49 protein-coding genes and 1 pseudogene (2 of these 50 cut by a window edge) are annotated in these 57,671 nt (G+C 58.2%); 22 read left to right on the plus strand and 28 right to left on the minus strand.

Annotation, left to right across the window (positions count from 1 at the left end):
• The 14 genes and pseudogenes from J3P93_RS10450 to J3P93_RS10515 all read right to left on the minus strand — a co-directional run.
• Positions 1 to 19 (minus strand): annotated as a pseudogene (locus J3P93_RS10450) (toxin); it reaches 333 nt to the left of the window's first position.
• Between the two features lie 314 nt (positions 20 to 333).
• The gene (nuoN, locus tag J3P93_RS10455; protein ID WP_093100567.1) at positions 334 to 1,797 is read right to left on the minus strand and encodes an NADH-quinone oxidoreductase subunit NuoN; all 1,464 of its coding nucleotides are present in this window, start codon (positions 1,795 to 1,797) and stop codon (positions 334 to 336) included.
• A gap of 7 nt (positions 1,798 to 1,804) precedes the next feature.
• Positions 1,805 to 3,337 carry an NADH-quinone oxidoreductase subunit M gene (gene nuoM / locus J3P93_RS10460; protein WP_203418622.1) on the minus strand — a complete coding sequence of 511 codons (1,533 nt, stop codon included), beginning with the start codon at positions 3,335 to 3,337 and terminating at the stop codon, positions 1,805 to 1,807.
• Positions 3,338 to 3,376: 39 nt separating this feature from the next.
• Entirely contained in the window at positions 3,377 to 5,230 is a 1,854-nt protein-coding gene (nuoL, locus tag J3P93_RS10465; RefSeq protein ID WP_434597149.1) for an NADH-quinone oxidoreductase subunit L, read from the minus strand.
• Positions 5,227 to 5,535 carry an NADH-quinone oxidoreductase subunit NuoK gene (gene nuoK / locus J3P93_RS10470; protein WP_003180046.1) on the minus strand — a complete coding sequence of 103 codons (309 nt, stop codon included), beginning with the start codon at positions 5,533 to 5,535 and terminating at the stop codon, positions 5,227 to 5,229. Before nuoK ends, nuoL begins: the two co-directional genes overlap by 4 nt.
• A 3-nt stretch (positions 5,536 to 5,538) precedes the next feature.
• The gene (gene nuoJ, locus J3P93_RS10475; protein ID WP_090284375.1) at positions 5,539 to 6,039 is read right to left on the minus strand and encodes an NADH-quinone oxidoreductase subunit J; all 501 of its coding nucleotides are present in this window, start codon (positions 6,037 to 6,039) and stop codon (positions 5,539 to 5,541) included.
• 9 nt (positions 6,040 to 6,048) lie between these two features.
• Positions 6,049 to 6,597, minus strand: a complete 549-nt coding sequence (gene nuoI / locus J3P93_RS10480) for an NADH-quinone oxidoreductase subunit NuoI (protein WP_016775283.1) — start codon at positions 6,595 to 6,597, stop codon at positions 6,049 to 6,051.
• Between the two features lie 11 nt (positions 6,598 to 6,608).
• Positions 6,609 to 7,616 (minus strand): NADH-quinone oxidoreductase subunit NuoH, encoded by a 1,008-nt coding sequence (gene nuoH, locus J3P93_RS10485; RefSeq protein WP_039763316.1) that lies wholly within the window; start codon positions 7,614 to 7,616, stop codon positions 6,609 to 6,611.
• Positions 7,613 to 10,327: an NADH-quinone oxidoreductase subunit NuoG gene (gene nuoG, locus J3P93_RS10490; RefSeq protein WP_434597152.1), complete on the minus strand. Its 2,715-nt coding sequence runs from the start codon at positions 10,325 to 10,327 to the stop codon at positions 7,613 to 7,615. Before nuoG ends, nuoH begins: the two co-directional genes overlap by 4 nt.
• Before the next feature lie 136 nt (positions 10,328 to 10,463).
• Positions 10,464 to 11,819, minus strand: a complete 1,356-nt coding sequence (gene nuoF / locus J3P93_RS10495) for an NADH-quinone oxidoreductase subunit NuoF (protein WP_064363636.1) — start codon at positions 11,817 to 11,819, stop codon at positions 10,464 to 10,466.
• Positions 11,816 to 12,313: an NADH-quinone oxidoreductase subunit NuoE gene (gene nuoE / locus J3P93_RS10500; RefSeq protein WP_003223804.1), complete on the minus strand. Its 498-nt coding sequence runs from the start codon at positions 12,311 to 12,313 to the stop codon at positions 11,816 to 11,818. Before nuoE ends, nuoF begins: the two co-directional genes overlap by 4 nt.
• A gap of 2 nt (positions 12,314 to 12,315) precedes the next feature.
• Positions 12,316 to 14,100 carry an NADH-quinone oxidoreductase subunit C/D gene (gene nuoC, locus J3P93_RS10505; protein ID WP_056788887.1) on the minus strand — a complete coding sequence of 595 codons (1,785 nt, stop codon included), beginning with the start codon at positions 14,098 to 14,100 and terminating at the stop codon, positions 12,316 to 12,318.
• A 69-nt stretch (positions 14,101 to 14,169) separates the two neighbouring features.
• On the minus strand, positions 14,170 to 14,844 hold the full coding sequence (locus J3P93_RS10510; protein ID WP_016775278.1) for a NuoB/complex I 20 kDa subunit family protein: 675 nt from the start codon (positions 14,842 to 14,844) through the stop codon (positions 14,170 to 14,172).
• Between the two features lie 10 nt (positions 14,845 to 14,854).
• Positions 14,855 to 15,268: an NADH-quinone oxidoreductase subunit A gene (locus tag J3P93_RS10515; protein WP_003223812.1), complete on the minus strand. Its 414-nt coding sequence runs from the start codon at positions 15,266 to 15,268 to the stop codon at positions 14,855 to 14,857.
• A gap of 869 nt (positions 15,269 to 16,137) precedes the next feature.
• Here J3P93_RS10515 and J3P93_RS10520 point away from each other — a divergent pair.
• The 13 genes from J3P93_RS10520 (at position 16,138) to leuS (ending at position 30,525) form a co-directional block, all read left to right on the plus strand.
• On the plus strand, positions 16,138 to 17,388 hold the full coding sequence (locus tag J3P93_RS10520; protein ID WP_434597156.1) for an aminotransferase class I/II-fold pyridoxal phosphate-dependent enzyme: 1,251 nt from the start codon (positions 16,138 to 16,140) through the stop codon (positions 17,386 to 17,388).
• Complete coding sequence (locus J3P93_RS10525) at positions 17,385 to 18,212, plus strand: HpcH/HpaI aldolase/citrate lyase family protein (RefSeq protein ID WP_434597158.1); 828 nt, start codon at positions 17,385 to 17,387, stop codon at positions 18,210 to 18,212. The genes J3P93_RS10520 and J3P93_RS10525 overlap by 4 nt, the downstream gene beginning before the upstream one ends.
• A 10-nt stretch (positions 18,213 to 18,222) precedes the next feature.
• On the plus strand, positions 18,223 to 18,747 hold the full coding sequence (locus J3P93_RS10530) for a MaoC family dehydratase (protein ID WP_434597160.1): 525 nt from the start codon (positions 18,223 to 18,225) through the stop codon (positions 18,745 to 18,747).
• Positions 18,748 to 18,797: 50 nt separating this feature from the next.
• A complete protein-coding gene (locus J3P93_RS10535) occupies positions 18,798 to 19,538 on the plus strand; it encodes an SDR family NAD(P)-dependent oxidoreductase (protein ID WP_434597161.1) in 741 nt (246 codons plus the stop codon).
• Positions 19,539 to 19,597: 59 nt separating this feature from the next.
• Positions 19,598 to 20,584 (plus strand): ornithine cyclodeaminase family protein, encoded by a 987-nt coding sequence (locus J3P93_RS10540; RefSeq protein WP_434597163.1) that lies wholly within the window; start codon positions 19,598 to 19,600, stop codon positions 20,582 to 20,584.
• A 59-nt stretch (positions 20,585 to 20,643) separates the two neighbouring features.
• Positions 20,644 to 21,621 carry a C-terminal binding protein gene (locus J3P93_RS10545; protein ID WP_434597166.1) on the plus strand — a complete coding sequence of 326 codons (978 nt, stop codon included), beginning with the start codon at positions 20,644 to 20,646 and terminating at the stop codon, positions 21,619 to 21,621.
• Positions 21,614 to 22,354, plus strand: coding sequence for a class II aldolase/adducin family protein (locus J3P93_RS10550; protein ID WP_434597169.1), 741 nt, complete (start codon positions 21,614 to 21,616; stop codon positions 22,352 to 22,354). Before J3P93_RS10545 ends, J3P93_RS10550 begins: the two co-directional genes overlap by 8 nt.
• Positions 22,351 to 23,454 (plus strand): pyridoxal phosphate-dependent aminotransferase, encoded by a 1,104-nt coding sequence (locus tag J3P93_RS10555; RefSeq protein ID WP_434597171.1) that lies wholly within the window; start codon positions 22,351 to 22,353, stop codon positions 23,452 to 23,454. The genes J3P93_RS10550 and J3P93_RS10555 overlap by 4 nt, the downstream gene beginning before the upstream one ends.
• Before the next feature lie 67 nt (positions 23,455 to 23,521).
• Positions 23,522 to 24,259, plus strand: a complete 738-nt coding sequence (locus tag J3P93_RS10560; RefSeq protein ID WP_434597173.1) for a type IV toxin-antitoxin system AbiEi family antitoxin domain-containing protein — start codon at positions 23,522 to 23,524, stop codon at positions 24,257 to 24,259.
• A 13-nt stretch (positions 24,260 to 24,272) separates the two neighbouring features.
• Positions 24,273 to 25,490 carry an ATP-grasp domain-containing protein gene (locus tag J3P93_RS10565; RefSeq protein ID WP_434597175.1) on the plus strand — a complete coding sequence of 406 codons (1,218 nt, stop codon included), beginning with the start codon at positions 24,273 to 24,275 and terminating at the stop codon, positions 25,488 to 25,490.
• A complete protein-coding gene (locus tag J3P93_RS10570; protein ID WP_434597178.1) occupies positions 25,487 to 26,695 on the plus strand; it encodes an MFS transporter in 1,209 nt (402 codons plus the stop codon). The genes J3P93_RS10565 and J3P93_RS10570 overlap by 4 nt, the downstream gene beginning before the upstream one ends.
• 60 nt (positions 26,696 to 26,755) lie before the next feature.
• Positions 26,756 to 27,793 (plus strand): fatty acid desaturase family protein, encoded by a 1,038-nt coding sequence (locus J3P93_RS10575; RefSeq protein ID WP_434597181.1) that lies wholly within the window; start codon positions 26,756 to 26,758, stop codon positions 27,791 to 27,793.
• A gap of 137 nt (positions 27,794 to 27,930) precedes the next feature.
• Positions 27,931 to 30,525, plus strand: coding sequence for a leucine--tRNA ligase (gene leuS, locus J3P93_RS10580; protein ID WP_434597183.1), 2,595 nt, complete (start codon positions 27,931 to 27,933; stop codon positions 30,523 to 30,525).
• A gap of 78 nt (positions 30,526 to 30,603) precedes the next feature.
• Here leuS and aceA read toward each other — a convergent pair whose 3' ends face one another.
• The 9 genes from aceA to J3P93_RS10625 all read right to left on the minus strand — a co-directional run bounded on the left by aceA (position 30,604) and on the right by J3P93_RS10625 (position 41,277).
• Positions 30,604 to 31,929, minus strand: a complete 1,326-nt coding sequence (aceA, locus tag J3P93_RS10585; RefSeq protein ID WP_016775277.1) for an isocitrate lyase — start codon at positions 31,927 to 31,929, stop codon at positions 30,604 to 30,606.
• A gap of 474 nt (positions 31,930 to 32,403) precedes the next feature.
• Positions 32,404 to 33,165, minus strand: coding sequence for a secretin N-terminal domain-containing protein (locus tag J3P93_RS10590; RefSeq protein ID WP_434597186.1), 762 nt, complete (start codon positions 33,163 to 33,165; stop codon positions 32,404 to 32,406).
• 262 nt (positions 33,166 to 33,427) lie between these two features.
• Positions 33,428 to 33,853 (minus strand): GNAT family N-acetyltransferase, encoded by a 426-nt coding sequence (locus J3P93_RS10595; RefSeq protein ID WP_090284364.1) that lies wholly within the window; start codon positions 33,851 to 33,853, stop codon positions 33,428 to 33,430.
• The gene (locus J3P93_RS10600; protein WP_434597188.1) at positions 33,846 to 35,015 is read right to left on the minus strand and encodes a JmjC domain-containing protein; all 1,170 of its coding nucleotides are present in this window, start codon (positions 35,013 to 35,015) and stop codon (positions 33,846 to 33,848) included. Before J3P93_RS10600 ends, J3P93_RS10595 begins: the two co-directional genes overlap by 8 nt.
• 86 nt (positions 35,016 to 35,101) lie before the next feature.
• Positions 35,102 to 36,472 carry an adenylosuccinate lyase gene (gene purB, locus J3P93_RS10605; protein WP_434597190.1) on the minus strand — a complete coding sequence of 457 codons (1,371 nt, stop codon included), beginning with the start codon at positions 36,470 to 36,472 and terminating at the stop codon, positions 35,102 to 35,104.
• 126 nt (positions 36,473 to 36,598) lie between these two features.
• A complete protein-coding gene (gene hflD / locus J3P93_RS10610) occupies positions 36,599 to 37,222 on the minus strand; it encodes a high frequency lysogenization protein HflD (RefSeq protein WP_090284360.1) in 624 nt (207 codons plus the stop codon).
• The gene (gene mnmA, locus J3P93_RS10615; RefSeq protein WP_434597194.1) at positions 37,219 to 38,343 is read right to left on the minus strand and encodes a tRNA 2-thiouridine(34) synthase MnmA; all 1,125 of its coding nucleotides are present in this window, start codon (positions 38,341 to 38,343) and stop codon (positions 37,219 to 37,221) included. The genes hflD and mnmA overlap by 4 nt, the downstream gene beginning before the upstream one ends.
• Before the next feature lie 59 nt (positions 38,344 to 38,402).
• On the minus strand, positions 38,403 to 38,849 hold the full coding sequence (locus J3P93_RS10620) for an NUDIX hydrolase (protein WP_434597196.1): 447 nt from the start codon (positions 38,847 to 38,849) through the stop codon (positions 38,403 to 38,405).
• A 202-nt stretch (positions 38,850 to 39,051) separates the two neighbouring features.
• Entirely contained in the window at positions 39,052 to 41,277 is a 2,226-nt protein-coding gene (locus J3P93_RS10625) for an NADP-dependent isocitrate dehydrogenase (protein ID WP_434597198.1), read from the minus strand.
• 481 nt (positions 41,278 to 41,758) lie between these two features.
• Here J3P93_RS10625 and icd point away from each other — a divergent pair, with 481 nt between their 5' ends.
• Positions 41,759 to 43,015, plus strand: a complete 1,257-nt coding sequence (gene icd / locus J3P93_RS10630) for an NADP-dependent isocitrate dehydrogenase (RefSeq protein WP_208940634.1) — start codon at positions 41,759 to 41,761, stop codon at positions 43,013 to 43,015.
• 71 nt (positions 43,016 to 43,086) lie between these two features.
• Here the strand turns inward: icd and cspD are convergent, their stop codons facing one another.
• Complete coding sequence (gene cspD / locus J3P93_RS10635; protein ID WP_434597200.1) at positions 43,087 to 43,365, minus strand: cold shock domain-containing protein CspD; 279 nt, start codon at positions 43,363 to 43,365, stop codon at positions 43,087 to 43,089.
• Positions 43,366 to 43,589: 224 nt separating this feature from the next.
• Here cspD and clpS point away from each other — a divergent pair, with 224 nt between their 5' ends.
• Both clpS and clpA read left to right on the plus strand, forming a co-directional pair.
• Positions 43,590 to 43,973 (plus strand): ATP-dependent Clp protease adapter ClpS, encoded by a 384-nt coding sequence (clpS, locus tag J3P93_RS10640; protein WP_011334948.1) that lies wholly within the window; start codon positions 43,590 to 43,592, stop codon positions 43,971 to 43,973.
• Positions 43,974 to 44,003: 30 nt separating this feature from the next.
• Positions 44,004 to 46,274 carry an ATP-dependent Clp protease ATP-binding subunit ClpA gene (gene clpA / locus J3P93_RS10645; RefSeq protein WP_007964841.1) on the plus strand — a complete coding sequence of 757 codons (2,271 nt, stop codon included), beginning with the start codon at positions 44,004 to 44,006 and terminating at the stop codon, positions 46,272 to 46,274.
• 684 nt (positions 46,275 to 46,958) lie between these two features.
• On the opposite strand, the gene infA is transcribed toward clpA, so the two are convergent.
• From infA to aat, 3 genes are all read right to left on the minus strand, one after another.
• Positions 46,959 to 47,177 (minus strand): translation initiation factor IF-1, encoded by a 219-nt coding sequence (infA, locus tag J3P93_RS10650; protein WP_002553999.1) that lies wholly within the window; start codon positions 47,175 to 47,177, stop codon positions 46,959 to 46,961.
• A gap of 112 nt (positions 47,178 to 47,289) precedes the next feature.
• Entirely contained in the window at positions 47,290 to 47,997 is a 708-nt protein-coding gene (locus J3P93_RS10655; protein WP_434597203.1) for an arginyltransferase, read from the minus strand.
• A gap of 58 nt (positions 47,998 to 48,055) precedes the next feature.
• Positions 48,056 to 48,736, minus strand: coding sequence for a leucyl/phenylalanyl-tRNA--protein transferase (gene aat, locus J3P93_RS10660; RefSeq protein WP_434597205.1), 681 nt, complete (start codon positions 48,734 to 48,736; stop codon positions 48,056 to 48,058).
• A 488-nt stretch (positions 48,737 to 49,224) separates the two neighbouring features.
• Here aat and J3P93_RS10665 point away from each other — a divergent pair, with 488 nt between their 5' ends.
• From J3P93_RS10665 to cysG, 6 genes are all read left to right on the plus strand, one after another.
• Positions 49,225 to 51,654: a DNA translocase FtsK gene (locus tag J3P93_RS10665; RefSeq protein WP_434597207.1), complete on the plus strand. Its 2,430-nt coding sequence runs from the start codon at positions 49,225 to 49,227 to the stop codon at positions 51,652 to 51,654.
• A 75-nt stretch (positions 51,655 to 51,729) separates the two neighbouring features.
• Positions 51,730 to 52,350 (plus strand): outer membrane lipoprotein chaperone LolA, encoded by a 621-nt coding sequence (gene lolA, locus J3P93_RS10670; protein WP_203418611.1) that lies wholly within the window; start codon positions 51,730 to 51,732, stop codon positions 52,348 to 52,350.
• Positions 52,351 to 52,506: 156 nt separating this feature from the next.
• Positions 52,507 to 53,829: a replication-associated recombination protein A gene (locus tag J3P93_RS10675; protein ID WP_090284341.1), complete on the plus strand. Its 1,323-nt coding sequence runs from the start codon at positions 52,507 to 52,509 to the stop codon at positions 53,827 to 53,829.
• Positions 53,829 to 54,203, plus strand: a complete 375-nt coding sequence (crcB, locus tag J3P93_RS10680; protein WP_203418609.1) for a fluoride efflux transporter CrcB — start codon at positions 53,829 to 53,831, stop codon at positions 54,201 to 54,203. The genes J3P93_RS10675 and crcB overlap by 1 nt, the downstream gene beginning before the upstream one ends.
• A 15-nt stretch (positions 54,204 to 54,218) precedes the next feature.
• Complete coding sequence (gene serS / locus J3P93_RS10685) at positions 54,219 to 55,499, plus strand: serine--tRNA ligase (protein WP_125927824.1); 1,281 nt, start codon at positions 54,219 to 54,221, stop codon at positions 55,497 to 55,499.
• Positions 55,500 to 56,894, plus strand: a complete 1,395-nt coding sequence (gene cysG / locus J3P93_RS10690) for a siroheme synthase CysG (RefSeq protein ID WP_093100594.1) — start codon at positions 55,500 to 55,502, stop codon at positions 56,892 to 56,894. It begins immediately after the preceding gene.
• A 136-nt stretch (positions 56,895 to 57,030) separates the two neighbouring features.
• Here cysG and J3P93_RS10695 read toward each other — a convergent pair whose 3' ends face one another.
• Positions 57,031 to 57,671, minus strand: partial view of a glutathione S-transferase family protein gene (locus J3P93_RS10695; protein WP_434597211.1) — the 3' portion only. Its footprint extends 361 nt past the window's final position; only the last 641 of its 1,002 coding nucleotides appear in the window; its start codon lies off the right edge, out of view; the stop codon is at positions 57,031 to 57,033.

Here is a 57,671-nt window from a genome sequence, read left to right on the forward strand (position 1 = left end):
CGATAAAAAGAGCATCCATGTTTTGTACGCTGCCTACGTATAGTGTTGTCTTTGAAAAGCGAATTGGTCAAGGCCTCCGAGCCATCCTTTTCGCTGCTTATTCAACGCTAGACACCGCTCGCAAAAACACCTGTAGGAAGCGTCTACACGTGGAGTGAGAGGAGGAGATAGAGGGCAGGGGAGACGTCGCGACTGGCGTGTCGGAAAAAGATCCTAACGCCGTCAGCCAAGCCAGACGCACCGCTTGGCACGTACCGTTTGTTGGGCACAAAGCCCGGGCAAAAAAACGGCATCCGAAGATGCCGTTTTTTGTTGCCAGATTTAACCGGACGATCAGCCCGCCAGGCCCGCTTGCTGTACCAGCACCAGCAATGGCTGCGGGTAAACACCCAGGAAGAATGCGACCAGGGCGATGGCCAGCAGCATTACGCCGCCTGCCTTCTGTTCCCAGTGCAGCTGGGCGTCGTGGCGACGCAGGTTTGGCTCGATCAGGTACAGGGTGACCATCACGCGCAGGTAGTAGAACACGCCGATGGCGCTGCCCAGCACCAGCGCACCGACCAGCCACCATTGATGCGATTCGACACCGCTGGCGATGATGTAAAACTTGCCGATGAAGCCCGCAGTCAGCGGGATACCAGCGAGGGACAGCATCATCACGGTCAGCACGGCGGTCAGGTACGGACGGCGCCAGAACAGGCCGCGATACTCGTACAGGGCGTCAGCGTCACGGCCATTGTACGGCGAGGACATCAGGGTGATCACGCCGAAGGCGCCGAGGCTGGTGATCACGTAGGTGACCAGGTACACGCCAATGGCTTCCACCGCCAGGCCCTTGCTCGCCACCAACGCAATCAGCAGGTAGCCGAAGTGCGCGATGGACGAGTAACCGAGCAGACGCTTGAGGTTGCTCTGGGTCAGGGCCAGCAGGTTACCGAACAGGATCGAAGCGACGGCGATGACGCTGAGCACGTCGCTCAGCACACCGCTGCTGGCGGCAGGGGAGATCTGGAACAGACGCACCATCACCGCAAACACCGCAACCTTCGACGCGGTGGCGAGGAACGCCGCCACCGGTGCCGGAGCACCTTCGTAAACGTCCGGCGTCCACAGGTGGAACGGTACCAGCGACAGCTTGAACGCCAGACCGATCAGCATCATGCCCAGGCCCAGTTGCGCCAGCGAACTCGGCAGGCCAGTTGCAGCCAGCGCCTGACCGATGCCCACGAAGCTCAGCGAGCCGGCGTCGGCATACAGCAGCGCCATACCGAACAGCAGGAACGCGGAACCGGCCGCCGACAGCACCATGTACTTGATGCCGGCTTCCAGCGAACGCTTGTTGAAGAAGGCGTAAGCCACCAGACCGTAAACCGGTACCGAGAGCAGTTCCAGACCGATGAACAAACCGGCCAGGTGCTGCGCGCTGACCAACACGAGACCACCGGCGGCGGCCATCAGGATCAGCAGGTACAGTTCTTCGCGGTTGCCCGGGTAGCCCGAACCGCCATCACCCAGATAAGCATGGGCGAGAGTGACGCAGGCGAGGGTGGCGACCAGGATCAGCGCCATGTACAGGCAAGCGAAGGTGTCGATCTGCAGCAACGGCGTCACGGCCAGCGGCGCGACTTTCAGCGCCGGCAAAATCGACAGCAAGGCCAGGTTCAGACCAGCGACCGAGATCAGGAAGGTCTGCGAGTGGTTGCGGCGCCAGGCGATTGCCAGCATCACCACGATAATGGTGAGGCTGGTGATCAACAGTGGCGCAAGCGCAATAAAGTGTTGAATCGTGAATTCCATAGCGCTCTTACCGGGCCGAAGCGAGTTGAGTGAAGGCGGTGCCGAGCCACTGCTGCACGCCATGCATCGTGGCGGCAGAGGTGTCGAGGAACGGTTGCGGATAGACGCCGAGGTAAATCAGCAGCACCGCAAGGCCCAGCACCATGATCAGTTCGCGCGCATCCATACCGTGCAGCACCGCGTCGGATTTCGACGGGCCGAAGTAGGCACGGTGGATCATGATCAGCGAATACACCGAGCCGAACACCAGACCGGAGGTGGCAATCGCCGTGACCCATGGAGCGCTGGCGAAAGAGCCGATCAGGATCAGGAACTCGCCGACAAAGTTACCGGTACCCGGCAGACCCAGCGACGCCGCCGCGAAGAACAGGCTGATCGCCGGCAGGTAGGCTATGCGCGACCACAGGCCGCCCATCTCACGCATGTCCCGAGTGTGCAAACGCTCGTACAACTGACCGCTGAGGATAAACAGTGCCGCTGCCGACAGACCGTGCGCCAGCATCTGGATCACTGCGCCTTGCAGCGCCAGTTGGCTGCCGGAGTAGATGCCGATCAACACGAAGCCCATGTGGGAAACGGAAGAGAAGGCAATCAGACGCTTGATGTCGGTTTGTGCGAACGCCAGGAACGCACCGTAGAAGATTCCGATCAGACCCAGGGTCATGGCGATCGGCGCAAACTCGGCCGAAGCGTTCGGGAACAGCGGCAGGGCGAAACGCAGCAGACCGTAGGCCGCGGTTTTCAGCAGGATACCGGCGAGGTCGACGGAACCGGCAGTCGGTGCCTGGGCGTGAGCATCAGGCAGCCAGGAGTGGAACGGTACGACGGGCAGCTTCACCGCGAAGGCGATGAAGAAACCGAGCATCAGAATGTACTCGGTGGTCATCGACATCTTGGTTTTCAACAGGTCGGCGTAGTTGAAGGTAATCACGCCAGTGTTGTTGAAGTTGACCAGCACCAGACCGAGGATCGCCACCAGCATGATCAGGCCGGAAGCCTGCGTGAAGATGAAGAACTTGGTTGCTGCGTAGATCCGGGTTTTCTTGCCGTCCGAAGAACTGTGACCCCAGAGCGCGATGAGGAAGTACATCGGCACCAGCATCATTTCCCAGAAGAAGAAGAACATGAACAGGTCGAGGGCGAGGAACACGCCGACGACACCGCCCAGGATCCACATCAGGTTCAGGTGGAAGAAGCCAACGTGACGTTGAATCTCTTTCCACGAGCAGAGTACCGAGAGGATACCCAGCAGACCGGTCAGCAGGATCATCAACAGCGACAGGCCGTCGAGGGCCAGATGCACGTTGATGCCGAAGCGCTGGATCCAGACATGCTTGAACTCAAGCGCCCAGGTCGGATCGGCGCCCGGCGCCGGTGCGAATGAATAGTCACCGTGGGCCCACAGCCAGAGGCCGAGGGCGAGTTCCAGGGTCATGGTCAACAGCGCAATCCAGCGCGGGAGGGTAGCGCCGAAGCGCTCACCCATCCAGCACAGCAGGCCGCCGATGAAGGGGATCAGGATTAGCCAGGGCAGAATCATGACGGGCTCGTTTCCTTTCGCAAATTCGCAAGGTTCATATCAGACCGCTACCAGCACGATGGCGCCGATTACCAGCACGGCACCAGCAGCCATCGAGGCGGCATACCAACGCAGTTGACCGGTCTCGGTACGGCTCAGGGCAGTGTGACCACCCTTGGCCATACGCGGGATCAGACCGATGGTCTGGTCGAGCGGGTCTTTGCGCAGTACATGGCTGATCGCAAGGTACGGCTTGACGAACAGTTTGTCGTAGATCCAGTCGAAGCCCCAGGCAGCGAACCACCAGGCCGAAAGGAAACGGCCGATGCCGCTGTTGGCGATCGCCGTGACGAAACGACGCTTGCCGAGGAACAGCAGGGCCGCCAGCAGGATACCGGCCAGGGCGATGGCGCCCGAAGCGATTTCCAGACTGTGCTTGGCTTCGCCACCGGCATGCCCGACGCTTTCCGGCAGGACGCCGTGCAGTGGCGGCACGATCATCGCGCCGACAAAAGTCGACAGCACGATCAGCACCGACAATGGCAGCCAGTGTGCGATGCCGTGGCCGGCGTGGGCTTCGGTCTTGGCTTCACCGTGGAACGTGATGAAGATCAGGCGGAAGGTGTACAGCGAGGTCATGAACGCACCGACCAGACCTGCGTAAAGCAGACCGTGGTTGCCGCTGGCGAACGCTTCCCAAAGGATTTCGTCCTTGGAGTAGAAGCCTGCGGTGACCAGTGGCAGAGCGGCCAATGCAGCACCACCGACGATAAAGCTGGCGTAGGCCAGTGGCAGTTTCTTCCACAGACCGCCCATCTTGAAGATGTTCTGCTCGTGGTGGCAGGCAACGATCACCGCACCGGAAGCAAGGAACAGCAGGGCCTTGAAGAAGGCGTGGGTCATCAGGTGGAAAATCGCGCCATCCCAGGCGCCAACGCCCAGCGCCAGGAACATGTAGCCGATCTGGCTCATGGTCGAGTAGGCGAGGATACGTTTGATGTCGGTTTGCACCAGCGCGGCGAAGCCGGCGAGAACCAGCGTCACGCCACCAACGATGCCGACCAGGTGCAGGATGTCCGGCGCCAGAGTGAACAGCCCGTGGGTACGGGCGATCAGGTAGACACCGGCGGTTACCATGGTCGCGGCGTGAATCAGTGCCGACACCGGGGTAGGGCCGGCCATCGCGTCGGCGAGCCAGGTTTGCAGTGGCAGTTGCGCCGATTTACCCACCGCACCACCCAGCAGCATCAGGGTTGCCAGAGTGATCCAGAAGTCGCCGACCTGGAATTTCTGCGGTGCCAGCACCAGCAGTTCCTGGATGTTCAGCGTGCCCACTTGCTGGAACAGGATGAACAGGCCGATGGCCATGAACACGTCGCCGATCCGGGTCACGATGAAGGCTTTCAGTGCGGCGTTACCGTTGTTGCGGTTGCTGTAGTAGAAACCGATCAACAGGTACGAGCACAGGCCCACGCCTTCCCAGCCGAAGTACAGGAACAACAGGTTATCGCCGAGCACGAGGAACAGCATGCTGGCGATAAACAGGTTGGTGTACGAGAAGAAGCGCGAGTAGCCCGCTTCGCCGCGCATGTACCAAGACGCGAACAGGTGGATCAGGAAACCGACGCCCACCACCACACCGAGCATGGTGATCGACAGGCCGTCGATGTACAGGGCGAAATCAGGCTTGAAGCCTTCCACCGCCATCCACTGCCACAGCACCAGGGTGTAGTGACCGCCTTCGGGCGGCGCGACGTTGAATTGCCAGATGACGTAGGCGGCGACAATCGCCGACAGGCCAATGGAACCCACGCCGACCAGCGCCGAGAGGTTTTCCGACCAGCGTCCACGGGAGAACGACAGCAGCAGGAAACCGATGAGAGGAAATACGAAAGTCAGAAAGATCAGGTTCATCCGCGCATCTCACTGGCAGCGTCGATATCGAGCGTGTGGAAGCGGCGATACAGTTGCAGCAGGATCGCCAGGCCAATACTGGCCTCGGCGGCTGCCAGGCTGATCACCAGGATGAACATGATCTGTCCATCCGGCTGCGCCCAGCGGGCGCCCGCAACGATGAAGGCCAGGGCAGAGGCGTTCATCATCACTTCCAGACTCATCAACACGAACAAAATGTTGCGGCGGACCATCAGGCCGACCAGACCAAGGCAGAACAGGATGCCGGCAACCGCCAGTCCATGCTCGAGAGGGATAGCAGGCATGTCTTACTCCTTCGCCTCGTTACGGCCCAAATGGAACGCCGTGACGGCTGCGGCGAGCAGCAGCATCGAGGCGAGTTCGACCACCAGCAGGTACGGGCCGAACAGGCTGATGCCCACGGCTTTGGCGTCTACGGTGGTGTGGCCGATGGCCTGACCGCTCTGGTGAGCGAACAGCACATACAGCAGTTCGGCCAGCAGCAGCCCGGCAAGAATCACCGGCCCTGCCCAGATGCCGGGCTTGAGCCAGGTGCGTTCCTGCTGCACCGAGGCCGGGCCCAGGTTCAGCATCATCACCACGAACACGAACAGCACCATGATGGCGCCGGCGTAGGCGATCACTTCCAGCACACCGGCAAACGGTGCGCCGAGGGCGAAGAAGGTCATGGCCACGGCGATCAACGAGATGATCAGGTAGAGCAGGGCGTGCACAGGGTTGGTGTTGGTGACCACACGAAGCGTGGACACCACCGCGATACCCGATGCGAAATAGAAAGCGAATTCCATCGTTCTTCCTTAAGGCAGCAAGCTCTTCACGTTGATCGGTTCGGCTTCGTTCTGCGCAGCGCCTTTCGGCTTGCCAGCGATTGCCATACCTGCAACACGATAGAAGTTGTAATCAGGGTTTTTGCCGGGGCCGGAGATCAGAAGATCTTCTTTCTCGTACACCAGGTCCTGACGTTTGAACTCGGCCATCTCGAAATCCGGGGTCAGCTGGATTGCGGTGGTCGGGCAGGCTTCCTCGCAGAGACCGCAGAAAATGCAGCGCGAGAAGTTGATACGGAAGAAGTCCGGGTACCAGCGACCGTCTTCGGTTTCCGCTTTCTGCAGCGAGATGCAACCCACCGGGCACGCCACGGCGCACAGGTTGCAGGCTACGCAGCGTTCTTCGCCATCGGGGTCGCGGGTCAGGACGATGCGGCCACGGTAGCGCGGCGGCAGGTAGACCTGTTCTTCCGGGTATTGCAGGGTGTCGCGCTTGCGAAAGCCATGGCCGAAGACCATGACCAGGCTGCGCAACTGGGTACCGGTACCCTTAACGATGTCGCCAATATATTTGAACATGGGTCAAATCCTCACTGAACCGCAACCGCAGGCGTGTTCAACAACACAACCGCAGCGGTCACCAGTAAATTGATCAGGGTCAGTGGCAGGCAGAATTTCCAGCTGAAATCCATCACCTGGTCATAACGCGGACGCGGGATGGAAGCGCGCAGCAGGATGAACAGCATGATGAAGAACGCGGTCTTCAGTGCGAACCAGACGAAGGACAGTTGCGGCAGGATGCCGAACGGACCGTGCCAGCCACCGAAGAACAGGGTGACCAGCAGCGCCGAGATCAGGATGATGCCGATGTATTCACCGACGAAGAACATGCCCCATTTCATACCGGCGTATTCAATGTGGTAACCGTCGGCCAGTTCCTGTTCCGCTTCCGGCTGGTCGAACGGGTGACGGTGAGTCACGGCGACGCCAGCGATGAAGAAGGTACAGAAGCCGAAGAACTGCGGAATGATGAACCACAGGTTCTGCGCTTGGTACTCGACGATGTCGCGCATGTTGAACGAGCCGACCTGGACTACGATGCCCATCAGGGCCAGGCCCATGAACACTTCGTAGGACACGGTCTGCGCCGAAGCACGCAAGCTGCCCAGCAGGGCGAACTTGTTGTTGCTCGACCAGCCGGCGAACAGCACCGCGTAGACCGACAGACCGGCCATAGCGAAGAAGAACAGCAGGCCGATGTTCAGATCCGCCACGCCCCAGGTCGGGGTGATCGGGATGATCGCGAAGGCGATCAGCAGGGCGGACATGGCGACCACCGGTGCCAGGGTGAAGATCACCTTGTCGGCAAACGGCGGCGTCCAGTCTTCCTTGAAGAACATCTTCAGCATGTCGGCGGCGATCTGGAACATGCCGAACGGGCCAACGCGGTTTGGACCGTAACGGTCCTGCCACCAGCCCAGCAGGCGACGTTCGACAAAGCTCAGCAAGGCGCCTGCGACCACTACGGCCAGCAGAATCACGATGGCTTTGATGACCGTCAGGATCACATCGATCACTTCAGGGGTGAACCAGGTCATTGCGCTGCCTCCTGCAGACCGTCGACGGACACACCGGCGAATGCCGGTGGAATGCCGGCGATGCCCGCAGGCAATGCCACCAGACCGGCGCCCAGTTCTTCATTGATGCGCAGCGGCAGACGCAGTGTCTGGCCGGCCACGTTCAGGCTCAGCAGAGCACCGTCGTTGACGCCCAGGCGATCCGCTTCGGATTTCGCCAGTGCCACGTACGGGGCCGGAATACGCTCTTGCACCGGTGCGGCTTTCGAAGAGTTCTCTTCGCTGCCGAACAGGTGGAAGAACGGCACGGCTTGCCAGGTCCCCGGCGCCGGGTTGAAGGCACGCGGCGCAGCGGCGAACCAGTTCAGCGAGTCGCCAGTGCTTTCGATCAGGCGGGTGCCCGGATCGCCAGCGCGCAGGTGACCACCGACTTCGTCCTGGAACTTGTTCCACGCTTGTGGCGAGTTCCAGCCCGGCGACCAGGCAAACGGCACCTGCTGACGCGGTTCGGCAGAGCCCGAGTAACCTTCCATGGAGAAGGCGAACGCGGTGTCGTGGTCTTGCGGCATGCGTGGTTCGTGGACGCTGATGTCGGCGCGCATCGCGGTGCGACCGGAATAACGCAGCGGCTCACGCGCCAGTTTCAGACCCTTGATGCGGAACGCCGCCGACGGTGCGGCATCGACGATACGCGCCAACTGTTCGGTGCTCGAGGCCACGGCAGCGGTGACGTGGTCGAGTTGCGTCCAGTCGATCGGCTGGTTCAGCAGGGTCGCGCGCAGGGCGTGCAGCCAGCGCCAGCCTTCGTGAACCAGAATGCTCGCGTCCAGGTATTGCGGGTCGAAAACCTGGAAGAAACGCTGGGCGCGGCCTTCCTGGCTGACCAGCGTACCGTCGCCTTCGGCGAAGCTTGCCGCTGGCAGAACCAGTTGCGCGCGATCGGTGGTGGCGGTTTTCTGATGGTCGGCAACGATCACCACTTTCGCGGCGTTCAATGCAGCGTCGACCTTGGCTTTGGCGGTGCGGGTGTACAGATCGTTTTCCAGCACGACGATCGCATCAGCCTTGCCGTCGATCACCGCTTGCAGCGCGGCGTCGACCGATTCGCCACCGAGCATGGCCAGACCAAGGCTGTTGGCTTCCGGCACGATCAGGCTGATCGAACCGTTCTTCTCGCGCAGCTTCAAGGCTTTGGCGATGTTCGCCGCGGCTTCGATCAGCGCTTTCGAACCGAGCGACGTGCCGGCGATGATCAGTGGGCGCTTGGCCGCGAGCAGGGCGTCGGCGATGCGCTGCGCCAGTTCCAGTGCTTCCGCGTCCAGACCTTCAACGGCCGGGGCGCTGGCATCCAGAGCGTGAGCAACGGCGAAACCGATGCGTGCCAGATCATCAGGCGCTGCGTGTACGCATTCTTCGGCGACGTCGTCGAGCTTGGTTTCGGCGAGGCTGGCGATGAACAGCGGGTTCAGCGCGTGCTGACCGATGTTCTTCACCGCCGCGTCGAGCCAAGGCTGGACGCGCATGGCTTCAGCCATGTCTTCAGCCTTGCCCTTGACCGATTGACGCAGGGCCAGCGCCATGCGCGCGGCGGTCTGGGTCAGGTCTTCGCCGAGGACGAAGATTGCGTCGTGATCTTCGATGTCGCGCATGTTCGGCACAGGCAGCGGGCTGTCTTTGAGCACCTGCAGAACCAGACGGATGCGCTCCAGCTCGGACGCTTCGATACCCGAGTAGAAGTGCTCGGCGCCGACCAGTTCGCGCAACGCGTAGTTGCTTTCGAGGCTGGCACGCGGCGAACCGATACCGACGATGTTGCGGCCGCGCAGCAGGTCGGCGGCTTTGTCCAGCGCATCGTCGAGGCTCAGCCTGGTGCCGTCGGCCAGCAGCGGCTGACGTGGGCGGTCGGTGCGGTTGACGTAGCCATAACCGAAACGGCCACGGTCGCAGAGGAAGTACTGGTTCACCGAACCGTTGAAACGGTTTTCGATGCGACGCAGTTCACCGTAACGCTCGCCCGGCGAGATGTTGCAACCGCTCGAGCAGCCATGGCAGATGCTCGGGGCGAATTGCATGTCCCACTTGCGATTGTAGCGCTCGGAGTGAGTCTTGTCGGTGAACACACCGGTCGGGCAGACCTCGGTGAGGTTGCCGGAGAACTCGCTTTCGAGGGTGCCGTCTTCAACGCGACCGAAGTACACGTTGTCGTGGGCGCCGAATACACCGAGGTCGGTGCCGCCAGCGTAGTCCTTGTAGAAACGCACGCAGCGGTAGCAGGCGATGCAGCGGTTCATTTCGTGGGAAATGAACGGGCCCAGTTGCTGGTTCTGGTGGGTGCGTTTGCTGAAGCGATAACGGCGCTCGTTGTGGCCGGTCATCACGGTCATGTCTTGCAGGTGGCAGTGACCACCTTCCTCGCACACCGGGCAGTCGTGCGGGTGGTTGGTCATCAGCCATTCGACAACACTGGCGCGGAACGCCTTGGATTCTTCATCGTCGATGGAGATCCAGGTGTTGTCGGTGGCAGGCGTCATGCAGGACATGACGATGCGACCACGGGTGTCGTTCTCGTCGGTGTACTGCTTGACCGCGCACTGGCGGCAGGCCCCGACGCTACCTAGCGCGGGGTGCCAGCAGAAATATGGAATGTCGAGGCCCAGCGACAGACATGCCTGTAACAGGTTGTCTGCCCCGTCGACTTCGAGCGCTTTGCCGTCTACGTGGATAGTGGCCATGGTTCAAAGGTCTTCGTTGGCCCGGTGTCAGCGGGCGTGGCTAATGGAATCTTGTTATGCGTCCGAATCCAGTCAGCCCCGAAAGGCGTCATCGGACGAAAGGCGAAGGGCACGGACCCTTCGCCTTTTTAAGCGTTTACGCGCCGACTACGATCGGCCTTGCCAGAGGCGGGACGGCGGCGCTGACAGGCGCGATACCGGCTTCGAACTCTGGACGGAAGTATTTGATGGCACTGCCCAATGGCTCCACGGCACCCGGTGCGTGAGCACAGAAGGTCTTGCCCGGGCCGAGGAAACCGACCAGACCCAGCAGGGTCTCGATGTCGCCTGGCTGGCCCTTGCCTTGTTCGATCGCCATCAAGAGCTTGACGCTCCATGGCAGACCGTCACGGCACGGGGTGCAGAAACCGCAGGATTCGCGCGCGAAGAACTGCTCCATGTTGCGCAGCAGCGAGACCATGTTGACGCTGTCGTCCACCGCCATCGCCAGGCCGGTACCCATACGGGTGCCGACCTTGGCAATGCCACCGGCATACATTTGTGCGTCGAGGTGTTCCGGCAGGAGGAAACCGGTACCGGCGCCACCTGGCTGCCAAGCCTTGAGCTTGAAACCGTCGCGCATGCCGCCGGCGTAGTCTTCGAACAGCTCGCGGCCGGTGACGCCGAACGGCAGTTCCCACAGGCCCGGATTCTTGACCTTGCCGGAGAAGCCCATGAGCTTGGTGCCCATGTCTTCGGAGCCTTCGCGGGCCAGCGATTTGTACCAGTCAACGCCGTCGGCAATGATCGCCGGCACGTTGCACAGGGTTTCGACGTTGTTCACGCAGGTCGGCTTGCCCCACACGCCAACGGCGGCAGGGAAGGGCGGCTTGGAGCGCGGGTTGGCGCGGCGGCCTTCGAGGGAGTTGATCAGTGCGGTTTCTTCACCGCAGATGTAACGCCCGGCGCCGGTGTGGACGAACAGCTCGAAATCGAAACCGCTGCCCAGAATGTTCTTGCCCAGCAGGCCTGCTGCCTTGGCTTCTTCCACGGCACGGTTGAGGTGCTTGGCGGCGGTGGTGTATTCGCCGCGCAGGAAGATATAGCCACGGTAGGTTTTCAGTGCGCGGGCACTGATCAGCATGCCTTCGATCAGCAGATGGGGCAGTTGCTCCATCAGCATGCGGTCTTTCCAGGTGTTCGGCTCCATCTCGTCCGCATTGCACAGCAGGTAGCGGATGTTGATGGATTCGTCCTTGGGCATCAGGCCCCACTTCACGCCAGTGGGGAAGCCTGCACCGCCGCGACCCTTGAGGCCGGCGTCTTTCACGGTCTGGACGATGGCGTCCTGATCCATGTCGGCGAAGGCTTTGCGCGCAGCAGCGTAACCGTTCTTGGCCTGGTACTCGTCGAGCCATACGGCTTCGCCGTCATCGCGCAGACGCCAGGTCAGCGGGTGAGTCTCGGCCGAACGCTGAATGCGGTTGGCAGGACCGAAAGATGTCAGGGTCATACGTAGCCCTCGAGCAGTTTGGCCACGCCAGCAGGCTGCACGTCGCCAAAGGTGTCGTCGTCGATCATCAATGCCGGTGCCTTGTCGCAGTTGCCGAGGCAGCAGACAGGCAGCAGGGTGAAACGACCGTCGGCGGTGGTCTGACCCAGGCCGATGCCCAGATTGTTCTGGATTTCGCTGACCACCGACTCGTGGCCGCCGATGTAGCAGACCATGCTGTCGCAGACGCGAATGATGTGGCGGCCGACCGGTTGACGGAAGATCTGGCTATAGAACGTCGCCACGCCTTCAACGTCGCTCGCCGGAATGCCGAGGATCTCGCCGATCGCGTAGAGGGCGCCATCCGGCACCCAGCCGCGTTCCTTCTGAACGATCTTCAGGGCTTCGATCGACGCCGCGCGCGGGTCTTCGTAGTGATGCAGCTCGTGCTCGATGGCCGAGCGCTCGGTTTCACTCAAGGTGAAACGGTCTGTCTGGATAAGCGTGCTGTTCATGCTTAGCGGTCCACGTCGGCCATAACGAAGTCGATACTACCCAGGTACGCAATCAAGTCCGCGACCATGCTGCCTTTGATCACCGAAGGGATCTGCTGCAGGTGCGGGAAACTCGGAGTGCGGATCCGGGTACGGTAGCTCATGGTGCCGCCGTCGCTCGTCAGGTAATAACTGTTGATGCCCTTGGTCGCTTCGATCATCTGGAAGGATTCGTTGGCCGGCATGACCGGGCCCCACGAAACCTGCAGGAAGTGCGTGATCAGGGTTTCGATGTGCTGCAGCGTGCGCTCTTTGGGCGGCGGCGTGGTCAGCGGGTGATCCGCCTTGTACGGGCCTTCCGGCATGTTGCGCATGCACTGGTCGATGATCTTGATGCTCTGGCGCATCTCTTCGACGCGGACCATGCAGCGGTCGTAGGCATCGCCGTTGACGGCCAGCGGCACTTCGAATTCGAAGTTTTCGTAGCCCGAGTACGGTCGCGCTTTACGCAGGTCGAAATCGCAACCGGTCGAACGCAGGCCGGCACCGGTGACGCCCCATTCCAGAGCTTCTTTGGTGTTGTAGGCAGCGACGCCGACGGTACGCCCCTTGAGGATGCTGTTCTGCAGCGCAGCCTTGGTGTATTCGTCCAGACGCTTGGGCATCCACTCGACGAAATCCTTGACCAGTTTTTCCCAGCCGCGCGGCAGATCGTGGGCAACACCACCGATGCGGTACCAGGCCGGGTGCAGACGGAAACCGGTGATCGCTTCGATCACCGTGTACGCCTTCTGGCGGTCGGTGAAGGTGAAGAACACCGGCGTCATCGCGCCGACGTCCTGGATGTAGGTACCCAGGAACAGCAGGTGGCTGGTGATCCGGAAGAACTCCGCCATCATGATGCGGATGACGTCGACCTTCTGCGGCACCTTGATGCCGGCCAGCTTCTCGACCGAGAGCACGTACGGCAGGTTGTTCATCACGCCGCCGAGGTAGTCGATGCGGTCGGTGTAGGGAATGTAGCTGTGCCAGGACTGACGCTCGCCCATCTTCTCGGCACCACGGTGGTGGTAACCGATGTCCGGAACGCAATCGACGATCTCTTCACCGTCCAGTTGCAGGATGATGCGGAACGCACCGTGCGCGGACGGGTGGTTCGGGCCGAGGTTGAGGAACATGTAATCCTCGTTGGCGCCGGAACGCTTCATGCCCCAGTCTTCAGGGCGGAAACGCGCGGCTTCTTCCTCAAGCTGCTGCTTGGCGAGGTTGAGGCTGAACGGATCGAATTCGGTGGCGCGCGCCGGGAAGTCCTTGCGCAGCGGGTGACCTTCCCAGGTCGGCGGCATCATGATGCGCGACAGGTGCGGGTGGCCTTTGAAGTCGATACCGAACATGTCCCAGACTTCGCGCTCGTACCAGTTGGCGTTCGGCCAGATGCTGGTGACGGAAGGCATGCTGAGGTCGCCTTCGGACAAGGCGACCTTGATCATCACGTCACTATTACGCTCCAGCGACATGAGGTGATAGAACACGGTGAAATCGGCGCCGGTCGGCAGCCCTTGACGCTTGGTGCGCAGACGCTCGTCCACGCCGTGCAGGTCATAGAGCATGACGTACGGCTTGGGCAGGTTGCGCAGGAAAGTCAGGACTTCAACCAGTCTGGCGCGGGCCACCCACAGCACCGGCATGCCGGTGCGGGTTGCCTGAGCGGTGAACGCTTCGGCGCCAAAGCGGTTGTTCAATTCGACGACCACATCCTGGTCGTCTGCCTTGTAAGGCGGGATGTACAGAGCACTGCCTGTAGTCATGGTTATTTTTTCGCTTTCGGTCAACGTAAAGAATGAAGCCAGCTTCTCGTTACTAAGAACAGATCTGGATCAGACTTCGTCAGGGCTGCGCAGATTGGTGACTGCGATTCGCTGTTCGCGGCGCTGTTCCTTTTGCGAAGGCATGTCGGCGCGATACACGCCTTGATCACCAACGACCCAGGAAAGCGGACGACGCTCCTGTCCAATCGATTCCTGCAACAGCATCAAGCCTTGCAGAAATGCTTCCGGACGGGGCGGGCAGCCAGGTACGTAGACGTCCACGGGCAGGAACTTGTCCACGCCTTGAACCACGGAGTAGATGTCGTACATGCCACCGGAGTTGGCGCACGAACCCATGGAAATCACCCATTTCGGTTCGAGCATCTGCTCGTAGAGACGCTGAATGATCGGCGCCATCTTGATGAAGCAGGTACCGGCGATAACCATGAAGTCGGCCTGACGCGGCGAGGCCCGGATCACTTCGGCGCCAAAGCGCGCGATGTCGTGGGGCGCCGTGAAGGCGGTGGTCATTTCCACGTAGCAGCACGACAGGCCGAAGTTGTAGGGCCACAGGGAGTTTTTACGCCCCCAGTTGACCGCGCCACTCAGCACGTCTTCCAGCTTGCCCATGAAAATGTTTTTGTGAACTTGATCTTCTAACGGATCGGCAACGGTTTCCCGCTGGCCAATCGGATACTGCTCGTTAGGAGCATCGGGGTCGATCCTGGTGAGATTGTATTGCATTGCCAAAGCCTCATTGTTTCAGCTTCGCCTGCCGCTTGCGACGAGCTTCCGGAGCCCAGTCAAGGGCGCCCACTCGGAACAGGTAGACAAGACCTGCCAACAGAATTGCTATGAAAACGAGAGCTTCGACGAATCCGGTCCAGCCGCTTTCGCGGACGGACACAGACCATGCAAAGAGAAAGAGGGCTTCGATATCGAAGATCACGAAGAGCATCGCGACCAGATAGAATTTGGCTGAGAGCCGCAAGCGGGCGCCACCGGTAGGTAGCATGCCCGACTCGAACGGTTCGTTTTTGCTGCGACCCCAGGCTTTTGACCCAAGGAGGCTGGAGACGCCAAGCATGAAGGCACACAGGCCGACGACACCCAGAAGGAAAATGGCAAAGCCCCAGTTGTGGGCCATGAGTCCTGTCGCTTCGGGCATGCTGGTAATCCTTAACAGAGAGCAAAGGTCTCTGAGCTTGATAAAGAAATAAGGCAGTGACGATATGTCGCAGCAATCAATCGGGCTGATTTTATGGCTAAACACCCGGCAAGTAAAATTCCTGTAGCGAAATTATTTATTGGAATAAGGACCTAGCGCACCTTGACTGGGCTGAAACCCAGCAGTTGCGGGGCATTAGCCGGCTTTTCAATAATTGTGTTTTGCAGCAGGTGTAACGAAATGGCACCTCAAATGATAATGAATATTGTTTGCGTTGTTGTCAGGGTTTTTCAGACATTTTGCAGGCGCAAAGTTATTGGTAGGTGAGATACCAGGCAACTTGCGCGTTCGGTTTTTCCATTTTTTTTCAATTGGACTGCTCCAGATCAATATTCTGTTTCTTCCGTCGGGCCTTTGCCTCGCCCGGAACGGTGATCCGGGCGTGCACATGTCGTGTTGTTGGTTTCTCGCCCCTAAGGGATCTGCTTGCATCGGCGGTGGAGGCTCGATAGGTCGGCATTGACTTGCGCGGGACAAGTGGCCCGTCGTTTGAAAAGCCTGCATGGACGGTCACGTGCGGTGCAATGCCTCATGGTTTTTCCCGACAATGTTTAGATAATCCGTAAATATTAACCCTTGGCATTACTCTCTTTGGTTTGTTTGCGAGTGACTTATAAAAACACTTGACGTTCCTCTAAGTGATTTGCATATTGGCTCGCGCTGATCGAGTTAATGTTGTATTGCTTAAACCCAAACGGATGCCTTGGGTTGTCTTTCTTATCGTTTAATTCCTCAGTGTGATAACAATGGTATGTCATGTCTGCGGAGTCGACGTTTATTGAAGCTTGTCTATTGCAAGGGAGATGCGAATGTCTGATTCAAAAAATCAATATATAAATACCGCCAGGACTGTCGAGATTGGCAATCCATCATGGCAACTCGCCCAGGACTCCGGGCTGACTGACTTGAGTGTCAGGCATATCGCTCATAGTCGTATGATCGATCAGAATGAACATGCCTTTATGAATATGTGCTCATGTTCTTATCTGGGGCTTGAGATTGATCAGCGCCTGGCTCAGCGCGCTGCAGAATACGTGCTGCAGAGCGGCACCGTAAATCTTCCCACCTCGCGTATCCGGATTCGTCTGAAAGAACTGGATGAGCTTGAGCAAGCCATGTCTGCCCAGTTCCGCTGCAGTGTGTTCACGGCAACTTCCTGTAGTGCCGGCATTGTTGCCTCCTTGCCCTTGCTTGCGGCAGGTATGTTCACAGACGGGCAACGGCCTTATCTGATTTTCGATAAACATGCTCACTTTGCATTGAATCAGGTGAAAGCTATTTGTGGGGATGAAACCCAGGTTGTGACTTGCAATCACAATGATGTCGAATTTATCGAAGATATGTGCAAGCGTCACCCATTGGTTGCTTATGTAGCTGATGGTGCATACAGCATGGGTGGCAGCGCACCTATTGAGCGACTATTAGAGCTGCAGGACAAATATGGCTTGTTTCTATACTTTGATGACTCGCACTCATTAAGTGCTTATGGTGAGCGAGGCGAGGGATATATTCGAACATTCATGCCTGAGCTCAGTCCTCGGACCATGCTTGTCTACTCTCTGGCCAAGGCTTTCGGGGCCAACGGTGGCGGCATATTCATGTCAGAACGTGCAAACTACCAGCAGATCTTCCGCCGTTTTGGCGGGCCAATGTCCTATTCGCAATATGTTAATCCGGCCACCATCGGCGCTGCGATGGCGTCGCTGGATATTCACAAGACGCCTGAACTGGGTGTTTTGCAGCAAAAGCTCGACTCCAATATCCGTCTTTTCGACAGCCTGTTCACTACAGAGCACGCAGGTTCGGGTTTGCCTATCCGGGTGATTCCTCTGGATAGCCCGGATATGGCTGTTCATGTATCGGAAATGGTGTTCAAGCGCGGGTTTTATACCTCCGCCGTGTTTTTCCCGATTGTTGCGAGGAACAAATCGGGACTGCGCGTGATGATGCGTGCTGATATGTCCCACGACGATATCCGAGAGTTCTGCGCAGTCGTTCGCGCCGAAGTGGCGCTGGCACGACAGCATTTGCAACCGGTACGGAGCCATGAATCCCGATGAGCAAACCAGTCCCGAGAAGCCTGCTTTATTGTTCTGCGCTGCATCCTGAGCAATATGCCAAGAGTGCCCTCACAGATGTCATGGTGATTGATCTGGAGGACGGTGTCCCTCACGCGCAAAAAAATCAGGCGCGGGCGTGCGTCGATCGGTTTTTTGCAACGGAGACCTCGAAACGTACAGCCCTGCGCATCAACCCGCTCCGTGATAACGAGGGATTGCTCGATCTATTGCTCCTGCAGTCACTCAAGCAGCGACCCGAATTCGTTGTTTTGGCGATGACCGAGGCCGCGGCTGAAATAGAAGTGGTGCGCGCCAATCTGATCCGAGAGGGAGAGGCGCCGAAAATTCTCGTTACGGTTGAAACACCGGCGTGTCTTCGTGACATATATGCAATCGCTTCCGCTGCGGATGGCTTGATCTTCGGTTCGGCGGACTACGCTGCAAGTCTCGGAGTGCAGATCGGCGGGTGGAGCAATATCTTCCATGCCCGCTGCAGCATTGTTGCGGCGGCAAGTGCCGCGGGCATTCCCGCCTTCGATACTGCGTATTTCAATCTCGATGATGACGCAGGGCTGCTTAAAGAATGCCAGGACACTCGTGAATTGGGCTTTAGCGGCAAAACTTCCATTCATCCTCGACAAATTTCCATCATCAATGAAGCGTTCACTCCCTCTTTGGCAGAGTACGAACATGCTTTAGCGGTGGTGGAAGCGTCCCAATCGAGTGGTGACAAGATCACCCGGCTGAAAAACCTCATGGTGGGGCCGCCATTCGTCAAACAGGCCAGGAAGTTGGTTCAGCGCGCCCGTGAACTGGGCCTTTGAGGAGAGCAGTATGGAAACTTTGATTCCTGCACATGAGCAAGTCGGTGCTAATCGTTACCGCGAGTCTTATGGCCTGCATTACGAAGAGTTTGTGGTGGGTGATGTATTTGAGCATCGCCCTGGCCGCACAGTGACCGAGCTGGATAACATCTGGCAGTCGTTGATGAACATGAATAACCATCCTGCCCATATCGACGCGGCTTACGCCAGTCGCACAGAATTCGAGAGGTTGCTGGTAAACAGTTCGGTGACGTTATCGATTGTCAGTGGCATGACCGTCGCAACGATGAGCGCCCGCGCAATCGCTAATCTTGGCTGGGACGAAATTCGGCTGCCCAATCCGGTATTTGTCGGCGACACCCTGTATGCCGAAAGCGAGGTGGTCTCCAAGCGTGAGTCCCGCTCGCGTCCGGGCCAGGGCATCGTCACTATCAAGGTCATTGGGCGCAAGCAAGATGGTGCTCCGGTGATTACCTATCTGCGGACCTTTTTGGTTCCCAAGCAAGGCCACTCTCAGGACTACCCTATTGGCTGACTGTTTCGGGATACCAACGTTGCAGGGGTGGTGCAAAAAAGGAGCATTGCATGGGCAAGCTGGCAGTGATTACGGGCGGGAACTCGGGCATTGGCGAAGCGTGTGTCTGGCGTTTTATCAGAGAAGGGTATGAGGTCGTTTTTGGCGGGCGACGGGAAGCACAGAACCAGGCATTGAGTGAGCGTATCAAAGAGTCCGGCGGACTTGTGCATGGTTATTCAGTCGATCTGCGGGACTCTGCCGCACTGGCGGATTTTTTCCGCAGGATTGCCGCTGATCATCCGCCTGTGAAATGTCTTGTAAACAGCATAGGTATTGAAGGTACACCGTTCACATTGACCGAGGACTACTGTGACACGGTTTTCGAAGATGTCATGGCGACCAATGTAAGAGCCCCATGGCAATGCATGAAGGCCGTTCTACCTACGATGCGGGCGGCAGGAACGGGAAGTATCGTCAATGTGGCGTCGTTGGCCGGGATTCGTGCCAGTGCAACGGGGGGCTCGGTGTACTCGGCGAGCAAGCATGCGCTGGTGGGAATGACGCGTGCCGCAGCCCGGGAATATGCGCCCTTTGGCATTCGGATCAACGCGGTGTGTCCAGCATTTGTCCGGACACCTTTATCGGAAGGCATTCTGGGGGATGAGCTGGAGGCAATGGGCAGGTCACATCCCCTGAATCGTATTTGCGAAGCCGAGGAGGTGGCCAGTGCGGTCTATTGGCTAAGTTCCACGCAGGCATCTTTTGTTACCGGTATTGCAATGCCGGTGGATGGAGGCACTCAGGCGTGAGCGCAACCGGTTGAGGACAATCGGTTATTCAAAAAAGCGTGACTGGACAAGGAAAAGCCATGCTGCTTCTAAATCGCGAAGATATCGAGCGTTGTATCGAGTTTCCCACGATCGTGCGCGCGCTGGAGGATGCTCTCCGAGGATTCATGTGGTCGGCTCCTGTGGTTCCACAGCGTTTGATTATCGAGCACGAGCCCAAAAAATCATTTTCGTTGTTTATGCCGGCCTTTCTTCCGACGACCCAGACGCTGGGTGTCAAAGTATCGTCTTTTCACCCCGGTAACTCCGCGCGCGGGCTAGCGGCCGTCAACGGCGCAGTATTGCTGATTGATGTCGACACCGGACGTCTTTTGGCGATGCTCGACAGTGGCGCCTTGACTGCCATTCGCACCAGTGCGATGAGCGCGTTGGCGACAGACATACTCTGTCCCCGGCGGTCAATCAACCTGGCGGTGATAGGTGCAGGAGCTCAGGCCGCTGCTCATATCCGAGCGATGGCAACTGTCAGGGAGTTGAAACAGGTGAGGATCTTTTCTCGCCGTCTGGCCAGCAGCATCGCTTTGGCCGAATGCCTTCGCGCTGAGCTGAATCTGCCAATTGAAGCGGTCTGCGAGATCGAACAGGCACTCGAAAACGCCGATGTCGTTTGCACAACCACGTCCCATGACAGTTCTCAGCCTTTGATCAGCGCCCATCAGCTTGGTCCCGGTGTGCATATAAATGCCATTGGCGGCAGTACGGTGCAGGCATGTGAGATCGATCCCTGTCTGCTCAAAACCGCGCGAGTCTATGTCGACAATCTGGCGGCGGCATGTCGGGAATCGGGGGAGATTTCCCAGGCATTGGCGAGCTCCGCGATTGACAGAAAAGACGTTCTGGAATTGGGGAGTTTGCTCTTGGGACGGTCTTCGCCGGAGGCCTCTGATAGCCGGAGTTATTTTCGCAGTGTGGGACACGCCAGTCAGGACATGGTGGTCGCTGCCTGCCTATACGCAGTGGCCAAGACAGGACGCATTGGAAAAAACTGCGACTACTTTTGCACTTGATGTAGCTCTTTGGAAAACCGGAACCGCAAATCCATCTGATAGACAAGAAAGGGATGTTCATGAATATTCTGATGATCGATTCGCAGCGCGTGAATTATGTCGACTCCGGAGAGTATGTCTCGGGCGCCAGGCAGCAACTTTTCAAACTCGAAGTGACGTCTAAGCCTACCAACGAGCAGTTGGCCCGGGCCGACGGCATTATCGCTTTTCACTCAGTAGTGGTCGATGAAGCACTGATTGCCAGGATGGAGCGTTGTCGGGCGCTCGTAAAGGCGACTATTGGTCTTGATGATGTCGACGTCGATGCGTTGAGCTCCAAAGGCATTCTCTGCTCCAACATTGGTTCCGTGGGCGCGCAGGAGGTGGCGGAGCACGCAATGGCATTGATTTTACTCGCCCAGCGCAAGCTTCTCGAATATGCCGCTCATACCCGCCATGGCGGCTGGAACTGGCGTTCCCATACAGGTGAAGTCAATGCCTGTAGCGATACGGTTCTGGGGTTGATCGGATATGGCGCAACAGGACGGGAATTGGCGCAAAGAGCTGCGGTCATGGGCTACCGAATCTGTTTCTACGATCCATGGATCAAGCAATGTGCAGGCGATGTCGGCCAGTGCAGCACGCTTGAGTCTTTGCTGGAAGTCGCTGATGTCATCTCCCTGCATCTGCCGTTGACGCCCGAAACCAGAAATCTGCTAAGTGACGCGCAATTTTCGTTGATGAAGTCCGGCGCCACGATCGTCAACACGGCGCGCGGGGGCATCGTCGATACCCAGGCGCTACTTCGCGCGCTTGAATCGGGACAAGTCTCGATGGCATTGCTGGATGTCGTGCAAGAAGAGCCGCTGGTTCCGCAGGCACTTCTAGAGCACGAGCGGGTGTTTTTGACGCCGCATGCCGCTTTCTACAGTGCGCGTTCTCTGGCCCGGTTGAAGGCCGATGCGCTGGATACTTTGATACGCCTGTTGAATGGAGAAAAGGTCAAAACCCTGATTAATCCAGAATGTCTGCCCGAGAAGGTAGAACAACATGCCTGAGTTGAAATTAACCGGCGATACCTCACACTCCGGGCTGCCCGCCTGGTTCGACCTGGAAATTGGCACCAGCATTCTGCAGTACGGTCAGCGCTTGGCCGCGCGACAGTTGCTGGTAAACACTCTGGGTAATATTGCGGTTCGCAGCCAATGTCCATACTGGCAACGCGAAGTGATTTATACCAAACACAGGGGAGTTTCCCTGGAGGAATGCGGCCTGCAACATCTGGCGGTGCTGGATATGCGCTCCGACGAGCTTCTGCACGGGCGCTTCAGGCCCAGTCTCGGGCATCAAATGCATCGAGAAATCATGCGATTGCGCTCTGACGTGAATGCCACCGTGCACCTTCATCCTAACGATGTCATCGCTTTTTTCTCGGTCATGCCTTGGCATCAAATGGAGTACGTGTCGAACGACACGGCATTAGTGATGGGCAAGCCCCCCTACATTCTGGGCTCCGGCGTAAACATCGAACTGGATGTCAGTGCCATAGGCCGCTGTGCCAACGATACCAACTGCATTGTGATGCCCAGTCATGGCATCACCTGTTTTGGCCGTGATCTTTCCGAGGCGTTTCATCGAGCGGTGGCATTCACTGCGGAAATCAGCCGTCTGATCACCAGCCAGTGTCTTGCGGCCGCCACAGGCAGGTCGGTGGCATATGCCAGTCGTGAAGACGTCGCGCAAATGTACGAGCTGGGCGAACACGTGATCTACGGAGGGATGTACACATGAAAATTCATGAGCATATTTCGCGTTCCGGGCTATGGAGGGCACCGGAGCGTGACCTGTCATCCATACTGTTGGACTTGAACGAAAACCAATTCCTGCAGGGGTTTCTGGGGCAATTCATTGCCAGCGAACTGAGACCAGCAGACCTTTTTACCTACCCTAATTATCGACCGCTTCTGGAGGAGCTGGCTGCTTACTGCAATGTTTCCAGCGACCGTTTACTGCTCACCAATGGTGCGGATCAGGCGATCGATCTGGTAATACGCTTGCTTTTCTCTCCCGGAAACAGGGTCGTGGTTCCCTCTCCGGTTTTCTCCTTCTATTACCAGATGCTCAGCATCAACGGTGTCGAGCCGGTCATTGTCGAGTTCGAAAAACAGGTTCAGGGATTTGGCCTCTCAACTGCATCCGTGGTCGAGGCTTTGCAGACCAGCCAGGGACTTATCTTGTGCAATCCCAACAATCCTCTAGGGGTAAAACTCGACCCTGAGCAACTGGCAATCCTGGTCGACGCTTGCGTCAAACAAAACAAACCGTTGATTGTGGACGAATGTTACTTCGAGTATTTGCAGCATTCCTGTCTGACCTTGTTCGGCAACGTCCGGCAGTTGTTTGTCATTCGTTCTTTTTCGAAATACTTCGGCCTGGCCGGATTGCGTCTTGGGTACGTGGTTACGCAACCGGAATCGGTTCGTGAATTGATGAAAGTTCGTGGCCCTTGGGATGTGAATCATGTGGCGGTCAAAGCAGCGATGTACTGCTTGCAGAACCAGGCAACGCTGAGGTTGGCTCACGAAAAACTCGATCGCATCAAAAGTGACATTATCGAAGTCTGTCGTGCCAACTCGATTGTCGTTCTCGAAAGCGATACCAACTTTCTGTTGATTCAGGATCAGCATGACGGTCGTCTGGCTAATGCGTTTGCAAAGGCCGGGATTCGCGTAAGCGACTGTTCGCAATATCCGCACAGTTTTGGTCTGCTTGACAATATGCTGCGCGTGGCGGTGCCCGCGTCATCGGATCTCAAGGCATTACTGATGGCGCTACTGCAGGGCACTGGCAGTGCTGCTGGCTGGAGCGATCTGAAAATTGCGATCAGGTAATGCGTACTTGTCAGAATAATCCTCGGTGAGTGCGTGTTTCCATTGGATTCAGAGCAGGATGCATTGAATGAAAGGACGTCATCAGTACTCGTTGATCAGAGAACTCTATACCACCATGCCACGGGGCATTCCCTTGGATATGCCAACGCTGCAAAAAATTGGAATTTCCAATCAGCGTGCCGCCAACTATGCAAAAAGTGGCTGGTTGACCCGTGTGGCTCATGGCGTTTATGCACTTCCCAATGAGCCTTTGGGTTTGCCAGCGGCACTGTCGTATCTGTCTCGTAATATCGATGGATTGCATATCGGCGGCTCGAGTTCGTTGCTAACACATACAGGGCAAACGCTGGTGCTTTGGGGAGACGCGCGGCTGAGCTTGCCCCGCTGGTTCTCGGAGCGCTTTGGCGCACGCTACACTCATGCTCGGCTGTTTGATTGGAGTGTCAGCAGCGTGCAGTGCGTAACGTTGATGGATGCATCACAAGCCTTGGGCGGCATTCAATGCTCGACGCCTGAGCGAGCATTACTGGAAATGCTCTATGAGATAGGTGGCAAGCAATCACTTGAGGGTGCCCGGCAGATCTTTTCTCAGGTGGGCGCCTTGTGCCCGGATACCGTGGGCTATCTGTTGAAGTGTTGTACCAGCGTGAAAGCGGTGCGCCTGTTTTTGAAATGGGCGCGTGAGACCGGCGTGCTCAACGTCGATGAGGTGCTCCGTCAGCACTGTATTCCTGTGGGCAGTACCAGTCGCTGGATCACTCGGCTGAAGGACGGTTCGATGCTATCTTTGAAACCCTATGGATAGGGATACCATCAAGATGAATCATATTTTGTTGTTGGATGCAGGGAATCAGTATTACCGCGAATTTGCCTTGGCTTCGCTGGCTAGACAAGCCCCCGTTATCCTGGTTGGCAAGAATCTGCCCGAATGGGCGGATGGCTATGTGAGCCACTGGATAGCGGCAGATCCGGAGCAGGTTGACGACATTATTCGGCAGATTGATTCTATCGGTCTCGAACTGCTGCTCGTAGTGACCTACTACGAATTCTACGTCGAGGCAGTCGCGCAGTTGTCTGAACATTACGGCCTGCGCGGCAACAGCCTGAACACTGCCCGCATCAGCCGTGACAAGCAGCTCATGCGGCAGGCTTTCGCCGAGCATGGAGTCTCTTCACCTGTTTCCCTGTTGGCCTGCGACGATGAAGAAATCGTCTCGGCGGCGCGCAGGATCGGGTTTCCGGTAGTCATCAAGCCAAGAAAACTGGCGGGCAGCATTGGCGTTGTGCTGGTGGACAGCGAACAGTCTCTGCAAGCGGCGATTACCGCCAGACACGCCAGCGACAAGCTGGTCCGCACGAGCAGTGTGGTGCTGGATGATACGTTGGTTGAAACCTACGTCGATGGCCCCGAGATCAGCGTGGAGTGTCTTGTTGTTCAGGGTAAGGTGAACATTCTTGCGTTGACTCAAAAACGTTTGGGGAGCGCTCCTTATTTCGAAGAAATCGGGCACCTTGTTTCATTCGAACCGGATGATCAGGCGCTGCCTGCGGAGGTCTCCCGGTTGGTGGTTGCCGCTCATGAGGCTTTGTCCGTTGAGTGGGGCATTACTCATACCGAAATTCGTTTGGGCAGGGGCGGCCCGAAGGTCATCGAACTTGCTACGCGTGCGGGTGGTGACCAGATCCTCAAACTGGTTGAGTTGGCCTCGGGCCTGGATCTGTTCAAGCTGCTGGTAGACAGCTACCGGAATCTACCGCTAGCGCTGCAGGCCACGCGGGCAAGGGTGGCCAGTATCGATTTCGTATACCCAGCGGTAGAAGGGGTGTTCGAAGCTGTGCGATGCGCTGGCGCCGTGTTTCCTCAGGGCGTTTCCTCGCAGTTGGTTGTTGAAGCGAGCGTCGGGCGCACCTTGAAAACGCCGCCAGAGGCATTTCTGGATCGGGCAGCCTTCATCATCACCCAGGCAGACACCACACAAGATTGCCGTACTGCCAGCGCCGCGCACCTACGCAGCGTCGAGGTCATACTCTCGTGAAGATTTCGCTGCAAGTTTTCTGTTTGGCGGCAGATATGCGCAATGTCGTTTTGCTTAGGTTCCTGTTCGTTATGGCAAACGCCTTAGGGCCTTTCGCTGCCTTGTTTTTTCAGCGCCATTATCAACTCGACAGTGCCGCAGTGGCCTTGGTCATCACGCTGATGTCGGCTTTTTACCTGGTCGGTAATCTGCTCGGCGGGGCGCTGGTCGGGCGCTTGGCATTCCGGACGTTGCTACTGGCCACGTCATTGTGCTCATCGATGTTTCTGATGGGCGCTGCCATATTCAATTCGCCGACAACCTCGATTGCAATGGTGTTGTTGTTCATGTCGTGTGCGGGTCTGATAACGCCAGCCTTCAGCGTTCTGACGTCATTGGCCGCTGATGATGACAACCGGATCGCCTCCTTCGGGTATTTGCATCTGGCGAGCAATCTGGGAGCTGCGCTGGTATTTGTCGCAGGTGGGTATCTGCTCGACATCGATAGTCGCTTTCTGGTGTTCTTCTCCATCATCGTGAGTGCAATGTGCGTGGTGGCGAGTGCTTTTCTGGCTTTGCCAGGGCGTTCAGCGACAGGACAGCAGACCGCAAAGGCCTCTTTGGGGGCGATGATTGATGTGCCTCGAATCGTGATTGTTGCAGGTGCGATGTTTTTTGCATTGTCAGTGCTTGATGCTCAGCGTGAATATCAATTGCCGCTTTGGCTCGACGTTGTGACGGCGGGGGAGGCTGCTACCGTGTTTGGTGCGGTCGGTATCGTCAACGCTTTGCTGGTGATTGCGTTGACACAACCCTTGATAGCATTGACGTCTCGTTTTGGGGCACTGAGCAACTTGTCACTGGCAGCGATCTTTTACGGCATCGGTTTTGGTGCCTATGCCATTTTTGAGCAGACCGCGCTGATCCTGTTGTTCGTATTCTTTTGGACTTTGGGTGAAATTCTTGGCATCACCTACATCACCGCGCTGATCTCACAAAAAACCACGTTGCAAACACAGGCCACTCTTTTTTCCCTGATTCCGATTTTGCTCGCGGGAGCGAGAATCGTCTCCGTAGGGCTGGGGGCTTCATTGATCACCGGCGTAGGATTCAAGTTGAGCTGGAGTCTCTACGGTGCAATGGGGATTCTGTTTGGAGTCGGCTGTCTTATCGCTTTCGTCAAGGCAGCTTCACCTCGGAGCGTTTCATCACCGGAACGGAGCTAAAGTGGGCGAGTGAAGCCAGTTGGATCTTTACAAATTTCAACGGAAGAAGGTGTGTTCAGGATGAGCGCTACAATTCAAGATATTTATGAGCGGCTGTATACGGTTTGTCCCAGCCTGATCAAAACCCGTGACTTCGAAGATATCGACGTCACGACCAATCGAATGATTTTCTACGGTCTTGTGCTGGTCAACGGTTATCAGTTTCTAATTGCCCCCTGGTTGATCGCGATCAATGCCTGGTTTGCACTGACATTGCTGCCGACGTTGTTGTTTGCTTCCACTACGGGAGTCATGGTGCATGAGGCAATCCATGGTCTCTTGCATCCCAATCCGCTGACGAACAGGCGTATGGGTCAAGTGATGGCTGTATTCATGGGGATTTCCTATGACCTGCAGAGGTTTGACCATCTGCGACATCACCGAATCAGCAGAACACAACAGGATTGTGATGAGGTTTACATCGCTGAGCGATCGTCACGGCGCAAGGTGTTGGGCTATTACTACCGAAAACTGTTCGGCGCCTATTGGCATGACTTTGCACTGACGGTCATCGTCTGTTTTCTGCCCGTGCGATATATCTATTCGGTGATGAGCTGCATTTATGGAGTAACTATCGATCCGGGAGATCACTCGGCGTTGTCCATCACCATTCGTAATCGCAAATTGAGTGCGCTGCGCTGTGAAGGAGCGTGTATCTTTTTGTTACTGACCTGTAGCGTTTATTTGTACTGGGGAAACCTCTGGGTGTTGATTGTGCTGTATCTGGCAAGAGCTTTCATACTGACAGTGCTGGACAGTTTTGCTCATTATCAGACGCCTCTGAACGATTCCGTATTTGCGCGCAATGTAAAGGTCTCATTTTTTATTGAGCGGGTATGTTTGATGAACTTCAATTACCACGGTGCGCATCATATTTTTCCTACAGTGCCTTGGAACAAAATCCCACAGTATATGGAGCATTTTCAGCCGCACTTTTGCCTAATTACTCACGGAAGTCTGTATCGATCGCTAAAGTCGAAATATAAACCTCCTCGAGCGTTCCGTGTATGGCCAACGGGTTGGTTGCCCGGTGGACGCAGCGAAGGAAAAAACTGCTAGAGTCCAACGCCTTGTCTTATTTAAAGAGTGGATTTGAATGCCGCTGGCATTGTCTTTTTGATATCGACAAGTACTTGCAAAGGAGCGTGGGGCAAGCGACTGATGGTCGCCAGACCTGCCAATGTTGAGGAAACTTTATGCGATCGCAGTATGATCCAGCCTGGGTTGAAAGTTCGGCACAGGCCAAATGGTTTGATAAGGATGTATTCACAGCGGTCGAGAGACCCGATCAGCCAAAATTTTACGCGTGTTCAATGTTGCCTTATCCATCGGGCAAGTTGCATATGGGGCATGTGCGCAATTATACGATCAATGACATGCTGGCCCGTCACCTACGGATGAAGGGTTTCAATGTGCTGATGCCCATGGGCTGGGATGCATTTGGCTTGCCGGCGGAGAACGCCGCGATGCAGTCGGGTGTTTCGCCTGCCGATTGGACACGGTTGAACATTGCCGACATGAAGGCACAGATGCAGCCTCTTGGTCTGGCCTTCGACTGGTCACGGGAAATTGCTACTTGCGATCCACGTTATTACAAGTGGAATCAGTGGTTTTTCCTCAAAATGCTTGAAAAAGGTCTGGCCTACAAGAAAACGCAGATCGTCAATTGGGATCCTGTCGACAACACGGTATTGGCCAACGAGCAGGTGATTGACGGTCGAGGCTGGCGCTCGGGCGCGCTGGTTGAGAAGCGCGAAATTCCTGGTTATTACTTGCGTATAACCCAGTATTCCGAGGAAATGCTGTCTGCGATCGACACGCTTGATGGCTGGCCGGAAATGGTGCGCTCGATGCAGCGTAACTGGATAGGCAAGACAGAAGGGGTGCGCCTTGCATTCGGTCACTCGTTTCGTGACTCCGACTCAAATCTTATCGATGGCGGCAAGCTATGGGTGTTCACTACCCGTGTAGAAACGCTGCTGGGGGTCACGTTTTGTGCGGTTTCTCCAGATCATGCTCTGGCCAAATATGCTCTGGATCTCAATCCTGCGCTTGAACCTCAGATTCATGCGTGTCGAGAGGCCGCAAAGGCGGGGCCAGAGCTCAGCGGCAAAACCAAGATCGGCGTCGACAGCGGTCTTGTGGTGACACATGCGTTGACGGGCGAACCTGTTGCGCTGTGGATCACCAATTATGTGCTCAACGAATACGGCGAAGGTGCCTTGATGGCCGTGCCCGGCCATGATCAGCGAGATCATGATTTTGCCAGGCAATACGATCTCCCGGTAATACAAGTCATTGATCGTGTCGGTGAGGTCTACGATCCTGAGGTCTGGTCTGACAGCTATGGCAGTCGTGAGGGTTTTCTCATCAATTCCCAGGGATATGATGGTTTATCCATCGCGCAGGCCGTTCCTGCGATTGTCGCTGCATTGATCGATTCCGGTATGGGAGAAGAAACGACCACTTGGCGGCTACGCGACTGGGGTATTTCCCGGCAGCGTTATTGGGGGACGCCAATCCCGATCATTCACTGTAAACAGTGTGGTGATGTTCCCGTCCCCTACGCGGATCTGCCGGTCGTGTTGCCGGAAGATTGCGTTCCCGACGGTAGTGCGAATCCGCTGTTACAGCATGAAGGGTTCCGCCATGTTCCATGTCCGCGTTGTGCGGCACCGGCATTACGTGAGACGGACACCATGGATACCTTCGTCGATTCGAGCTGGTATTTCATGCGTTATTGCGATCCCGACAATGACAAATCAATGGTAGGCCCAGGCGCTCGCTACTGGATGCCGATTGATCAATACATCGGTGGTATCGAACATGCCGTGCTGCATTTGCTGTATGCCAGATTCTGGACCCGGGCGATGCGTGACGAGGGATTGGTGACATTCAGCGAGCCTTTCAAGAATCTGTTCACCCAAGGCATGCTACTGCGTGAGAGCTATTACCGCAAAGCCGGGGATGGTAGCCGACGCTGGTTTTATCCCGCACAGGTCTCGGTTCAGTACGATGAGAAAGGTCGGCCATTGCGGGCCACGGCGCTTGAAGACGGATTGCCAGTGACTATTGGCGGCGTCGAAAAAATGTCCAAATCGAAGAACAACGTGGTTGAGCCCAGAGACATCATCGACAAGTTCGGTGCCGACACTGCCCGTTTGTTTACGATCTTCGCCGGCCCTCCTGATCAAAGTACCATCTGGAGCGATAGCGGTGTTGAAGGGGCCTACCGCTTTCTCCGCCGGTTATGGGCTTTTGTGCACGATAATGTGAGCCAGGCTGGCGCGAGCGAGCGAAGTGAACTCGTTGACGTAGAGTCGCGACGCGTACGTTTCGACATGCATCGCTTGTTGCAGCAGATCAACACCGATTATGAGCGGCTTCAGTACAACACGGTGGTGTCGGGTGCGATGAAAATGCTCAAAGTGCTGGAAGGCGCCGGCGCCGCGGATTCCCGGGTGGTTCAAGAGGGGGTGCGTATTCTGTTGCAGATCCTGCATCCCGTGACGCCGCATATTTCTCAGGTGCTATGGGAAGAGCTGGATTTTCAGGGGGACATTTATGACAGTTCATGGCCGCAACCTGATAAGGAGGCTTTGAAACAGGACACGATCAAGATGATGGTGCAAGTCAACGGCAAGTTGCGTGGCGAAATAATGATTGAGCTGGACGCCGATTATGACGCGATACGTATTCGGGCGTGTTCCGATCCTTCCTTGAACGGTTATCTGGAAGGCACCAAAAAAATGATCGTAGTGCCCAACCGGCTGGTGAACTTCATCGTCTGATACTCAGATATCGAGCGCTGAAAACGAAAAAAACCGGTGTTTCCTCAGAAACACCGGTTTTTTAGTCAGGGCAATCTGTCAGTGGAACTGTTCTTCTTCAGTCGAACCGGTCAGCGCGGTCACCGACGACGAGCCACCCTGGATCACGGTGGTCATGTCGTCGAAGTAGCCAGTGCCCACTTCCTGCTGGTGCGCCACGAAGGTGTAACCCTTGGCGGCGTCAGCGAATTCCTGCTCTTGCAGCTTCACGTAGGCAGTCATGTCGTTGCGGGCGTAGTCGTGCGCCAGGTTGAACATGCTGTGCCACATGTTGTGAATGCCGGCCAGGGTGATGAACTGGTGCTTGTAACCCATGGCGGACAGTTCGCGCTGGAACTTGGCGATAGTCGCGTCGTCCAGGTTTTTCTTCCAGTTGAAGGAAGGCGAGCAGTTGTACGACAGCAATTGGTCCGGGTATTCCTTCTTGATCGCTTCAGCGAAGCGACGGGCTTCTTCCAGATCCGGCTTGGCGGTTTCGCACCAGATCAGGTCGGCGTATGGCGCGTAAGCCAGACCACGGGCGATGGCTTGGTCCAGACCGGCGCGAACCTTGTAGAAGCCTTCCTGGGTGCGCTCGCCGGTCACGAACGGCTGGTCGTACGGGTCGCAGTCGGAGGTCAACAGGTCAGCTGCGTTGGCGTCGGTACGCGCCAGGATGATGGTCGGCGTGCCGGCAACGTCAGCCGCCAGACGCGCAGCGGTCAGCTTCTGTACGGCTTCCTGAGTCGGAACCAGTACCTTGCCGCCCATGTGGCCGCATTTTTTTACCGACGCCAGCTGGTCTTCGAAGTGAACGCCAGCGGCGCCTGCTTCGATCATGCTTTTCATCAGCTCGTAAGCGTTCAGTACGCCGCCGAAACCGGCTTCAGCGTCAGCCACGATCGGCGCGAAGTAGTCGATGTAGCCGTCGTCGCCCGGGTTCTTGCCGGCTTTCCACTGGATCTGGTCGGCACGACGGAACGAGTTGTTGATGCGCTTGACCACGGTTGGCACCGAGTCCACCGGGTACAGCGACTGGTCCGGGTACATGGATTCTGCGGAGTTGTTGTCCGCAGCCACTTGCCAGCCCGACAGGTAGATCGCCTGGATACCGGCTTTTACCTGCTGAACAGCCTGGCCACCGGTCAGGGCGCCCATGCAGTTGACGAAATCTTTCTCAGGACGGAAGGACGGCTTGGCACCCTGGGTGACCAGGTTCCACAGCTTCTCGGCGCCCATCTTCGCAAAGGTGTGCTCAGGCTGGACCGATCCACGCAGACGGACCACGTCAGCAGCGGAGTAAGTGCGTGTCACGCCTTTCCAGCGCGGGTTCTCAGCCCAGTCTTTTTCGAGGGCTGCAATTTGCTGTTCGCGTGTCAGTGCCATGGAGATAAACCTCGTCGCGTCTTTATTGAAAAGTTGTTCTGCGGTGGAAAATTCCTGCGCTCGCTGACCAGAAGCTTAGGTGGTCAAGTCGGATTCGGCGGGGTAGGCGACGGGATGAACGATGGGCTCGAGGGGAAGTGAGCAGGTAGTGGCGCGATGCGGGCGCATTCCGGCGTCGTGGGCCTTTATGCGGTCTGCAGCGTGAAGCCGGGTTACCTAAATACGCTTCCGTCCCTCGGGACAACTTCGTTCCAGTCGGCAACCTCGTCAAACACACCTTGTGGGCGGTACAGACACGAAACGGCTCGCGGGGTAGGTGCGGGCGGCGCTTCGAAGGCCCTTGCCAGGGCCCCTGATTAGCGGGAGCGAGGCCATCATGCCTTCGCTTTTTTTTCGCGTCAAACGTTTTGTAGTGCTTTTTTTAAGGCACTACATCTTTCGTCTAATACGACTAATCAGTCAGTTTTCGGTGCTTTAGTCCAGTGCGTCGACTTTCACCCGCAAGGTCATGTCATCGCGGCCTTGAGTCGAGTAGCTGCGGGTCAGGCCCTGTTTATCAGCCTGGGTCTGGCGATTCACTCCGGCGAGGGTGATCCATTCGCCGAGGCGTCCGCTGACGGTTGTGTCGGTGCTTTGCACGTTCACTACATCGGGACGTTCCTGGCTCATGCGGTCACGATTGGTGCTGATTGCCAGATGGACGATGTCGCCGGTGACGCTCGCGGTCACGTAGAAACCCTGGGTGACGTTGCGGTATTGGGTCTGGCTGTTGTAACCGCCGTAGGAATCGCTCTGAACGTTGGTGATCGGCACGCTTTGCCCGACCTGGATCAGCGCTGGCATGCCATCGGTGGCCTGCACTTGCTGCACGCCACCTTCGCGGCTGGTCGTACTGCGGCTGATGATGCGGGTCTGATTCGCCTGCGCGCCGTTGACCGAATAGCCTTCGTCGCCACGGCCATTGTTTTCATTGGTGTCGACGGTGATCAGCAAGCGCTTGGGCGCGGTGTCGAGTTGCCCGATCAGTGCCTTGAGTTCCTGGATCTTGTCCGGGTCGGCCTTGATGATCAGTTGATTGCCATAGGCGCTGACCTGGCCATCCTTGCCGAGGAAGTCCTGCGCCATCGGCAGCATGTCGGCGCTGGTGCGGTAATTGAGGGGCACGATTTCTGTGGCTGCCAGCACCGAAAAGCTGCAGCCGAGCAGCAGGGTGGTGAGCAGGGTGCGTAGGGACATGTCCGTTATCTCCGCTTTCGAAAGGCTTGATATTGCCAGTTTGTCGGCCCGGGGTGGGGCAAGTTGAATCCTAGACAGCAAAGCGCCCCGGCATCGTGAGATGGCGGGGCGTTTTGTGATGTGCTCGCCGGCCTCTTGCCTGATCGTTCCCATGCTCTGCGTGGGAATGCAGCCCGTGACGCTCTGCGTCACATGCCGCAAGGGACGCGGAGCGTCCCGAGAGGCATTCCCACGCAGAGTGTGGGAACGATCAGGGCAGAGCTCAGGCCGAATGGCGAACCATATCGACATGCGGAATCCCGGCTTCGAGGAATTCCTCGCTGACCAGGCTGAAGCCCAGGCGTTCATAGAACGCCGTGGCCTGCACCTGCGCACTGAGCATTTGCTGCTTCAGGCCGCGCGCTTCCGCTTCGGCGATGACCGCTTGCATCAGCGCGTCGCCGACTTTCATCCCGCGCCAGTCTTTCAGCACCGAAACCCGGCCGATGTGCCCATCGGGCAGCAAACGCGCGGTGCCGATCGGGTAGTCGCCTTCAAACGCCAGAAAATGCACGGCGGTCGCGTCATCCGCGTCCCACTCAAGCTCGGGTGGCACCGATTGTTCGGCGATGAACACCGTTTCACGAATGCGCCGGATCTCGGCGATGTCCTTCTGCCAGTCTGCGACACGAACGCGAATTTTATTCATCGGCGAACCCCAGGCTACCTTGCTTGACCAGTTCGCAGAGCAGGCTGCGACCGTCTTCGTCGTTCAGCCAGTCACCGAGGTTGTCGGTGTGCAGGGCGTCAGCGGCGCAGATCAGCTTCAGCAGTTCGCGCAGTTTGCCCGGCAGATAACGGCTCTGGCCGCTGGCGAACAGCAGCAGGTCGTCATCGACTTCCGACCAGGCCAGGCGCGCGCTCGGGTTGCGAATCAGCACGGCGCCGTCCTGCAGGGCGGCGAGGAAATCTTCCTCCTCGACGTCTTCCGGGCCGACCACCAGTTCCGGGTAGCGCGGCTCGGTCATGTACTGGCCGAACCAGGTCAGCAGCAGACGCTCGTCGCTCATGTGCTCGGCAAGCAAGCTCTTCAGGCGGTCCAGTGCATCGTGCTGGATCTGATGCGGGTCGGCTGCCGGCTTGGCATCGGCGTCGGTGTAGCGCTCTTCGTCAGTCAGGAACTGGCTGAGGAAATCGGTGAAGTGGGTCAGCACTTCAGCAGCGCTCGGCGCACGGAAGCCGACCGAGTAGGTCATGCAGTTGTCGACCGCGACACCGCAGTGAGCCAGGCGCGGCGGCAGGTAAAGCATGTCGCCCGGTTCCAGAACCCATTCTTCGGTCTGTTCGAATTCGGCGATGATGCGCAGGTCGGCGTGTTGCAGCAGCGGGCTCTCGGAATCGCACATCTGGCCGATTTTCCAGTTGCGCTTACCGTGGCCTTGCAGCAGGAACACGTCGTAGTTATCGAAATGCGGACCAACACTGCCACCAGGGGCGGCGAAGCTGATCATCACGTCGTCGACGCGCCAGCTCGGCAGAAAACGGAAGTTTTCCAGCAGCTCGCTGACTTCCGGGACGAACTGGTCGACCGCTTGTACCAGCAGGGTCCACTCTTTTTCCGGCAATTTGCTGAACTCGTCTTCGGCGAACGGGCCGCGACGCAGTTCCCATGGGCGCTCGCCGTGCTCGATGACCAGGCGCGATTCGACTTCTTCTTCCAGGGCCAGGCCGGCCAGCTCGTCGGCGTCGATCGGGCTTTCGAAGTCAGGAATCGCCTGACGGATCAGCAGGGGTTTTTTCTGCCAGTAGTCACGCAGGAATTCGCGTGCCGTGAGGCCGCCCAGAAGTTGAAGAGGAATGTCGGAATTCATATGTAACCTATTGAAAAAAAGCACTTTTCAGACGGGAATAAAAACGCCCGGCGCGGCCGGGCGTCTTGAACGGGGCAAACGGTCGATCAGATGCGTTTGGCTTGTGCCACAGCGTTGCCGATGTAGTTGGCCGGGGTCAGTTGCTTGAGCTCGGCTTTCGCTTCGGCTGGCATGTCCAGGCCATCGATGAAAGTCTGCAGCGCTTCAGGGCTGATGCCCTTGCCGCGGGTCAGTTCTTTCAGCTTTTCGTACGGGTTTTCGATGTTGTAGCGGCGCATCACGGTCTGGATCGGCTCGGCCAGCACTTCCCAGCACGCGTCGAGGTCAGCAGCAATCTTCTGCTCGTTGAGTTCGAGCTTGCTGATGCCCTTGAGGCTGGCTTCGTAAGCGATCACGCTGTGGGCAAAGCCGACACCGAGGTTGCGCAGTACGGTGGAGTCGGTCAGGTCGCGCTGCCAGCGGGAGATCGGCAGTTTGCTCGCCAGGTGCTGGAACAGTGCGTTGGCGATACCCAGGTTGCCTTCGGAGTTTTCGAAGTCGATCGGGTTGACCTTGTGCGGCATGGTCGACGAACCGATTTCGCCAGCGATGGTGCGCTGCTTGAAATAACCCAGGGAGATGTAGCCCCAGATGTCGCGGTCGAAGTCGATCAGGATGGTGTTGAAGCGTGCGATCGCGTCGAACAGCTCGGCGATGTAGTCGTGCGGTTCGATCTGTGTGGTGTACGGGTTGAAGCCCAGGCCCAGCTCGTCTTCGATGAAGGCGCGGGCGTTGGCTTCCCAGTCGATCTGCGGGTAGGCCGACAGGTGCGCGTTGTAGTTGCCGACAGCGCCGTTGATCTTGCCCAGCAGCGGCACGGCAGCGACCTGCGCGATCTGCCGCTCGAGACGGTAAACCACGTTCGCCAGCTCTTTGCCCAGAGTGGTCGGCGAGGCCGGTTGACCGTGGGTGCGCGACAGCATCGGCACGTCAGCGAAACGGATGGCCAGTTCGCGGATGGCGTTGGCGGTCTGGCGCATCAGCGGCAGCATCACGTCGTCACGGCCTTCGCGCAGCATCAGCGCGTGGGACAGGTTGTTGATGTCTTCGCTGGTGCAGGCAAAGTGGATGAACTCGCTGACCTTGGCCAGCTCCGGCAGCTTGGCCGCCTGCTCCTTGAGCAGGTATTCGATCGCCTTGACGTCGTGGTTGGTGGTGCGCTCGATCTCTTTGACGCGCTCGGCGTGCTCCAACGCGAAGTTTTCCGCCAGTTCATTGAGAACGGCGTTGGCCTCGGCGGAGAAGGCCGGTACTTCAGGAATACCGGCGTGGGCGGCCAGGCGCTGGAGCCAGCGCACTTCAACCAGAACGCGGGCACGGATCAGGCCGTACTCGCTGAAAATCGGGCGCAGGGCCTGGGTTTTGCCGGCGTAGCGGCCGTCAACAGGGGAAACCGCAGTGAGCGAAGAGAGCTGCATGGGGTGTTCTCGGACAGTCGGGCAACGAAATGGGGCGCGTATCATACATGAAAAAATCCGCCGGTCCGTCGCCAACTGACCGGCGTATTACGCGTTACAGACTACAAAACTGGTATCGCGCGGCGTTTACTCGCTGCGCATCAGCGGATACAGCTCTTTGAGCAACTTGCGGCGGCTGATCACCAACTGCCAGCGATGCCCGCCGAGCTGGCGCCACAAGCGCGCCGAACGGATCCCGGCCAGCAGCAAGGCGCGAATCTTCGAGGCATTGCTCGGTTGCTGCAGATTGCGCATGTCGCCGTGCACCTGAATGCGCTGGCGCAAGGTGCTCAGGGTGTCCTGATACAGCGCGCCGCACGCAGCCACCACGTTTTCGTGGGCCGGACCGAAGTGCTCGACCTGCGACTGGATCTGCGGCAAACGCTTGCTGATGGTGTCGAGCATGTCGTCGCGCTTGGCCAGTTGACGTTCCAGACCGAGCATCGACAGCGCATAACGCAACGGCTCGCGCTGCAAAGTGCTGGGGTCACGTTCCAGTGCGCCGATCAGCGCCCGATAACCTTCGCGCAGATTGATGTCATCGCCGCCGTACACGTCCAGCGTGTCTTTCGGGTCGCGCACCAGCAGGCTGCCGAGCATGCAGCTCAGGCCGGCTTCGTTGGTCTGGCCGGTCTTGGCGATGCGGTCGACCAGCACGGCGGCCAGAAACACACCGCCCAGCGCCGTCAGTTGCTCCTGAGTCGGGCTCATGCCTGGCCGCTCCATGGCTCGGCGACTTCAATCACGCCGCCGCCGAGGCAGATTTCACGGTCATAGAACACCACCGATTGGCCCGGGGTCACCGCGCGTTGCGGCTCGTCGAACACGGCGCGATAGCCGCTGGCGGTTTTCTCCAGGGTGCAGGCCTGATCGCTCTGGCGATAACGCACTTTGGCGGTCAGGCGCAGCGGCTGGCTCAGGTCGATCGGATTGACCCAATAGATCTCCGAAGCGAGCAGGGCGCCGGAGAACAGCCACGGATGGTTGTTGCCCTGACCGACGATCAGTTCGTTGACGTCCAGATCCTTGCGCAGCACGTACCACGGTTCATCGCCGGCGTCTTTCAAACCGCCGATGCCAAGGCCCTGGCGCTGGCCGATGGTGTGGTACATCAAGCCGTGGTGGCGGCCGATGACTTCGCCTTCGGTGGTTTTGATCTCGCCCGGTTGCGCCGGCAGGTATTGCTTGAGGAAGTCGCTGAAGCGCCGTTCACCGATGAAGCAGATCCCGGTGGAATCCTTCTTCTTCGCGGTCGCCAGCTCGTATTTCTCGGCAATCGCGCGCACTTCCGGCTTTTCCAGTTCGCCGACCGGGAACAGGGTCTTGGCGATCTGTTCGCCGCCAACGGCGTGCAGGAAGTAGCTCTGATCCTTGTTTGGATCGAGGCCCTTGAGTAGTTCGGTGCGGCCATCGATGTCACGGCGGCGCACGTAGTGGCCGGTGGCGATCAGGTCGGCGCCAAGCATCATCGCGTAGTCGAGGAACGCCTTGAACTTGATTTCGCGGTTACACAGGATGTCCGGGTTCGGCGTGCGTCCGGCCTTGTATTCGGCCAGGAAGTGCTCGAACACGTTGTCCCAGTACTCGGCAGCGAAGTTGGCGGTGTGCAATTTGATGCCGATCTTGTCGCAGACAGCCTGAGCATCCGCCAGGTCGTCCATGGCGGTGCAGTATTCCGTTCCGTCGTCTTCTTCCCAGTTCTTCATGAACAGGCCTTCCACTTCATACCCCTGCTCGATCAGCAGGAGAGCGGAAACGGAAGAGTCCACGCCGCCGGACATGCCGACAATGACGCGCTTCTTGGATGTGTCAGAAGGGGCTGGATCACGCATAGGGATTCAATGAGTGTCTTGGAAAAGGGCGCGATTCTAGCAGGCTCGCGGCCGCAAGGCTAAAGGGAAGGGCGGATCAGTTCGAGGCTGAAGTGATGACCGGCCAGATAATCGTCGATGCAGCGCATGATCAGCTCGCTGCGCCAGTTGTCCCGTTGAGCCAATAATTCTTCGCGGCTCAGCCACTTGGCGCCGAGGATGCCATCGTCAAGCTGATAGTCCGGGTGGTGTTTGACGGCTTTGGCGCTGAAGCACACACGCTGGTAAGTCACGCCGTTGCTCGGCGCGGTGTACAGATAAATGCCGATGACGCCGGTGGGTTCGACGTCCCAGCCGGTCTCTTCGAGGGTTTCGCGCACGGCGGCTTCGATCAGGGTTTCATTCGGATCGAGATGCCCGGCGGGCTGATTGAGCACATTGCGCCCGGCCTTGTGCTCTTCGACCATCAGGAAGCGACCGTTGTCTTCGATGATGGTGGCGACGGTGATGTGGGGCAGCCATTCCATGAATCTTCCTCAATCTATTGGTTAAACCCCAATCCCTGTGGGAGCTGGCTTGCCAGCGATAGCGGCCTATCATTCAGCATTGAAGGTGACTGATCCACCGCTATCGCTGGCAAGCCAGCTCCCACAAAGTTTTGTGCTGATCACAAAGTCTGGAAACACAAACCCCGGCACGGGGCCGGGGTTTGTTTACCGCACTACAACCTTAAACCAGCGCAGCAATCGCCGCGTTGAAGGTTGCGCTCGGGCGCATGGCCTGGCTGATCAGCTCGGCGTCGGCGTGGTAGTAACCGCCGATGTCGACTGGCTTGCCCTGAACGGCGTTGAGCTCGGCAACGATGGTCGCCTCGTTCTCGGTAAGGGTTTTGGCCAGAGTCGCGAACTGCGCGTGCAGTGCAGCGTCTTCGGTCTGGGCAGCGAGGGCCTGAGCCCAGTACATCGCCAGATAGAAGTGGCTGCCGCGGTTGTCGATGTTGCCGACCTTGCGCGATGGCGACTTGTTGTTGTCGAGGAACTGGCCGGTGGCCTGGTCCAGAGTCTTCGACAGCACCAGTGCTTTCGGGTTGTTGTAGTTCACACCCAAGTGCTCGAGGGAAGCGGCGAGGGCGAGGAACTCACCCAGCGAATCCCAGCGCAGGAAGTTTTCTTCAACCAGTTGCTGCACGTGCTTCGGTGCCGAACCGCCAGCGCCGGTTTCGAACAGACCACCGCCGTTCATCAGCGGCACGATCGACAGCATCTTGGCGCTGGTGCCCAGTTCCATGATCGGGAACAGGTCGGTCAGGTAGTCGCGCAGTACGTTGCCGGTTACCGAAATGGTGTCCTTGCCTTCGCGGGTACGCTGCAGGGTGTACTTCATGGCGTCGACCGGCGCCATGATCTGGATGTCCAGACCGGCGGTGTCGTGATCCTTCAGGTAAGCCTGAACTTTCTCGATCACCACGCCGTCGTGAGCGCGCATCGGGTCGAGCCAGAAGATCGCCGGGGTGCTGCTGGCGCGAGCGCGGTTGACGGCCAGTTTGACCCAGTCCTGGATCGGCGCGTCTTTGGTCTGGCACATGCGGAAGATGTCGCCGGCTTCAACGGCCTGCTCCATCAGCACGGTGCCTTTGCTGTCGGTGACGCGAACAACGCCGTCAGCCTTGATCTGGAAGGTCTTGTCGTGCGAGCCGTACTCTTCGGCTTTCTTCGCCATCAGACCGACGTTCGGCACGCTGCCCATGGTGGTCGGATCGAACGCGCCATTGGCTTTGCAGTCTTCGATCACGGCCTGGTAGATGGTGGCGTAGCAACGATCCGGGATCACTGCCTTGGTGTCGTGCAGCTGACCGTCGGTGCCCCACATCTTGCCGGAGTCACGGATCATCGCTGGCATCGAGGCGTCGACGATAACGTCGCTCGGCACGTGCAGGTTAGTGATGCCCTTGTCGGAGTTGACCATCGCCAGCGCCGGACGTACAGCGTAGACCGCAGCCATGTCGGCTTCGATTTGCGCTTGCTGCTCGGCCGGCAGCGCTTTGATGCGCGCGTACAGGTCGCCGATGCCGTTGTTCAGGTTGAAGCCGATCTCGGCCAGCACGTCAGCGTGCTTGGTCAGCGCGTCTTTGTAGTACTCGGCAACGATCTGGCCGAACATGATCGGGTCGGAGACCTTCATCATGGTCGCTTTCAGGTGCACCGAGAGCAGCACGCCCTGGGCCTTGGCGCTTTCGATTTCAGCAGCGATGAACGTGCGCAGGGCGTTTTTGCTCATCACGGCGCAGTCGAGGATCTCGCCAGCCTGAACGGTGGTTTTCTCTTTCAGAACGGTGGCAGTACCGTCCTTGGCGATCAGTTCGATCTTCACGGCGTCAGCGGCGTCGATCAGGGCAGCTTTTTCGCTGCCGTAGAAATCGCCGGTGCTCATGTGCGCAACGTGGGACTTGGAGTCTTTGGCCCAGGCGCCCATTTTGTGCGGGTGCTTGCGTGCGTAGTTCTTAACCGACAGCGGAGCGCGACGGTCGGAGTTGCCTTCACGCAGAACCGGGTTCACGGCGCTGCCCTTGACCTTGTCGTAACGCGCCTTGGCGTCTTTGTCGGCGTCGCTGGTCACGGTTTCCGGGTAGTCCGGCAGGTTGTAGCCCTGCGCCTGCAGCTCTTTGATCGCGGCTTGCAGTTGCGGCACCGAAGCGCTGATGTTCGGCAGCTTGATGATGTTGGCTTCAGGCGTAACGGCCAGTTCGCCCAGTTCGGCGAGGTGGTCGGCTACGGCTTTGTCGCCCAGTTGCTCGGGGAAGCTTGCCAGAATGCGCGCTGCAAGAGAGATATCGCGGGTTTCCACGGCGATATCGGCCGAGGCAGTGTAAGCCTCGATGATCGGCAGCAGGGAATAGGTGGCGAGGGCAGGAGCTTCGTCGGTGAAGGTATAGATGATCTTCGAGCGGGTGGGCATATTCGGATTAACTCTCTCTTCTTTGCTAAAGCGTGCGCAGAAACTCGAGGGGCGCCGGGTAAGCGCGTTCGTTCAAAGTCATCCATGAACCGAATGTCGAGATTCTTCGCGGTGATGTTGGGTGCATCAGTAGAGCGTCAAGCAGTCAGGCTGCGGTAACAACCCGACCAATCAGGCGGAAAGTCTCGTGCTAGAGAGGCCAGCCGTCGTGACCCTGTGGTCAGCGGGCGGCATTATACATAGGTAGCTGGCAATCTGCCGATGGTTCATATGCAACGATTCTCGTCCATTGGTCTAAAGGTCGCAGGGCGGTGCCGGGCAAAGACTCGTTACGAATGCTGGAGTTTGGCGCTTTTCCCTTTGCTTTCAGGGTTGTACGAAACCAGATGTGCGCGGCGGCGGAACATAGGGTTTGCGTGTTGATTCAACTGGGTTACGCTCGAAGCAAGCCAGGTGTTCAATCCAAACAATGGAGTTCAGCATGGGTTACAAGAAGATTCAGGTTCCAGCCGTCGGCGACAAAATCACCGTCAATGCAGACCATTCTCTCAATGTTCCTGATAACCCGGTCATCCCCTTCATCGAAGGTGACGGCATTGGTGTCGACATCAGTCCGGTGATGATCAAAGTTGTCGATGCTGCTGTTGAAAAGGCCTACGGCGGTAAGCGCAAGATTTCCTGGATGGAAGTCTACGCCGGGGAAAAAGCCACCCAGGTTTACGATCAGGATACCTGGCTGCCGCAGGAAACCCTCGACGCGGTCAAGGATTACGTGGTCTCCATCAAAGGCCCGCTGACCACCCCGGTCGGTGGCGGCATCCGCTCGCTGAACGTGGCCCTGCGCCAGCAACTCGACCTCTATGTCTGCCTGCGCCCGGTGCGCTGGTTCGAAGGCGTGCCAAGCCCGGTGAAAAAGCCCGGCGACGTCGACATGACCATCTTCCGTGAGAACTCCGAAGACATCTACGCGGGCATCGAGTGGAAGGCCGGTTCGCCGGAAGCCACCAAGGTGATCAAATTCCTGAAAGAAGAAATGGGCGTCACCAAGATCCGTTTCGATGAAAACTGCGGCATCGGCGTCAAGCCGGTTTCTCGCGAAGGCACCAAGCGTCTGGCGCGCAAGGCCTTGCAATATGTGGTCGATAACGATCGCGACTCGCTGACCATCGTGCACAAAGGCAACATCATGAAGTTCACTGAAGGTGCCTTCAAGGAATGGGCCTACGAAGTGGCGGCAGAAGAATTCGGTGCGACCCTGCTCGACGGCGGTCCGTGGATGCAGTTCAAGAACCCGAAAACCGGCAAGAACGTGGTGGTCAAAGACGCCATTGCCGACGCCATGCTTCAACAGATCCTGCTGCGTCCGGCCGAATACGATGTGATCGCGACCCTTAACCTCAACGGCGACTACCTGTCCGACGCCCTGGCGGCAGAAGTGGGCGGTATCGGTATTGCACCGGGCGCCAACCTGTCCGACACCGTGGCGATGTTCGAAGCGACCCACGGTACCGCGCCGAAATATGCCGGCAAGGATCAGGTCAACCCGGGTTCGCTGATTCTCTCGGCCGAGATGATGCTGCGACACATGGGCTGGACTGAAGCGGCAGATCTGATCATCAAGGGCACCAATGGTGCGATCGGGGCGAAAACTGTCACGTATGACTTTGAGCGCTTGATGGATGGGGCCACGCTGGTTTCGTCTTCGGGGTTTGGGGATGCGTTGATTTCGCATATGTAAAACGCGGATACACAAAAACCGCCTGAATTTTCAGGCGGTTTTTTAATGGCTGAGGTTCAGGCGGGAATCAGTCAGCTGAACGCTTTGGCCGTCGCGGCAGCAGCAGCGCCGACCGCACCGCCGACAGACAGATCGGGCGCAGCAACGACGACGTTGTGAATTTCGACTGCATGCAGGCCCTTTGGCCCTTGGATGATATCGAACTTCACGGATTGCCCGGCCTTGAGGGTCTTGTATCCATCCATCTTGATCGCCGAGTAATGCGCAAACAGATCTTCTGACTTGCCATCCTCAATGATGAAGCCGTACCCCTTGGCATTGTTGAACCATTTCACCTTGCCGACAGCCATGCTCAAATCCCTCTGCAACAGTCTCCATCGCTGGAGTATCATCCCGTTCATCCGCCATCGAATTCGATAAAAGAATTGACTCCGCGGATCTTTTTTACCCACTGTGGGCTCTATTGGTTGTAACACCGTTTTCCCGATAGTCAAGGTGACCGGGCCGTCGGAGTTGAAAACGCAGGCAACCGCCCCCACCACTGTATTTGCACAACTGACGAACCTTTCTTTCCATGCATGCAATCAGCCAGATTCGACTAACATTCAATCAGGATCGCCCGCTTCTCCAAAAGGATCTTCCACAGGAGCACGACGACGATTCGGCAGGCGTTGCTGTTCAGGAAGCAAAGCCTGCATTACAGGCACCGCCGATGTACAAGGTGGTTTTGTTCAACGATGACTACACACCGATGGATTTCGTCGTCGAAGTGCTCGAGGTGTTTTTTAACCTGAATCGCGAGCTGGCGACCAAGGTCATGCTGGCCGTCCATACAGAAGGACGAGCAGTATGTGGAGTGTTTACCCGCGACATCGCCGAGACAAAGGCCATGCAGGTCAACCAGTACGCCAGGGAAAGCCAGCATCCGCTACTCTGTGAAATCGAGAAGGACGGTTAATCGCCGACCACTTGGGTATGAGGTGAAGCTATGTTAAACCGCGAGCTCGAAGTCACCCTCAATCTAGCCTTCAAGGAGGCTCGTTCGAAGCGTCATGAGTTCATGACCGTCGAACATCTCCTGTTGGCCCTATTGGACAATGAGGCTGCCGCCACCGTTTTGCGTGCCTGCGGCGCGAACCTCGACAAACTCAAGCATGACCTGCAGGAGTTCATCGACTCCACCACGCCATTGATCCCCGTCCATGACGAAGATCGCGAAACCCAGCCAACCCTGGGCTTCCAGCGTGTCCTGCAGCGTGCTGTTTTCCACGTACAGAGCTCCGGCAAACGCGAAGTGACTGGCGCCAACGTGCTGGTTGCCATCTTCAGTGAGCAAGAGAGTCAGGCCGTATTCCTGCTGAAACAGCAGAGCGTAGCGCGCATCGATGTCGTCAACTACATCGCCCACGGCATTTCCAAAGTGCCGGGGCATGGCGATCACTCTGAGGGTGAACAAGATATGCAGGACGACGAGGGCGGTGAGTCTTCTTCTTCAGGCAATCCTCTGGATGCTTATGCCAGCAATCTCAACGAGCTCGCGCGCCAGGGTCGTATCGATCCGCTGGTCGGCCGCGAATCCGAAGTCGAGCGTGTCGCGCAGATTCTCGCGCGGCGGCGCAAGAACAATCCGCTGCTGGTCGGCGAAGCAGGCGTGGGTAAAACCGCGATTGCCGAAGGCCTGGCCAAGCGCATTGTCGACAATCAGGTGCCGGACCTGCTGGCCAACAGCGTCGTCTACTCCTTGGATCTTGGCGCTCTGCTGGCAGGCACCAAGTACCGCGGTGATTTCGAGAAGCGCTTCAAGGCGCTGCTCAATGAGCTGAAAAAGCGTCCGCAGGCGATTCTGTTCATCGATGAGATCCACACCATTATTGGTGCCGGTGCGGCGTCAGGTGGCGTCATGGATGCCTCGAACCTGCTCAAGCCGCTGCTGTCGTCTGGCGACATTCGCTGCATCGGTTCGACGACGTTCCAGGAGTTCCGCGGCATCTTCGAGAAGGATCGTGCCCTGGCGCGTCGCTTCCAGAAGGTCGATGTGGTCGAGCCGTCGGTGGAAGACACCATCGGCATCCTGCGTGGTCTCAAAGGCCGTTTCGAGCAGCACCACAACATCGAGTACAGCGATGAGTCGTTGCGCGCCGCTGCCGAACTGGCTTCGCGCTACATCAACGACCGGCACATGCCGGACAAGGCCATCGATGTCATCGACGAGGCGGGCGCCTATCAGCGTCTGCAACCGGTGGAGATGCGCGTCAAGCGTATCGAAGTGCCGCAGGTCGAAGACATCGTGGCGAAGATTGCGCGGATTCCGCCGAAGCACGTCACCAGTTCCGACAAGGAATTGCTGCGTAACCTGGAGCGTGACCTGAAGCTGACGGTGTTTGGTCAGGACGCGGCGATCGATTCGCTGTCGACGGCAATCAAGCTGTCTCGTGCCGGGCTCAAGTCGCCGGACAAGCCAGTCGGTTCGTTCCTGTTTGCAGGGCCGACCGGTGTGGGTAAAACCGAGGCCGCGCGGCAATTGGCCAAGGCGCTGGGGATCGAGTTGGTGCGCTTCGACATGTCCGAGTACATGGAGCGTCACACCGTCTCGCGTCTGATCGGTGCGCCTCCAGGGTATGTCGGCTTCGATCAGGGCGGTCTGTTGACCGAAGCGATCACCAAGCAGCCGCATTGCGTATTGCTGCTCGATGAAATCGAGAAGGCGCATCCGGAAGTCTTCAACCTGCTGCTGCAGGTGATGGACCACGGTACGCTGACCGACAACAACGGGCGCAAGGCGGACTTCCGCAATGTGATCGTGATCATGACCACCAACGCCGGTGCTGAAACGGCTGCTCGCGCTTCGATCGGTTTCACCCATCAGGACCACTCGTCCGATGCGATGGAAGTGATCAAGAAGAGCTTTACGCCGGAATTCCGCAACCGTCTGGACACCATTATCCAGTTTGGTCGCCTCAGTCATGAAGTCATCAAGAGCGTGGTGGACAAGTTCCTTACCGAGCTTCAGGCGCAGCTGGAAGACAAGCGTGTGTTGCTTGAGGTGACTGACGCGGCGCGCAGTTGGCTGGCGGCGGGTGGTTATGACTCGGCAATGGGTGCACGTCCTATGGCGCGTCTGATCCAGGACAAGATCAAGCGTCCGCTGGCGGAGGAGATTCTGTTTGGCGAGCTGGCCGAGCATGGCGGTGTGGTGCACATCGACATCAAGGATGGTGAGTTGACGTTTGACTTCGAAACTACGGCGGAGATGGCCTGATCGTTTTGTTGTGAAGCCAAGGCGCCTTCGGGCGCCTTTCTTTTGTCTCTGGGTTGGGGGTATATCCATTGCTGCGGTAACGGCTGATTAGGGTTCCGCTCTTACAGCGGGTCACCTTTTTCAAACGCCAAAAAGGTAACCCAAAACGCTTGCTCCTGCGTACGGCCCTCGCAGGCTCGGGTTCCTTCGCTCCGGGATCGATCCGGGCGCAGCGGCTACGGTTTGCTTCGCTGCACCTACTTCCGCTGTGTCTGGCTGCGCCAGACGGTCGCTGCGCTCCCACGCCCGGATCAATCCCTCCGCTCAGCCTTCCGACGTCGCCGGTGACGCAGGATCAAAAGCACTCGAGCTGGCGCTCATTGTTGAGTGGTTAGAAGCGGGGGGTTGGCTTTGGATGTGTGGTGTGGCTGCCCCTCACCCCAGCCCTCTCCCCGAGGAGAGGGAGCCGATTTGTAGGCTTTTCAAAGTCTGAGTACGACTCGGTATTTCAAGTCGCCGTACCTTTCGCATCCTCCTCGGTCAGTTCCCTCTCCCTCCGGGAGAGGGCTAGGGTGAGGGGCTTGTGAACTTTGCTTTTGATCTTCAGGCATTTCCAAGCACCCGCAGCAAGCGGGTGCTCACCCAAACCCAAACCCCAGACACAAAAACGCCCGGCTAAAAGCCGGGCGTTTTGTATTGACTTGATTAGCGAGCGCGGTAGGTGATGCGCCCTTTGCTCAAGTCATAGGGCGTCAGTTCGACGCGCACTTTGTCACCGGTAAGAATACGAATGTAGTTCTTGCGCATCTTGCCGGAAATATGCGCGGTTACGACGTGCCCATTTTCCAACTCCACACGAAACATGGTGTTGGGCAGGGTGTCGACGACAGTGCCTTCCATTTCGAAGCTGTCTTCTTTCGACATGCAGTAAAGCCCTCGGTATCCAGTGAATGGCCCGGTGCAACTGCGCCAGGCAAAAGCGGCGTGCATTGTGCCCGAAAAATGGGGTTTACGCCAAGGGGTTTGAGCTTTTGCTTTAGTTGAGGATGACCCAGCGCTGATTGATCAGCAGTTCGATGGGGCGATATTGGGTCTTGTAGTTCATCTTTTTGCAGTTCTTGATCCAGTAGCCGAGGTAGACCGCCTCAAGCCCCAGGCGCTGGCTCTCGGCGATTTGCCAGAGGATCGCGAAACGTCCCAGGCTTCGGCGTTCTTCGGCCGGTTCGTAAAAGGTGTAGACCGCCGAGAGGCCGTTAGGCAGCAAATCGGTCACCGCTACCGCCAGCAACCGTCCGTCGAGTCGGAATTCGTAAAAGCGCGAGAAGGGCAGATCGCGAACCAGAAAGGTCGAGAACTGATCACGGCTCGGCGGGTACATGTCGCCGTCGGCGTGGCGTTGTTCGATGTAGCGCTGGTACAGGTCGAAATATTCTTCGCTGAATTGCGGCTTGCCCGGACGTACCTGCAAATCGGCGTTGCGTTTGAAAATGCGTTTTTGCTGGCGGTTCGGCAGGAACTGCGCGACCGGGATGCGCGCAGGCACGCACGCATTGCAATTCTGGCAATGGGGGCGGTACAGATGATCGCCGCTGCGACGAAAGCCCATTTCCGACAGGTCTGCGTAGACATGCACATCCATGGGCTGGCTCGGATCGAGAAACAGGGTCGTGGCCTGCTCCTCGGGCAGATAACTGCAAGAGTGGGGCTGAGTGGCATAGAACTTCAGACGCGCCAACTCGGTCATGAATCAACCCTCGGAATAAGCTGGTGGATTAAGTGTAAGCCACCTGCGCAAAAGTCGCTCAGCAAACCCAGGTCGCATGATTGGGTTGATCCAGATGTCGCGCCAGATAATCGGCAAATTGCGCGCGGGGAATCGCTCGCGCACCGAGGCTGTGCAGATGCTCGGTCGGCATCTGGCAGTCGATCAGCACGAAACCGGCCTCTTTCAGATGGCGCACCAGTGTGGCGAAGCCATATTTCGAGGCGTTGTCGGCGCGGCTGAACATTGATTCGCCGAAGAACAATTGGCCCATCGCCAAGCCATACAGGCCACCGACCAGCTCGCCCTGATCGCGTACTTCCACCGAATGGGCAAAGCCGCGACGATGCAGTTCGATGTAGGCGTCTTGCATAGCCTCGGTGATCCAGGTGCCATCGGCATAATCCCTAGGCGCGGCGCAGGCGCGAATCACCGCTTCGAAATCCTGATCGAAGGTCACTTGATAGCGTTCCTTGCGCAGCAGTTTGCCGAGGCTGCGCGAGACGTGCAGCTCGTCGGGAAACAGCACGGTGCGCGGGTCCGGCGACCACCAGAGAATCGGCTGGCCTTCAGAAAACCACGGAAAGCAGCCATGGCGATAAGCCTGGATCAGACGGTCGGCAGACAAATCACCGCCAGCGGCGAGCAATCCGTTGGGCTCGCGCATGGCCTTTTCCAATGGCGGAAAGGTCAGGGAATTGCGTTGTAACCAAGTCAGCATGGCATCCAGGCTTGCAGAAGGGGAGGGCGGTCAGGGCGTGCAGGCCCTGCGAAAGAGTTTGCCGCGAAACGGCGCCGATGTCCTGCACAGATATTCGACGCAGCCAGTATTGAGCTGCAACTTGGTGTGTCGGCCGTGGTCGTAAGCGACACCGTGGCACTGCGCGGCGAGCATCGCAGCCGGGTGGATATCGGCTGCTTCGCTACGTTCATCAAATAGCCGTCATAAGCCTTTGTCACAAAAGGTATATGCATGCTCAAATTGCGTCGCAGCTTCTGTGCGCTTGGCTATGCTCAATCACGGGGCTTAACCATGGCGTCGAACGCACAAACCCGTACAATAGCGGGTTATCAGGCAACGTTGGTCATGTGCTGTGTTTATAAAAAGCGCGGCGTAATGTTAAAAGTAGTTCCGTTTGCGCTCGTTTGATTTTTTACCTGCCTGGATTGGGCAGTTTTTTATCGTCATTCAATAGATGGACGCGCCTTGTGCGCAGGAAAAGAAGCGTTTTGAAGAAATCCACCGAAGCACCCAAAACAGTCGTTCCGCTCTGGCGCCAACAATTGCACTACCGGCTCAAGGAAGGTGCATTGATCGCCATCGGTGCCTTGTGCCTGTTCCTGATGATGGCTTTGCTGACCTATGGCAAGGACGATCCGGGCTGGAGCCACAACAGCAAGATCGATGACGTGCAGAATTTTGGCGGCCCGGCGGGCTCCTACAGCGCCGACATCCTGTTCATGGTGCTCGGTTACTTCGCCTACATCTTCCCGTTGCTGCTGGCGATCAAGGCCTACCAGATTTTCCGCCAGCGCCACGAGCCGTGGCAGTGGAGTGGCTGGCTGTTCTCCTGGCGCCTGATCGGTCTGGTATTTCTGGTGCTGTCCGGCGCGGCGCTGGCGCATCTGCATTTCCATGCGGCGTCCGGCCTGCCGGCGGGTGCTGGCGGTGCGTTGGGCGAAAGCCTCGGTAATCTGGCGAAGAATGCGCTGAACATTCAGGGCAGCACGCTGCTGTTCATCGCGCTGTTCCTGTTCGGTCTGACGGTGTTTACCGATCTGTCGTGGTTCAAGGTGATGGACATCACCGGCAAGATCACGCTCGACCTGTTCGAACTGTTTCAGGGCGCGCTCAATCGCTGGTGGGCGGCACGCACCGAACGCAAGCAACTGGTCGCGCAACTGCGAGAGGTCGATGATCGTGTGCATGACGTGGTGGCGCCAACGGTCACCGATAAACGCGAACAGGCCAAAGTCAAAGAACGCCTGATCGAACGCGAGCAAGCCCTGAGCAAGCACATGTCCGATCGCGAGAAGCAGGTGCCGCCAGTGATCGCCCCGGCGGCGGCCAAAGCCCCCGAGCCAAGCAAGCGCGTGCAGAAAGAGAAGCAGGTGCCGTTGTTCGTCGACAGCGCCGTGGAAGGCACGTTGCCGCCGATCTCGATCCTCGATCCTGCGGAAAAGAAACAGCTCAATTACTCGCCGGAATCGCTTGCAGCGGTCGGGCACTTGCTGGAAATCAAACTCAAGGAATTCGGCGTCGAAGTCGCTGTGGATTCGATCCATCCCGGCCCGGTGATTACCCGTTACGAGATTCAGCCTGCAGCTGGGGTCAAGGTCAGCCGCATCGCCAACCTGGCCAAGGATCTGGCGCGTTCGCTGGCGGTGACCAGCGTGCGGGTGGTTGAAGTGATTCCAGGCAAGACCACGGTCGGTATCGAGATACCCAACGAAGACCGGCAGATCGTGCGCTTCTCCGAAGTGCTGTCGACGCCCGAGTACGACAACTTCAAATCGCCGGTTACCCTGGCGCTCGGCCACGATATCGGCGGCAAACCGGTCATCACCGACCTGGCGAAGATGCCGCACCTGCTGGTTGCCGGTACCACCGGTTCCGGTAAGTCGGTGGGCGTGAACGCAATGATCCTGTCGATCCTGTTCAAGTCCGGCCCGGAAGACGCCAAGCTGATCATGATCGACCCGAAGATGCTTGAATTGTCGATTTACGAAGGCATTCCGCACCTGCTGTGCCCGGTTGTGACCGATATGAAAGACGCCGCCAATGCCCTGCGCTGGAGCGTCGCCGAAATGGAGCGGCGCTACAAGCTGATGGCCAAGATGGGCGTGCGTAACCTGTCCGGCTTCAATGCCAAGGTCAAGGAAGCCCAGGATGCTGGCGAGCCGTTGAGCGATCCGCTGTACAAGCGCGAAAGCATTCACGACGAAGCGCCGCTGCTGCAAAAACTGCCGACCATCGTTGTGGTGGTCGACGAATTCGCCGACATGATGATGATCGTCGGCAAGAAGGTTGAAGAGCTGATCGCCCGTATCGCACAGAAGGCCCGTGCCGCGGGCATTCACCTGATCCTTGCGACCCAGCGGCCATCGGTAGACGTGATCACTGGCCTGATCAAGGCCAACATTCCGACCCGTATGGCATTCCAGGTGTCGAGCAAGATCGACTCGCGGACCATTATCGATCAGGGCGGCGCCGAACAACTGCTTGGCCATGGTGACATGCTGTACATGCCGCCAGGCACCAGTCTGCCAATCCGGGTTCACGGCGCGTTCGTGTCCGACGATGAAGTTCACCGTGTGGTCGAGGCGTGGAAACTGCGCGGCGCACCGGAATACAACGACGACATTCTCAACGGTGTCGAAGAAGCCGGCAGCGGTTTTGAAGGCAGCAGCGGTGGCGGCGACGGCGACGATCCGGAAGCCGATGCGTTGTATGACGAAGCTGTACAGTTTGTGCTGGAAAGCCGTCGCGCTTCGATTTCCGCGGTACAGCGCAAGCTGAAGATCGGCTACAACCGCGCAGCCCGCATGATCGAAGCCATGGAAATGGCCGGCGTGGTCACCTCGATGAACACCAACGGTTCCCGCGAGGTCCTGGCCCCGGGCCCGGTGCGCGACTGATTCGAAACCCTTTTTGCACAAAGGATGGCGCAATGACGCGCCGTCCTCTCCCAACGAGTATTCAAGAGGACTCCCATGCGTCTTATCCGCATGCTGTTGCCAGTACTGGCGCTGACCGCCTTCACGGCCCACGCCGATGACAAGGACGTGGCGCGTCTGACCCAATTGCTGGAAACATCCAAGACCCTGAGCGCGAACTTCTCGCAGCTGACCCTCGACGGCAGCGGCACCCAGTTGCAGGAAACCACCGGCAACATGACCCTGCAGCGTCCGGGGCTGTTCTACTGGCACACCAATGCCCCGGCCGAGCAGACCATGGTCTCCGACGGCAAGAAAGTCACCTTGTGGGACCCGGACCTGGAGCAGGCCACGATCAAGAAACTCGACGAGCGCCTGACCCAGACCCCAGCGCTGCTGCTGTCCGGTGACGTGTCGAAGATCAGCCAGAGCTTTGACATCAGCGCGAAAGAGGCGGGCGGCGTGATCGACTTCACCCTCAAGCCGAAAACCAAGGACACCCTGTTCGACAACCTGCGCTTGTCGTTCCGCAACGGTCTGCTCAACGACATGCAACTGATCGACAGTGTTGGCCAGCGCACCAATATCCTGTTTACCGGGGTCAAGGCCAACGAAGCGGTGCCGGCCTCCAGGTTCAAGTTCGACATTCCCAAGGGTGCCGACGTCATCCAGGAATAAACACAAAACCCCTTGAAGGAGTGAGCCTGCTCGCGATTCGATCTGTCAGTCACCACTTGGTTGTCTGATCCACCGCTATCGCGAGCAGGCTCACTCCTAAAAAAAATCAAAAGAATGAATGGCAACCGGTTCAAATAGAGGTTTCAACGCTACGTGATGGATCTGTTTCGCAGTGCACCGATTGCCCAGCCACTGGCCGCGCGTTTGCGTGCGACCAATCTGGACGAGTACGTCGGTCAGGAACACGTGCTCGCGCGTGGCAAGCCGCTGCGCGAGGCGCTGGAGCAGGGTGCTTTGCACTCGATGATCTTCTGGGGGCCGCCGGGCGTGGGCAAGACCACGCTGGCGCGATTGCTCGCGGAAGTCTCCGATGCGCACTTCGAAACGGTCTCGGCGGTACTCGCCGGGGTCAAGGAGATCCGTCAGGCCGTTGAAATCGCCAAACAGCAGGCCGGCCAGTATGGCAAGCGTACGATTCTGTTCGTCGATGAAGTCCACCGTTTCAACAAGTCCCAGCAGGACGCCTTCCTGCCTTACGTAGAAGATGGGACGCTGATCTTCATCGGCGCCACTACGGAAAACCCCTCGTTCGAACTCAACAACGCCTTATTGTCGCGCGCCCGCGTCTATGTGCTGAAAAGCCTCGACGAAGCGGCGCTGCGAAAGCTGGTGGGCCGCGCGCTGAGCGAAGAACGCGGACTGGGCAAGCGCAACCTGACTCTCAGCGATGAAGGTTTCCAGATGCTGCTATCCGCCGCTGATGGCGATGGCCGGCGCCTGCTCAATCTGCTGGAAAACGCCTCGGACCTGGCCGAAGACAACAGTGAGATCGGCACCGATCTGTTGCAAAGCCTGCTCGGCGATACCCGTCGCCGTTTCGACAAGGGCGGCGAAGCGTTTTACGACCAGATTTCTGCGCTGCACAAGTCAGTGCGCGGTTCCAATCCTGACGGCGCGCTGTACTGGTTCGCGCGGATGATCGACGGCGGTTGCGATCCGCTTTATCTGGCGCGGCGAGTGGTGCGCATGGCCAGCGAAGACATCGGCAACGCCGACCCGCGCGCGCTGAGCCTGTGCCTGGCAGCGTGGGAAGTGCAGGAGCGTCTCGGTAGTCCGGAAGGCGAGCTGGCCGTGGCCCAAGCCATTACTTATCTGGCCTGTGCGCCGAAAAGCAACGCGGTGTACATGGGCTTCAAGACCGCTTTGCGCGCGGCGGCCGAAAACGGCTCGCTGGAAGTCCCGCTGCACCTGCGCAATGCGCCGACCAAACTGATGAAGCAATTGGGTTACGGCGACGAATACCGCTATGCCCACGATGAACCGGATGCCTACGCGGCAGGTGAAGACTATTTCCCGGAAGAGCTCGAACCGATTCCGTTCTATCAGCCGGTGCCGCGAGGCCTGGAATTGAAGATTGGCGAGAAGCTCAATCACCTCGCTCAACTCGATCGTCTGAGCCCAAGACAGCGGAGAAAATAGTGGTCCCATTGATTGTTGCGGTTTCGGTCGGCGGTGTTGCCGGCACCCTGTTGCGCTTCGCCACCGGCAATTGGGTCAGCGCCAATTGGCCGCGGCACTTCTATACCGCGACGCTGGCCGTTAATATCGTGGGCTGTCTGTTGATTGGCGTGTTGTACGGCCTGTTTTTGATACGCCCGGACGTGCCGATCGAGGTGCGTGCCGGGTTGATGGTCGGCTTCCTCGGGGGGCTGACTACTTTTTCATCCTTTTCACTGGATACGGTGCGCCTGCTGGAAAGCGGGCAGGTGCCGCTGGCCCTTGGCTATGCGGCACTCAGCGTATTCGGCGGGCTGCTCGCGACGTGGGCCGGCCTGTCTCTGACCAAACTTTGATAACGAGAAACCGACATGCTCGATTCCAAACTGTTACGTAGCAACCTTCAGGACGTAGCGGACCGCCTGGCTTCCCGTGGCTTTGCCCTGGACACCGCGCGCATCGAAGCGCTGGAAGAACAGCGCAAGACCGTTCAGACCCGCACCGAAGCACTGCAGGCTGAACGTAACGCGCGCTCCAAATCCATCGGTCAGGCCAAGCAGCGCGGCGAAGACATCGCGCCGCTGATGGCGGACGTCGAGCGTATGGCGGGCGAGTTGAGCGCCGGTAAAGTCGAGCTGGACGCGATCCAGACCGAACTGGACTCGATCCTGCTGGGCATTCCCAACCTGCCGCACGAATCCGTGCCGGTCGGCAAGGACGAAGACGACAACGTTGAAGTGCGCCGCTGGGGCACCCCGACGCAGTTTGATTTCGAAGTGAAAGACCACGTTGCCCTGGGCGAGAAATTCGGCTGGCTGGATTTCGAAACCGCGGCCAAGCTGTCCGGCGCACGGTTCGCCCTGTTGCGTGGCCCGATCGCCCGTCTGCACCGCGCGCTGGCGCAGTTCATGATCAACCTGCATGTCAACGAGCACGGCTACGAAGAGGCCTACACGCCTTATCTGGTCCAGGCGCCGGCACTGCAAGGCACCGGTCAACTGCCGAAGTTCGAGGAAGACCTGTTCAAGATCGCTCGCGAAGGCGAGGCCGATCTGTACCTGATCCCGACCGCCGAGGTGTCGCTGACCAACATCGTCGCCGGCGAAATCGTCGACTCGAAGCTGCTGCCGATCAAATTCGTTGCCCACACTCCGTGCTTCCGTAGCGAAGCCGGCGCGTCGGGTCGCGATACGCGCGGCATGATCCGTCAGCACCAGTTCGACAAAGTTGAAATGGTCCAGATCGTCGAACCGTCGCAATCGATGGAAGCGCTGGAAGGCCTGACCGCCAACGCTGAAAAGGTTCTGCAATTGCTCGGTCTGCCTTACCGCACCCTGGCGCTGTGCACCGGCGACATGGGCTTCAGCGCAGTCAAGACTTACGATCTGGAAGTGTGGATCCCGAGCCAGGACAAATACCGCGAAATTTCCTCGTGCTCCAACTGCGGTGATTTCCAGGCTCGCCGCATGCAGGCGCGTTTCCGCAACCCGGAAACCGGCAAGCCTGAACTGGTGCACACCTTGAACGGCTCCGGTCTGGCGGTCGGTCGTACTCTGGTGGCAGTGCTGGAAAACTACCAGCAGGCTGACGGTTCGATCCGCGTGCCGGACGTACTCAAGCCGTACATGGGTGGCCTTGAGGTCATCGGCTAAATGAAATATCTGCCGCTGTTTCACAACCTGCGCGGCAGTCGTGTGTTGGTGGTCGGCGGGGGGGAAATTGCCTTGCGCAAATCCCGCCTGCTGGCCGATGCCGGTGCGCTGCTGCGGGTGGTCGCACCTGAAATCGAACCGCAACTGGCCGAACTCGTCGCTGCCAGTGGCGGCGAATGTGTGCTGCGTGGCTACGTTGAGACGGATCTCGACGGCTGCGGGCTGATCATCGCCGCCACTGATGACGAAACGCTCAATGCGCAAGTCTCGACGGATGCGCATCGACGTTGCGTTCCGGTCAATGTGGTCGACGCGCCGGCCCTGTGCAGCGTGATCTTCCCGGCGATCGTCGATCGCTCGCCGTTGATCATCGCTGTGTCCAGTGGCGGCGACGCGCCGGTGCTGGCGCGTTTGATTCGCGCCAAGATCGAAACCTGGATTCCCTCGACTTATGGCCATCTGGCCGGGCTCGCTGCGCGGTTTCGCAATCAGGTGAAAAACCTGTTTCCGGATGTGCAGCAGCGTCGTGGTTTTTGGGAAGACGTGTTTCAGGGGCCGATTGCCGATCGGCAACTGGCCGGGCAGGGCGCCGAAGCCGAGCGTCTGCTGCAAGCCAAGATCGATGGCGAAGCGATGGTCACCACGGGTGAGGTCTATCTGGTGGGTGCCGGGCCGGGCGATCCGGATCTGCTGACCTTCAAGGCCTTGCGCCTGATGCAGCAGGCCGATGTGGTGCTCTACGACCGCCTGGTTGCACCGGCAATCCTCGAACTGTGCCGTCGCGATGCCGAGCGGGTGTACGTCGGCAAGCGCCGTTCCGAGCATGCGGTGCCGCAGGAGCAGATCAATCAGCAACTGGTTGATCTGGCCAAGGCTGGCAAGCGTGTGGTACGGCTGAAGGGCGGCGATCCGTTCATTTTCGGGCGTGGCGGCGAAGAGATCGAAGAACTCGCGGCCCACGGCATTCCGTTCCAGGTCGTTCCGGGCATCACCGCCGCCAGCGGTTGCGCGGCGTATGCCGGGATACCGTTGACTCATCGCGACCACGCGCAGTCGGTACGCTTTGTCACCGGCCACTTGAAGGACGGTTCCACCGATCTGCCATGGTCCGACCTGGTCGCGCCGGCGCAGACGCTGGTGTTCTACATGGGCCTGGTGGGGCTGCCGATCATCTGTGAGCAATTGATCAAGCATGGTCGTTCGGCGGACACCCCGGCGGCGTTGATCCAGCAGGGCACCACGGTCAACCAGCGGGTCTTTACCGGTACGCTGGCCGATCTGCCGCGGCTGGTGGCGGAGCATGAAGTGCATGCCCCGACACTGGTGATCGTTGGGGAAGTGGTGCAATTGCGCGAGAAACTGGCGTGGTTCGAAGGGGCTCAGGCGCAGGTCTAAACACCGCGTCGCCCCAATCGCTGGCAAGCCAGCTCCCACAGGTATTTATTGTGTCAAAGCTGCAATCTTCAGCATTACACAAGACCTTGTGGGAGCTGGCTTGCCAGCGATGGCGCCCTAAAGAGTTGCTCGAATTTCAACCCCGGCGCCAAACCCCTTTGCCCGCCAGGCGCGCCCGATCATGCGCCACAGTAAAGTCCTGCTCCGGCCCTTTCGGCACTACGCCCGTTGGGTTGATCGTCTTGTGACTGCCGTAGTAGTGATGCTTGATGTGCTGAAAATCCACCGTTTCGGCAACCCCCTCGATCTCATACATCTCACGCAGCCAGTTCGACAGATTCGGATAATCGGCAATCCGGCGCAGGTTGCACTTGAAGTGGCCGTGGTACACCGCATCGAAGCGAATCATGGTCGTGAACAGGCGCACATCGGCTTCCGTCAGGTACTCGCCGGCCAGATAACGATTGGCGCCCAGCAGTTTTTCCAGATGATCGAGCTCGGCGAATACCTCATCGAATGCTTGTTCATAGGCCTGTTGCGACGTAGCGAAGCCGGCGCGGTACACGCCGTTGTTCACTGCCGGATAGATTCGCTCGTTCAGCGCATCGATCTCGCTGCGTAACGGCGCCGGGTAGAAGTCGAGGTCGTTGCCGGTCAGCGCGTCGAATGCGCTGTTGAACATGCGGATGATTTCCGCGGATTCGTTGCTGACGATGCGCTTGAGCTTCTTGTCCCAGAGTACGGGGACTGTGACGCGCCCAGTGTAATCAGGCGTGT

This window comes from Pseudomonas sp. R3-57 (assembly GCF_051132065.1).
GTDB lineage: Bacteria > Pseudomonadota > Gammaproteobacteria > Pseudomonadales > Pseudomonadaceae > Aquipseudomonas.

Excerpts from the sequence above, each read along its gene's own strand:
- nuoG (WP_434597152.1), bottom strand. The coding sequence starts at position 10,327 with ATGGCCACTATCCACGTAGACGGCAAAGCGCTCGAAGTCGACGGGGCA.
- nuoM (WP_203418622.1), bottom strand. The coding sequence starts at position 3,337 with ATGATTCTGCCCTGGCTAATCCTGATCCCCTTCATCGGCGGCCTGCTG.
- J3P93_RS10515 (WP_003223812.1), bottom strand. The coding sequence starts at position 15,268 with ATGCCCGAAGCGACAGGACTCATGGCCCACAACTGGGGCTTTGCCATT.
- aat (WP_434597205.1), bottom strand. The coding sequence starts at position 48,736 with ATGCTGACTTGGTTACAACGCAATTCCCTGACCTTTCCGCCATTGGAA.
- J3P93_RS10595 (WP_090284364.1), bottom strand. The coding sequence starts at position 33,853 with ATGAATAAAATTCGCGTTCGTGTCGCAGACTGGCAGAAGGACATCGCC.
- cysG (WP_093100594.1), top strand. The coding sequence starts at position 55,500 with ATGAAATATCTGCCGCTGTTTCACAACCTGCGCGGCAGTCGTGTGTTG.
- J3P93_RS10655 (WP_434597203.1), bottom strand. The coding sequence starts at position 47,997 with ATGACCGAGTTGGCGCGTCTGAAGTTCTATGCCACTCAGCCCCACTCT.
- nuoK (WP_003180046.1), bottom strand. The coding sequence starts at position 5,535 with ATGCCTGCTATCCCTCTCGAGCATGGACTGGCGGTTGCCGGCATCCTG.
- hflD (WP_090284360.1), bottom strand. The coding sequence starts at position 37,222 with ATGAGCCCGACTCAGGAGCAACTGACGGCGCTGGGCGGTGTGTTTCTG.
- nuoN (WP_093100567.1), bottom strand. The coding sequence starts at position 1,797 with ATGGAATTCACGATTCAACACTTTATTGCGCTTGCGCCACTGTTGATC.
- J3P93_RS10560 (WP_434597173.1), top strand. The coding sequence starts at position 23,522 with ATGAAAGGACGTCATCAGTACTCGTTGATCAGAGAACTCTATACCACC.
- J3P93_RS10550 (WP_434597169.1), top strand. The coding sequence starts at position 21,614 with ATGCCTGAGTTGAAATTAACCGGCGATACCTCACACTCCGGGCTGCCC.
- mnmA (WP_434597194.1), bottom strand. The coding sequence starts at position 38,343 with ATGCGTGATCCAGCCCCTTCTGACACATCCAAGAAGCGCGTCATTGTC.
- J3P93_RS10600 (WP_434597188.1), bottom strand. The coding sequence starts at position 35,015 with ATGAATTCCGACATTCCTCTTCAACTTCTGGGCGGCCTCACGGCACGC.
- J3P93_RS10590 (WP_434597186.1), bottom strand. The coding sequence starts at position 33,165 with ATGTCCCTACGCACCCTGCTCACCACCCTGCTGCTCGGCTGCAGCTTT.
- purB (WP_434597190.1), bottom strand. The coding sequence starts at position 36,472 with ATGCAGCTCTCTTCGCTCACTGCGGTTTCCCCTGTTGACGGCCGCTAC.
- cspD (WP_434597200.1), bottom strand. The coding sequence starts at position 43,365 with ATGGCTGTCGGCAAGGTGAAATGGTTCAACAATGCCAAGGGGTACGGC.
- leuS (WP_434597183.1), top strand. The coding sequence starts at position 27,931 with ATGCGATCGCAGTATGATCCAGCCTGGGTTGAAAGTTCGGCACAGGCC.
- nuoI (WP_016775283.1), bottom strand. The coding sequence starts at position 6,597 with ATGTTCAAATATATTGGCGACATCGTTAAGGGTACCGGTACCCAGTTG.
- J3P93_RS10525 (WP_434597158.1), top strand. The coding sequence starts at position 17,385 with ATGAGCAAACCAGTCCCGAGAAGCCTGCTTTATTGTTCTGCGCTGCAT.
- clpS (WP_011334948.1), top strand. The coding sequence starts at position 43,590 with ATGCATGCAATCAGCCAGATTCGACTAACATTCAATCAGGATCGCCCG.
- nuoH (WP_039763316.1), bottom strand. The coding sequence starts at position 7,616 with ATGACCTGGTTCACCCCTGAAGTGATCGATGTGATCCTGACGGTCATC.
- nuoF (WP_064363636.1), bottom strand. The coding sequence starts at position 11,819 with ATGACCCTGACATCTTTCGGTCCTGCCAACCGCATTCAGCGTTCGGCC.
- J3P93_RS10565 (WP_434597175.1), top strand. The coding sequence starts at position 24,273 with ATGAATCATATTTTGTTGTTGGATGCAGGGAATCAGTATTACCGCGAA.
- J3P93_RS10620 (WP_434597196.1), bottom strand. The coding sequence starts at position 38,849 with ATGGAATGGCTGCCCCACATCACCGTCGCCACCATCATCGAAGACAAC.
- nuoL (WP_434597149.1), bottom strand. The coding sequence starts at position 5,230 with ATGAACCTGATCTTTCTGACTTTCGTATTTCCTCTCATCGGTTTCCTG.
- infA (WP_002553999.1), bottom strand. The coding sequence starts at position 47,177 with ATGTCGAAAGAAGACAGCTTCGAAATGGAAGGCACTGTCGTCGACACC.
- lolA (WP_203418611.1), top strand. The coding sequence starts at position 51,730 with ATGCGTCTTATCCGCATGCTGTTGCCAGTACTGGCGCTGACCGCCTTC.
- aceA (WP_016775277.1), bottom strand. The coding sequence starts at position 31,929 with ATGGCACTGACACGCGAACAGCAAATTGCAGCCCTCGAAAAAGACTGG.
- icd (WP_208940634.1), top strand. The coding sequence starts at position 41,759 with ATGGGTTACAAGAAGATTCAGGTTCCAGCCGTCGGCGACAAAATCACC.
- J3P93_RS10520 (WP_434597156.1), top strand. The coding sequence starts at position 16,138 with ATGTCTGATTCAAAAAATCAATATATAAATACCGCCAGGACTGTCGAG.
- nuoJ (WP_090284375.1), bottom strand. The coding sequence starts at position 6,039 with ATGGAATTCGCTTTCTATTTCGCATCGGGTATCGCGGTGGTGTCCACG.
- J3P93_RS10555 (WP_434597171.1), top strand. The coding sequence starts at position 22,351 with ATGAAAATTCATGAGCATATTTCGCGTTCCGGGCTATGGAGGGCACCG.
- J3P93_RS10530 (WP_434597160.1), top strand. The coding sequence starts at position 18,223 with ATGGAAACTTTGATTCCTGCACATGAGCAAGTCGGTGCTAATCGTTAC.
- J3P93_RS10540 (WP_434597163.1), top strand. The coding sequence starts at position 19,598 with ATGCTGCTTCTAAATCGCGAAGATATCGAGCGTTGTATCGAGTTTCCC.
- nuoE (WP_003223804.1), bottom strand. The coding sequence starts at position 12,313 with ATGAACAGCACGCTTATCCAGACAGACCGTTTCACCTTGAGTGAAACC.
- serS (WP_125927824.1), top strand. The coding sequence starts at position 54,219 with ATGCTCGATTCCAAACTGTTACGTAGCAACCTTCAGGACGTAGCGGAC.
- nuoC (WP_056788887.1), bottom strand. The coding sequence starts at position 14,100 with ATGACTACAGGCAGTGCTCTGTACATCCCGCCTTACAAGGCAGACGAC.
- J3P93_RS10535 (WP_434597161.1), top strand. The coding sequence starts at position 18,798 with ATGGGCAAGCTGGCAGTGATTACGGGCGGGAACTCGGGCATTGGCGAA.
- clpA (WP_007964841.1), top strand. The coding sequence starts at position 44,004 with ATGTTAAACCGCGAGCTCGAAGTCACCCTCAATCTAGCCTTCAAGGAG.
- J3P93_RS10510 (WP_016775278.1), bottom strand. The coding sequence starts at position 14,844 with ATGCAATACAATCTCACCAGGATCGACCCCGATGCTCCTAACGAGCAG.
- J3P93_RS10625 (WP_434597198.1), bottom strand. The coding sequence starts at position 41,277 with ATGCCCACCCGCTCGAAGATCATCTATACCTTCACCGACGAAGCTCCT.
- J3P93_RS10545 (WP_434597166.1), top strand. The coding sequence starts at position 20,644 with ATGAATATTCTGATGATCGATTCGCAGCGCGTGAATTATGTCGACTCC.
- J3P93_RS10575 (WP_434597181.1), top strand. The coding sequence starts at position 26,756 with ATGAGCGCTACAATTCAAGATATTTATGAGCGGCTGTATACGGTTTGT.
- J3P93_RS10675 (WP_090284341.1), top strand. The coding sequence starts at position 52,507 with ATGGATCTGTTTCGCAGTGCACCGATTGCCCAGCCACTGGCCGCGCGT.